The 57,671-nt window shown below is 29.3% G+C and carries 48 protein-coding genes and 1 other annotated feature (1 of these 49 running past the window's edge); of the genes, 13 read left to right on the top strand and 35 right to left on the bottom strand.

Annotated features, from left to right (window positions below; genetic code table 11):
• From ATCC9714_RS01095 to lon, 10 genes are all read right to left on the bottom strand, one after another.
• Positions 1 to 250, bottom strand: the 5' end (the start) of a protein-coding gene (locus tag ATCC9714_RS01095; protein WP_057545566.1) for a hypothetical protein. The gene continues 425 nt to the left of window position 1, outside the view; 250 of the gene's 675 nt are visible here — the first part of the coding sequence; it begins with the start codon at positions 248 to 250; its stop codon lies off the left edge, out of view.
• 74 nt (positions 251 to 324) lie between these two features.
• Positions 325 to 753 carry a hypothetical protein gene (locus tag ATCC9714_RS01090; protein WP_021126630.1) on the bottom strand — a complete coding sequence of 143 codons (429 nt, stop codon included), beginning with the start codon at positions 751 to 753 and terminating at the stop codon, positions 325 to 327.
• Positions 740 to 1,204, bottom strand: coding sequence for a PilN domain-containing protein (locus ATCC9714_RS01085; RefSeq protein ID WP_057545565.1), 465 nt, complete (start codon positions 1,202 to 1,204; stop codon positions 740 to 742). Before ATCC9714_RS01085 ends, ATCC9714_RS01090 begins: the two co-directional genes overlap by 14 nt.
• Entirely contained in the window at positions 1,204 to 1,968 is a 765-nt protein-coding gene (locus tag ATCC9714_RS01080; RefSeq protein ID WP_057545564.1) for a type IV pilus biogenesis protein PilM, read from the bottom strand. The genes ATCC9714_RS01085 and ATCC9714_RS01080 overlap by 1 nt, the downstream gene beginning before the upstream one ends.
• A gap of 75 nt (positions 1,969 to 2,043) precedes the next feature.
• Positions 2,044 to 2,412, bottom strand: a complete 369-nt coding sequence (locus ATCC9714_RS01075; protein ID WP_021126634.1) for a type II secretion system protein — start codon at positions 2,410 to 2,412, stop codon at positions 2,044 to 2,046.
• 16 nt (positions 2,413 to 2,428) lie between these two features.
• A complete protein-coding gene (locus ATCC9714_RS01070; protein WP_057545563.1) occupies positions 2,429 to 3,613 on the bottom strand; it encodes a type II secretion system F family protein in 1,185 nt (394 codons plus the stop codon).
• A gap of 4 nt (positions 3,614 to 3,617) precedes the next feature.
• Positions 3,618 to 4,976, bottom strand: a complete 1,359-nt coding sequence (locus tag ATCC9714_RS01065; protein WP_057545562.1) for a GspE/PulE family protein — start codon at positions 4,974 to 4,976, stop codon at positions 3,618 to 3,620.
• A 160-nt stretch (positions 4,977 to 5,136) separates the two neighbouring features.
• The gene (locus ATCC9714_RS01060; RefSeq protein WP_057541050.1) at positions 5,137 to 6,219 is read right to left on the bottom strand and encodes an ATP-binding protein; all 1,083 of its coding nucleotides are present in this window, start codon (positions 6,217 to 6,219) and stop codon (positions 5,137 to 5,139) included.
• A gap of 210 nt (positions 6,220 to 6,429) precedes the next feature.
• Positions 6,430 to 7,041: a ribosome biogenesis GTP-binding protein YihA/YsxC gene (yihA, locus tag ATCC9714_RS01055; protein WP_021126641.1), complete on the bottom strand. Its 612-nt coding sequence runs from the start codon at positions 7,039 to 7,041 to the stop codon at positions 6,430 to 6,432.
• A complete protein-coding gene (gene lon / locus ATCC9714_RS01050) occupies positions 7,031 to 9,388 on the bottom strand; it encodes an endopeptidase La (RefSeq protein ID WP_057545561.1) in 2,358 nt (785 codons plus the stop codon). The genes yihA and lon overlap by 11 nt, the downstream gene beginning before the upstream one ends.
• A gap of 168 nt (positions 9,389 to 9,556) precedes the next feature.
• Here lon and ATCC9714_RS01045 point away from each other — a divergent pair, with 168 nt between their 5' ends.
• Entirely contained in the window at positions 9,557 to 10,072 is a 516-nt protein-coding gene (locus ATCC9714_RS01045; RefSeq protein WP_054629849.1) for a chromate transporter, read from the top strand.
• Positions 10,057 to 10,587, top strand: a complete 531-nt coding sequence (locus ATCC9714_RS01040; RefSeq protein WP_055332655.1) for a chromate transporter — start codon at positions 10,057 to 10,059, stop codon at positions 10,585 to 10,587. Before ATCC9714_RS01045 ends, ATCC9714_RS01040 begins: the two co-directional genes overlap by 16 nt.
• Positions 10,588 to 10,624: 37 nt before the next feature.
• Here ATCC9714_RS01040 and clpX read toward each other — a convergent pair whose 3' ends face one another.
• From clpX to ligA, 7 genes are all read right to left on the bottom strand, one after another.
• Complete coding sequence (gene clpX / locus ATCC9714_RS01035; protein WP_021130192.1) at positions 10,625 to 11,875, bottom strand: ATP-dependent Clp protease ATP-binding subunit ClpX; 1,251 nt, start codon at positions 11,873 to 11,875, stop codon at positions 10,625 to 10,627.
• A gap of 17 nt (positions 11,876 to 11,892) precedes the next feature.
• Positions 11,893 to 12,477, bottom strand: coding sequence for an ATP-dependent Clp endopeptidase proteolytic subunit ClpP (gene clpP / locus ATCC9714_RS01030; protein ID WP_021130193.1), 585 nt, complete (start codon positions 12,475 to 12,477; stop codon positions 11,893 to 11,895).
• A gap of 83 nt (positions 12,478 to 12,560) precedes the next feature.
• Complete coding sequence (gene tig, locus ATCC9714_RS01025) at positions 12,561 to 13,844, bottom strand: trigger factor (protein ID WP_055330544.1); 1,284 nt, start codon at positions 13,842 to 13,844, stop codon at positions 12,561 to 12,563.
• A 142-nt stretch (positions 13,845 to 13,986) separates the two neighbouring features.
• Complete coding sequence (locus ATCC9714_RS01020) at positions 13,987 to 14,508, bottom strand: DUF2179 domain-containing protein (RefSeq protein ID WP_021130195.1); 522 nt, start codon at positions 14,506 to 14,508, stop codon at positions 13,987 to 13,989.
• Positions 14,509 to 14,530: 22 nt separating this feature from the next.
• On the bottom strand, positions 14,531 to 15,001 hold the full coding sequence (locus tag ATCC9714_RS01015) for a metallophosphoesterase (RefSeq protein WP_021126655.1): 471 nt from the start codon (positions 14,999 to 15,001) through the stop codon (positions 14,531 to 14,533).
• Positions 15,001 to 16,350: a ribonuclease PH gene (gene rph, locus ATCC9714_RS01010; protein WP_057545560.1), complete on the bottom strand. Its 1,350-nt coding sequence runs from the start codon at positions 16,348 to 16,350 to the stop codon at positions 15,001 to 15,003. Before rph ends, ATCC9714_RS01015 begins: the two co-directional genes overlap by 1 nt.
• 148 nt (positions 16,351 to 16,498) lie before the next feature.
• A complete protein-coding gene (gene ligA / locus ATCC9714_RS01005) occupies positions 16,499 to 18,520 on the bottom strand; it encodes an NAD-dependent DNA ligase LigA (RefSeq protein WP_057545559.1) in 2,022 nt (673 codons plus the stop codon).
• Between the two features lie 417 nt (positions 18,521 to 18,937).
• Between ligA and ATCC9714_RS01000 the strand changes: the two genes are divergently transcribed.
• Entirely contained in the window at positions 18,938 to 19,393 is a 456-nt protein-coding gene (locus tag ATCC9714_RS01000) for a cyclic nucleotide-binding domain-containing protein (protein WP_021126662.1), read from the top strand.
• Positions 19,394 to 19,575: 182 nt separating this feature from the next.
• Here the strand turns inward: ATCC9714_RS01000 and rlmD are convergent, their stop codons facing one another.
• The 11 genes from rlmD to ATCC9714_RS00945 form a co-directional block, all read right to left on the bottom strand.
• Positions 19,576 to 20,934, bottom strand: a complete 1,359-nt coding sequence (rlmD, locus tag ATCC9714_RS00995) for a 23S rRNA (uracil(1939)-C(5))-methyltransferase RlmD (protein WP_021130199.1) — start codon at positions 20,932 to 20,934, stop codon at positions 19,576 to 19,578.
• A 109-nt stretch (positions 20,935 to 21,043) separates the two neighbouring features.
• Complete coding sequence (gene pyk / locus ATCC9714_RS00990) at positions 21,044 to 22,804, bottom strand: pyruvate kinase (RefSeq protein ID WP_057545558.1); 1,761 nt, start codon at positions 22,802 to 22,804, stop codon at positions 21,044 to 21,046.
• Between the two features lie 16 nt (positions 22,805 to 22,820).
• Positions 22,821 to 23,780, bottom strand: coding sequence for a 6-phosphofructokinase (gene pfkA / locus ATCC9714_RS00985; protein ID WP_021130201.1), 960 nt, complete (start codon positions 23,778 to 23,780; stop codon positions 22,821 to 22,823).
• A gap of 177 nt (positions 23,781 to 23,957) precedes the next feature.
• Positions 23,958 to 27,443, bottom strand: a complete 3,486-nt coding sequence (locus ATCC9714_RS00980; RefSeq protein ID WP_057545557.1) for a DNA polymerase III subunit alpha — start codon at positions 27,441 to 27,443, stop codon at positions 23,958 to 23,960.
• Between the two features lie 115 nt (positions 27,444 to 27,558).
• A complete protein-coding gene (gene whiA, locus ATCC9714_RS00975) occupies positions 27,559 to 28,509 on the bottom strand; it encodes a DNA-binding protein WhiA (RefSeq protein WP_057545556.1) in 951 nt (316 codons plus the stop codon).
• Positions 28,510 to 28,526: 17 nt separating this feature from the next.
• Positions 28,527 to 28,952 (bottom strand): NUDIX hydrolase, encoded by a 426-nt coding sequence (locus tag ATCC9714_RS00970; protein WP_021130204.1) that lies wholly within the window; start codon positions 28,950 to 28,952, stop codon positions 28,527 to 28,529.
• A gap of 64 nt (positions 28,953 to 29,016) precedes the next feature.
• Positions 29,017 to 30,123: a gluconeogenesis factor YvcK family protein gene (locus ATCC9714_RS00965; RefSeq protein ID WP_021130205.1), complete on the bottom strand. Its 1,107-nt coding sequence runs from the start codon at positions 30,121 to 30,123 to the stop codon at positions 29,017 to 29,019.
• Between the two features lie 14 nt (positions 30,124 to 30,137).
• Positions 30,138 to 30,995, bottom strand: a complete 858-nt coding sequence (gene rapZ, locus ATCC9714_RS00960) for an RNase adapter RapZ (protein ID WP_021130206.1) — start codon at positions 30,993 to 30,995, stop codon at positions 30,138 to 30,140.
• A gap of 20 nt (positions 30,996 to 31,015) precedes the next feature.
• Complete coding sequence (locus ATCC9714_RS00955) at positions 31,016 to 31,729, bottom strand: PHP domain-containing protein (RefSeq protein ID WP_054629829.1); 714 nt, start codon at positions 31,727 to 31,729, stop codon at positions 31,016 to 31,018.
• A gap of 3 nt (positions 31,730 to 31,732) precedes the next feature.
• Complete coding sequence (murB, locus tag ATCC9714_RS00950) at positions 31,733 to 32,647, bottom strand: UDP-N-acetylmuramate dehydrogenase (protein ID WP_057545555.1); 915 nt, start codon at positions 32,645 to 32,647, stop codon at positions 31,733 to 31,735.
• Positions 32,648 to 32,825: 178 nt separating this feature from the next.
• Entirely contained in the window at positions 32,826 to 33,587 is a 762-nt protein-coding gene (locus ATCC9714_RS00945; protein ID WP_057545554.1) for a formate/nitrite transporter family protein, read from the bottom strand.
• A gap of 231 nt (positions 33,588 to 33,818) precedes the next feature.
• Between ATCC9714_RS00945 and ATCC9714_RS00940 the strand changes: the two genes are divergently transcribed.
• From ATCC9714_RS00940 to ATCC9714_RS00920, 5 genes are all read left to right on the top strand, one after another.
• Positions 33,819 to 34,661: a formate/nitrite transporter family protein gene (locus ATCC9714_RS00940; protein ID WP_021126688.1), complete on the top strand. Its 843-nt coding sequence runs from the start codon at positions 33,819 to 33,821 to the stop codon at positions 34,659 to 34,661.
• A 124-nt stretch (positions 34,662 to 34,785) separates the two neighbouring features.
• On the top strand, positions 34,786 to 36,246 hold the full coding sequence (gene cls / locus ATCC9714_RS00935; RefSeq protein ID WP_055337180.1) for a cardiolipin synthase: 1,461 nt from the start codon (positions 34,786 to 34,788) through the stop codon (positions 36,244 to 36,246).
• A gap of 201 nt (positions 36,247 to 36,447) precedes the next feature.
• On the top strand, positions 36,448 to 36,945 hold the full coding sequence (locus ATCC9714_RS00930) for an NADH-quinone oxidoreductase subunit NuoE family protein (RefSeq protein WP_021130212.1): 498 nt from the start codon (positions 36,448 to 36,450) through the stop codon (positions 36,943 to 36,945).
• 18 nt (positions 36,946 to 36,963) lie between these two features.
• Positions 36,964 to 38,838, top strand: coding sequence for an NADH-quinone oxidoreductase subunit NuoF (locus ATCC9714_RS00925; RefSeq protein WP_057545553.1), 1,875 nt, complete (start codon positions 36,964 to 36,966; stop codon positions 38,836 to 38,838).
• A gap of 13 nt (positions 38,839 to 38,851) precedes the next feature.
• A complete protein-coding gene (locus ATCC9714_RS00920) occupies positions 38,852 to 40,624 on the top strand; it encodes an NADH-dependent [FeFe] hydrogenase, group A6 (protein WP_057545552.1) in 1,773 nt (590 codons plus the stop codon).
• Between the two features lie 34 nt (positions 40,625 to 40,658).
• Here ATCC9714_RS00920 and hprK read toward each other — a convergent pair whose 3' ends face one another.
• The 4 genes from hprK to ATCC9714_RS00900 form a co-directional block, all read right to left on the bottom strand.
• Positions 40,659 to 41,603, bottom strand: coding sequence for an HPr(Ser) kinase/phosphatase (gene hprK, locus ATCC9714_RS00915; RefSeq protein WP_021130215.1), 945 nt, complete (start codon positions 41,601 to 41,603; stop codon positions 40,659 to 40,661).
• Between the two features lie 17 nt (positions 41,604 to 41,620).
• Positions 41,621 to 43,429 (bottom strand): excinuclease ABC subunit UvrC, encoded by a 1,809-nt coding sequence (gene uvrC, locus ATCC9714_RS00910; protein ID WP_057545551.1) that lies wholly within the window; start codon positions 43,427 to 43,429, stop codon positions 41,621 to 41,623.
• Between the two features lie 114 nt (positions 43,430 to 43,543).
• Entirely contained in the window at positions 43,544 to 45,199 is a 1,656-nt protein-coding gene (locus tag ATCC9714_RS00905; RefSeq protein ID WP_057545550.1) for an ABC transporter substrate-binding protein, read from the bottom strand.
• Positions 45,200 to 45,385: 186 nt separating this feature from the next.
• Positions 45,386 to 47,068 carry an ABC transporter substrate-binding protein gene (locus ATCC9714_RS00900; RefSeq protein ID WP_057545549.1) on the bottom strand — a complete coding sequence of 561 codons (1,683 nt, stop codon included), beginning with the start codon at positions 47,066 to 47,068 and terminating at the stop codon, positions 45,386 to 45,388.
• Between the two features lie 305 nt (positions 47,069 to 47,373).
• Between ATCC9714_RS00900 and ATCC9714_RS00895 the strand changes: the two genes are divergently transcribed.
• From ATCC9714_RS00895 to ATCC9714_RS00875, 5 genes are all read left to right on the top strand, one after another.
• Entirely contained in the window at positions 47,374 to 47,730 is a 357-nt protein-coding gene (locus tag ATCC9714_RS00895) for a DUF3899 domain-containing protein (RefSeq protein ID WP_057545548.1), read from the top strand.
• Positions 47,731 to 47,855: 125 nt separating this feature from the next.
• Positions 47,856 to 48,800 carry an ABC transporter permease gene (locus ATCC9714_RS00890; protein ID WP_038294206.1) on the top strand — a complete coding sequence of 315 codons (945 nt, stop codon included), beginning with the start codon at positions 47,856 to 47,858 and terminating at the stop codon, positions 48,798 to 48,800.
• A complete protein-coding gene (gene opp3C, locus ATCC9714_RS00885; protein WP_057574372.1) occupies positions 48,800 to 49,861 on the top strand; it encodes an oligopeptide ABC transporter permease in 1,062 nt (353 codons plus the stop codon). The genes ATCC9714_RS00890 and opp3C overlap by 1 nt, the downstream gene beginning before the upstream one ends.
• Before the next feature lie 11 nt (positions 49,862 to 49,872).
• Positions 49,873 to 50,913 (top strand): ABC transporter ATP-binding protein, encoded by a 1,041-nt coding sequence (locus ATCC9714_RS00880; RefSeq protein ID WP_057545547.1) that lies wholly within the window; start codon positions 49,873 to 49,875, stop codon positions 50,911 to 50,913.
• Positions 50,906 to 51,862 carry an ABC transporter ATP-binding protein gene (locus ATCC9714_RS00875; RefSeq protein WP_054629809.1) on the top strand — a complete coding sequence of 319 codons (957 nt, stop codon included), beginning with the start codon at positions 50,906 to 50,908 and terminating at the stop codon, positions 51,860 to 51,862. Before ATCC9714_RS00880 ends, ATCC9714_RS00875 begins: the two co-directional genes overlap by 8 nt.
• A gap of 38 nt (positions 51,863 to 51,900) precedes the next feature.
• Here ATCC9714_RS00875 and uvrA read toward each other — a convergent pair whose 3' ends face one another.
• From uvrA to ATCC9714_RS00860, 3 genes are all read right to left on the bottom strand, one after another.
• A complete protein-coding gene (gene uvrA, locus ATCC9714_RS00870) occupies positions 51,901 to 54,729 on the bottom strand; it encodes an excinuclease ABC subunit UvrA (protein WP_057545546.1) in 2,829 nt (942 codons plus the stop codon).
• Positions 54,730 to 54,760: 31 nt separating this feature from the next.
• Complete coding sequence (gene uvrB / locus ATCC9714_RS00865) at positions 54,761 to 56,728, bottom strand: excinuclease ABC subunit UvrB (protein ID WP_155485745.1); 1,968 nt, start codon at positions 56,726 to 56,728, stop codon at positions 54,761 to 54,763.
• A 200-nt stretch (positions 56,729 to 56,928) separates the two neighbouring features.
• Entirely contained in the window at positions 56,929 to 57,345 is a 417-nt protein-coding gene (locus ATCC9714_RS00860; RefSeq protein WP_021121960.1) for an acyl-CoA thioesterase, read from the bottom strand.
• Positions 57,346 to 57,583: 238 nt separating this feature from the next.
• Positions 57,584 to 57,671 (bottom strand) — a sequence feature (5S ribosomal RNA rRNA prediction is too short).

Genomic DNA, 57,671 nt, shown 5'->3' with positions numbered 1-57,671 from the left:
TATATAATTTTAACATGTCATATACTTGATTAGATGATTTTTCTATTCCATTTATATTAGATCCTTTTTTAATTAAACGCTCATTAAATTCATTCATTATATGTGATGTCCAAATATGTATACTAAGCTCGTCTATATTAGCTCCATAAATTTTTTTACATATCTCTACATATCTATTGCTTTTGTTCTCAAGAAAATCTCTTTCAAAATCATTAATATAGTTATTTATATAAAGTATATTATTTAACATGTCGATCCCCCTTAAATCCTGTAGAATGCTTTATAACCTTATTCTACAAGATCTTAGGAAAACCTTTTTATAAATTAATATATACTTAATTTCATACTACATTCTAAATTATTTTCTTCTATCTTACTCATAGTCATTCCTTCTATGTATATTTCTTTACTTATATTTTCTAACTTTTTTATTCTCTCTATTAAAAGATTGCTTACTCCAGTTATTCCAATCTCTGCAACCTTAGTTTTATCTTTATCTATTGACTTTATATAATTTATATTTAAATTTGCTCTAAAGTGTGACTCTAAACTTATAATAATATTTTCTTCTTTTATTTTATCTTTCTTCTTTTCTAACTTTTCTTTTTCTAAATTTTTAATTATCTTTAGTTGATTTTTCTGTCTTTGGTACTTATCTTTTAAAGGCTTGTATACAACTGTTAAGTTTAAAAATACAAAAACTAATATAGAGACTATCAGTATTTTTTGTTTATCAAGTTTATTGAATTTCATCATTGCCTCCTATAGTGGCACTCATATCAAATTTATATATATCGCCTTCTTGATTTATTGATTCTATATTACAGTTTTTTAAGTTTTTAATTTGTTTCATCTCATTAGTAAAATATTTAATTTGATCTGAATCTTGAGCTTGTCCTTTAATCTTTAATTTTCCATCATCTATTTCTAAAGTTAAAATATTTACATGTTTTATCAAATCCATTATTCTATAAGATTCTTTTATTTTTAAGTTATTATTATCTATATAACTTATTTCTTGTACTGTATTTAATTTATCTTTCCTCTCATTAATTTCATTTTCTTGCTTATTGACTTTCATCCATAAATTGAAATTAACTATAATAACAGTAAATATAATTATTATTGAAGTTAACTGAAATATAGTTAATTTCCTCTTATAGTCTTTTTCGTCAAAAAAGTTTAATATCTTTATATAATCCATTAATATATCAACCCCACATTACTAATGAATCTATTTAAGTCACCTTGAGTTTGAAAATCTCTATTATTAATATTTAATTTTTCTATTTTATAATTTTCATTTAATATATTAATAACATTTTTAGTTTCTATTCCATAATAGTAAATATTATTAACATCAGATACATTTTTGGCTATGAAATCAAAAATATCTTCATTATTTATTGTGTGGGATCTTATTATACTTTTGTTTTTTACAATATTTAAGTTTGATCTATCTTTTTTAATATCTAAAATTATATTTAATTCATTATTAATATCTAATATATCTTCTTCTATTAAGTTTTGTAAAATATTGAAGTTAACACCTAATTTTATTGGCTTTAATTTTAAGTACTTAGATAATTCTTTGTAATTATTTTTTATTGTTTTTGGCATTAATATTACTTGAGCATTGATTTTTTCTGGAAAAATCTCTAAAACTTTATACTTTATAATATATTCTTCTATATCAATTGGCATATATTGTATAAGTTCGTATTTTATAAGTCCTAATATATCTTGTCTATGATTTGTATTAATAATTTCTACATCCCTATTTATTATGTATTTATTCTGAACAGTATATGAAACTTTATTTAACAATAACTTCATAGTACTTATTTCATTTTTTATAACCTTACTAACTTGATCAAAATTGGTTACTGTATTCATATCTGTTATATATTCACAATCCAATGTTTTTGTAAACTTAACTTTTATCTTTCCAAAATAATTTTCTATCAATGCTAACTTTATTTGTTTTTCTTCTATTTCTATGGCTAAAAATTTACTAATATAAATCTCTCCTTATAATATAAATTATTGTGTAGTCTCTGTTTTAGGATAAAAAACTTTTTCACCCACTTTAACATTTATATTTCCATCATCTATACTCACTACAAAACCACCTTCCTCACTTTGAGGTTTAGGAGTCCCCTCTATATAACCTTCTTTTGATAATTTGTCCAAAGTTATATCTGATACTCCATCATTTATTGCTAATTTAGTGGCTGTAGCAATATTGCTAGCAGTTATATAATCAGAATTTACTTTGCTTTCTTTCCCTACATCTGTAAATTTAACTAGTGCTATACTTGATAATGTACCTAAAATAGCAACAACCATTACTAATTCAATTAATGTAAATCCTCTTCTTTTTTTATTAATTCTTTTCTTTATATTTTTCATAAATTTACTCCTTATTTTATTTAAGTGAAGTTATAGCATCAAATATAGGAATCATTATCGATATAACAATAGCTCCTACCGAAATAGCTATAACTACAATAATTATCGGTTCAACAATTTTCAAAATTCTATTTACTAGGGTTTCTAAATTAGAGTCGTAATTTGAATTAATATTCTTTAGACTTTGTTCTAAATTCCCTGTTTCTTCTCCTACTTGCATCATAGCTATAACAACATTTGGAAATATATTTGACATTGCTAGCGAAGTTGTTATGCTATATCCCTTTTGTATAACCTCTTTTGAAATATTCATTTTTTCATACATAAATTTATTTTTAATAACATCTGTCGATATGTCTAATGAGTTTAAAATTTGAATTCCACTACTATTTAATATATAAAAACACCTTGTAAATTTACTTATCTCTATAGCTTGTACAATTTCTTTTGTATATTTAAATTCAAAAATCATCTTATCAAATTCATATTTTATTTTTTCTGATTTAGATATTAAATTATAAAAGAAAATAATTCCTAACATCATTAAGATTATCAGAGTTTCAAAATTGTATCTTACTAAGTCTGACATAACAATTAATAATTTAGTACTATTAGGCAATTGAGTGTGTGTGCTTATAAAAGATTCTTTCAAATTAGGAACTGCAAAAGCTAGCATAAATATAACTACCATTATTAGCATGAATGTTAATATAGCAGGATATATCATTGATGTGAGTAATTTTGTTTTAAATTCATGTTCTTTTTTATAATATTTAGACAAGCTTAAAAGTATTTCATCTAATCTACCACTTATTTCTCCAGCTTTTATCATATGTATAAAAAAATCTGGAAATGAGTTGGTCTTTTGGAATGAGCTTGAAATAGAATTTCCTTTTTGTAAATTGTCACTTACTTTTTTTAGATCTGATTTTAATTTATGGTTAAAACTAAATTGAATTGTTTTTAAAGATTTAGTGATTTCACAACCCGATGATAATAATATCCCAAGTTGCTCACAAATATTAGATAGGTCTTTATCTTTTAGTTTTTGCTTTTTTAATTCTTTTTTCTTTTTTATTCTAACTATTTTATATTTGTTTTCTATAGCATAAAAATTCAAATCTTTTTGAGAATCAAACTCAAGGCTAAGATTTTTTCTTTCTCCATTTTTATCATATACTAAGCATTCATATATTGCCAAAAATTCACCTCACTTCACTAAATAAATTAGTTAATAAACACTCATTTATTGTAGTTATATTTTCTTTTAATAAGTATTTAAAGCTATCTTCAAATGTAATCATATTATCTTCTTTAGCCATAGAATAAATTTCTTCTATATTTTTACATTCTACTATCGCTCTTCTAATTTTTTTATCTATTTCCACAATTTCATTTAAAGCTACTCTTCCCTTAAATCCAGTTTTGTTACAGTCTTCACATCCTATACTTATCTTTCTTTTAGCTTTAAAAGTATGTTTTAAATTATCTTCTTCATCAATATCTACACTACAATAGTTACATACTCTCCTAACCAATCTCTGAGAAATTATTCCTTTTAAACAAGATGCTATTAAATATCTAGGTATACCCATATCCAGTAATCTATTTATGGCTTCTACTGAATTATTTGTATGCATAGTACTTATAACAAAGTGGCCTGTGGAAGCAGCTCTCATTGCTATCTGAGCAGTCTCTACATCTCTAATTTCTCCAACCATAATAATGTCTGGATCTTGTCTTAAAATAGATCTAAGCCCATTTGCAAAGTTAAGTCCTATCTTTGTATTCAATGGTATTTGATTTATACCTTCTATCTTATATTCTACTGGATCTTCTATTGTAACTATATTTTTATCCATATTTTTAAAATCATTTAAAATAGAATACATTGTAGTTGTTTTTCCACTTCCAGTAGGTCCTGTTATTAATAAAATACCGCTCATGTTTTTTATTATTTTCCCCACTTTATCTATAGCAATATCTGAAAATCCAATTTCCTTTTTATCTATAATGAATTTATCTCTATTTAAAAGTCTTATAACTACCTTTTCTCCATAAATAGTTGGTATTGTAGAAATTCTAAGGTCAACAATATTCCCATTTATATTTCTATCTATTCTTCCATCCTGAGGTAATCTTCTCTCTGCTATATCAATTCCTGCTAATAGTTTTATAACTGTGATTAGTTGCATATGCATATTAATAGAATGATTATAGATTTCCTTTAAGTATCCATCTATTCTCATTCTTATTCTTAAATTTGTTTCAAAAGGTTCTATGTGTATATCACTAGCGTTAAAGTCTAAAGCATTTTCTAACAGTTCATTTAATACCAATTTTGAATAATCTTCGCTTTCCACACTAGATTTTGAGTAAAATCTTTCTATATCACTTTTTATTTCTTTTTCATCTCTTATTTTTAAAATTATGTTTTTTCCTGTTGCAAGTTTAAAATCTTCAACAGCATAAAAATTTTCTTTAGCTATAGCTATTATCAAATTATTATTTTCTATCGCTATTGGTATAGCATTATGTTTTATAGCTAATTTTTTTGAAACCATAACTGGAGCTTTATTATCCTCAACTAAAATACTATCTCAACCCCCTTAAGCTTTATTTTTTAAATACTAACTAAAATTATTAACCTATCCTTGTTCTTCATACCATATTAATAAAACTATATAAAAAAAGAATCCATTAATGGATTCTTTTTTTATATAGTTAATTTTCATCATATTTAATTATTCTATCTACTATTAAATCTTTTAACTTATTTACTTCTTCAAAATTCATATTAGGAATATAAAATTTTTCTAGTTTATCATGTTCTTCCTTTGCCTTTCTTATATTTAAGAGTCCATATGATACTAAATTATCTAGTGTATTTTGACTAAACTCTAATTCATTTTTATATTTTTCTTGCATATCTTTATCTAAAAATTGATTTAAATCTATAATTTCAAAATTATCCGATTCGAATAATTTACTTGTTGTTATTGATATATTTAAATCTTTTAAAACTATAGTTTCTATTTTTTCTGGTAGTAAAGGTGCATGGAAAACTTCAACTTCTAGTCCATTTTCTAAGGCTTTATTTACAACTTTATTTAATAAAGTTGTCTTTCCTGTTCCTATTTTACCATTTAAATAATAAACTTTATCTATATCTTCTAATATTGTATCTGTAAACTCTACATGTCCTAAAGGTGATAATGCACTTCCAAATAAGTGTCTAGCTTCTTTATAGTTTTCACTAGGCTTTATATTTTTAAATATATCATCTATTAATTGAGAAGTTACTAAATTCACTTTTCCAAAATCCATACAATCTACATTTTTAGATTGTATCTCATAAGCAATAGGCGCCGCTGATTCAAAATAACTAAAACCTACTTTAAAAAATCTACTTACCTCTTTATTACATTCAACTATTTTATCTCTATTTATCTCTATTCCTTCTCGATTCCAAAACATCCCTAAATCTAAAATTTCATCTATTGCTCCAGGATTTTTAGGATCTACTATATGTGGAGCTGTAGCATCTAACATAACTGCTCCCAGTTTTTTTATAACTATAACATCTAGCGAATCAGGATCTGAAGAGCAAGGATATAAATCTACATCATAACCTCTCTCTATCATTTCCTTAGCGACTTTTTTCATTAAAGACGATTTCCCTACTCCTGGACCACCTTTCATACAGAATATTATATTTGCATCTTTAGGTATAGCATAATTAAAAAACGACTTAAAACCTTTAGATGTATTCCCTCCTGGGAACATTTTTCTTGTTTTACCTTCCATATAATTCCCTCCAAGCATGTTTTATCATCTGTATTAAATTATTAATCTATTATATTATTTGTGTTTGTCCAATAATTATTAGTAAAAAAATTTTTATATAAATATTTTAAATGACGACTTCCTTAACATATATACAAGCCATAAGTGTTAAGAAATGCAATTTCTTATGTATAAAAAAATGACTAAACTTAAAAAGTTTAGTCATTTTCTTTAATCAACTCTTATTTCATACCCTTTAGTAGAGTATTGTTTTATTACTTCATTCCACAATTCTTCTACACCTGTTTTCTTAAGCGAAGATATTGGGAATATTTTATCTTCTTTAGATAATCCTAATTTTTTTCTTATTATGTTAAAATGTTTTTGATATTGACCTCTAGATATTTTATCTGCCTTAGTTGCTACTATAACACAATCATATCCAAAGTGTTTTATCCAATCATACATCATTTTATCATCATTTGAGGGTTCATGTCTTATATCTACAAGTAGACAAATAGCACACAATTCATCTCTTTCTTGTAAATATCTTTCCATTATAGCTCCCCATTTTTCTTTTTCAGATTTAGATAACTTTGCATATCCATAACCTGGTAAATCAACAAAATAAAACTCCTGATTTATTAAATAAAAATTTATAGTTCTAGTTTTTCCTGGAGTTTGACTAGTTCTTGCAAAGTTTCTTCTATTTAATAAAGTGTTTACTGTTGATGATTTTCCAACATTTGATCTACCAACTAAAGCTATCTCTGGTATTCCCTCTGCTGGATATTGACTTTTATTTACTGCACTCATCGTAATTTCAGCACTTCTAATCTTCATTCTTATCACCATTCCTTAATAATGCATGTTCTAACACCTGGTCCATGTGATTTACTAATACAAATTCCATATCATCTTTAACCTTCTGAGGTATTTCATCTAAATCTGCTTCACATTCTTCTGGAAGTAAAACCTTAGTTATTCCAGCTCTATGAGCTGCAAGTAACTTCTCTTTAACTCCACCAACAGCAAGAACTCTACCTCTTAAAGTTATTTCTCCTGTCATAGCAACATTGTTTCTAACCGGTATATTAGTTAATGCTGATATTACTCCTAAAGCCATAGTTATACCTGCAGATGGTCCATCTTTAGGAACAGCGCCTTCTGGTAAATGTATGTGTATATCATTTTCTTTATAGAAGTTTGGATTTATATCAAATTTATCTGCTATAGATCTTATATATGATATACCTGTTTGAGCAGATTCCTTCATAACATCACCTAGTTTACCAGTTAAAACAATCTGACCTTTACCTTTTAAAACATTTACTTCTGTAGTTAAAGTTTCTCCTCCAACTGAAGTCCAAGCAAGTCCTGTTACAACACCTACTTCAGGTTTTTTACCTGCTAATTGATGTCTAACTTTTTGTTTTCCTAGATATGTTTCTAAATCTGATTTAGTAACTACTATTTCTTCTATGCTATTATCTTCTACATATTTTCTTGCTGCTTTTCTACATATCTTTCCTATAGTTCTTTCTAGACCTCTTACTCCTGCTTCTCTAGTGTAACTATTTATTATCTCAATCATAGTTTCATCATCTATTTTTACAAAGCCTTCTTTTAAAGCATGTTCTTTTATTTGCTTAGGTAATAGGTACTTCTTAGCTATATTTAATTTTTCCTCTTCTATATATCCTGTTATTTCTATTATTTCCATTCTATCTAATAATGGTCTAGGTATAGTACCTAAACTATTAGCAGTAGTCACAAATAGTATTTTAGATAAATCAAAAGGAACTTCAAGATAGTGATCTACAAAATCTTTATTTTGTTCTGGATCTAAAACTTCTAGCATTGCTGATCCAGGGTCTCCTTTAAAATCAGATGCCATCTTATCTATTTCATCTAATAAAAATACAGGATTTTTAGTTTTAGCTTCTTTAAGTCCATTTATAATTCTACCTGGTATGGCTCCTACATATGTTCTTCTGTGTCCTCTTATTTCAGCTTCATCTCTAACTCCACCTAACGAAATTCTAACAAATTTTCTATCTAGTGAATTAGCGATAGATTTAGCTATAGATGTTTTACCAACACCTGGAGGTCCTACCAAACAAAGTATAGGTCCTTTTAAACTACTAGATAATTGTCTTATTGCTAGATACTCTATTATTCTTTCTTTAACTTTATCTAATCCATAATGTTCGTTATTTAAGATTTCTTCTGCTCTTTTTATATCTAGCTTGTCTTTGCTTTCCTTATTCCAAGGTAGCGAGAAAATAGTATCTAGATAGTTTCTACTTACAGTAGAATCAGGCGCCATAGGTGATATTTTTGAAAATTTATCTATTTCCTTAGATATCTTCTCTTTAGTTTCCTTGGAAGCCTTTATCTTCTTAAGTTGTTTTTTATATGTTTCAACCTCAGAATCTAAGTCTTCTTCTTCTCCTAATTCTTTTTGAATAGCTTTCAATTGTTCTCTAAGATAGTATTCTTTTTGAACTTTATTCATGCTTTTCTTTACTTTTAAAGCTATTTTCTTTTCTATCTTTAAAAGCTCAATTTCTTCTAAAAGTGTCTTTAATATTAACTCTAATCTCTCTTGAATATCAAATTCATCTAAAATTGCTTGTTTTTGTTCAGGTTTTAAGAACATATTTGCTGCTATAGTATCTATAAATCTATTCTCATTATCCATTTCAGCTAAATTTATAAGTATTTCAGGCGATACTCTATTGCTTATATTTATATATTCTTCAAAGGCATCAAAAACATTTCTAACTGTCGCTTGTACTTCTTTGTCTTCATTTATGCTATCAGTATCATAAACTATTTCTTCTATAGCTACCTTTATATAAGGCTCTTCTTGCATAAATTCAGTTATAGTTCCTCTTGATATCCCTTCAACTAATACTCTAACCCCTTCTCCTGGTAATTTTACTAGTTGTTTTACTTTACATATAGTCCCCGTATGATAGTAATCCTCTTCTGTAGGGTTATCTATTGATGAATCTTTCTGTGCAGTTAAGAATATCATTTCATCGTCTGCCATAGCTTCATCTAATGCTTTTAATGAAATTTCTCTACCTACATCAAAGCTTAATATCATATATGGGAAAATAGCTAATCCTCTTAAAGGAATTAACGGTAATTCACGTTCTATTTTAGTGTAGTTTTTTTCCATACTAACATCACTCCTTCCAAATGCTAGATTGTGTCACTTTATTTATTATATATTTACATAATTGAATTTTCAATAATATTAGATATTTCTTAATCATTATAATCCATTTATTACTATTATGTTATAATATTATTACTTGTATACTAAATTTTAAATACGGAGGATCCTATGCTTAAACTTTTTTTTACTTTTTTAAAAATAGGTGCCTTTACCTTTGGCGGTGGCTATGCCATGGTACCCCTTATAGAAGATGAACTTGTAAACAAACAAAAGTTATTATCATCTGAGGAATTTATAGATTATCTATCAATTGCTCAAAGTTATCCAGGAGTTTTAGCTGCAAATATATCTATATTATTAGGATATAGATTGTATAAAATACCTGGAGTATTGGTTTGTACATTAGGTTCTATACTTCCATCATTTGTTATAGTAATAATCTTATCATATTTTTATTTTCATAACCAAAATTCTAACATACTAAGTGGCTTCTTTAAAGGTGTTAGCCCTGTAGTTATTGCACTAATACTTTATTCATTTGTAAATATGTTTAATAAATTACCCAAATCTATAAAAAATATATCATTTTTAATTATATCATTCTTTTGTGTTGGTGTACTTAATATAAGCCCAATATATTTAATAATATTAGGAGGTGTTTACGCTTTATGTCAAAAGTCTTAATGCTCTTCCTAACATTCTTTAAAATTGGAAGTTTTAGTTTTGGCGGTGGCTATGCAATGCTTCCTTTTATTCAACAGGAATTTATTGATAAATTTAAATTTATCACCAACCAAGAGTTTTTAGATTTATTAGCGCTTTCTCAGTCTACACCTGGTCCTATAGCTATAAATAGTGCTACATTTATAGGATACAAGGTGTCTGGATTCTGGGGTTCTTTAGCTTCTAGTATAGGTGTTGTTATTTTTTCAGTCTTAGGCCTTACTATAATCGCTAAACTGTTTGATAAATTTAAGGAAAATGAAAAAGTATCAAGAGTACTTTCTGTTTTACAACCAATAACCCTAGGGTTCATATTAGCTGCAGTATATTCATCTGCTTTAGATATACATTGGGGGTTATATGAAATAATTGCATTTTCATCTGCCTTCTACCTTTTATATACAAAGAAAATCGGTTCTATATCTGCCGTTTTTATATATGGTTGTATTGGATTAATACTATCATTTTTACATTAATTTTTCAAATCAAAAAGGAGCTTAATAGCTCCTTTTATTATGCACTTTCTTCTTCACCTTTTAAAACAACTACAGGTTCAGCTTCTTCTTTCACACATGCTTCTGTTAATATAATTTTCTTTATATCATCTCTAGATGGAATTTCATACATTATATCCATCATTATATTTTCAACAATACTTCTTAGACCTCTTGCTCCAGTATTTCTTTCAATAGCTTTTTTAGCTATAGCTCTAAGAGCTGCATCTTCAAATTCTAACTCTACTCCATCTAACTCAAAAAGTTTTTGGAATTGTTTTACTAAAGAATTCTTAGGCTCTTTTAAGATACTTACTAAAGCGTCTTCATCTAATAAATCAAGGGTTGCAACCACTGGTATTCTACCTATAAACTCTGGTATTATACCAAACTTAAGTAAATCTTCTGTTTGAACTTGTGCATATATTTTGCCAAGATCAACGTCTTTTTTACTCTCTATTTTAGCCCCAAATCCTAATGTTTTTTCTCCGCCTCTTCTTTGGATTATTTTTTCTATTCCATCGAAAGCTCCTCCTAATATAAATAATATATTAGTTGTATCTAGTTTTAAAAACTCTTGATGAGGATGTTTTCTTCCTCCTTGAGGTGGAACATTAGCAACAGTTCCTTCTAAGATTTTAAGTAATGCTTGTTGAACACCTTCACCACTTACATCTCTTGTTATAGATGGATTTTCAGATTTTCTAGCTATCTTATCAATCTCATCTATGTATATTATACCTCTTTCAGCTTTTTCTATATCAAAGTCAGCTGATTGTATAAGCTTTAATAATATATTTTCAACGTCTTCCCCAACATATCCAGCTTCAGTTAAAGATGTAGCATCTGCCATTGCAAATGGTACATTAAGTGTTTTTGCTAGAGTTTGAGCAAGAAGTGTTTTTCCTGATCCAGTAGGTCCTAATAATAATATGTTACTCTTTTGAATTTCAACATCTTTATTAGATCCTTTATTTTTTCCATAAATTCTTTTGTAATGATTATATACAGCTACAGATAAAGCTTTCTTAGCTTTTTCTTGCCCGATAACATAATCGTTTAGAGTATTCATCATTTCTTTTGGTTTTGGAAGATTTATAGCTTCTTCCTCTGTAATTTCTTCTACTTCCTCTTGAATTATTTCATCACATAATTCAACACATTCATCACATATATATACATTTGGCCCTGCAATAAGTCTTCTTACTTGTTCCTGGTTTTTACCGCAGAATGAACATTTTAATTGTCTCTTATCTTCATATTTTGACATATTAACACCTCTCTTTTCTACGGTCTTTTAGTAATCACTTCATCAATTAAGCCATATTTCATAGCTTCTTCAGCACTCATGAAGTTATCACGTTCAGTATCAACTTGAATTTTTTCTATAGGCTGACCAGTTCTTTCAGCTAATATAGAATTTAATTTGTGTTTCATATTAACTATTCTTTTTGCATGTATCTCTATATCTGTTGCTTGCCCTCTAGTTCCTCCTAGTGGTTGATGTATCATTATTTCGCTGTTTGGAAGTGCAAATCTTTTTCCTTTTTCTCCTGCTGCTAATAAAAATGCTCCCATAGATGCAGCCATTCCTATACATATCGTAGAAACATCTGGTTTTATATATTGCATAGTGTCATATATAGCCATACCAGCTGTTATACTTCCTCCTGGAGAATTTATATATAAATGTATATCTTTATCTGGGTCTTCTCCTTCTAGGAATAACAATTGAGCTACTACAAGTCCTGCTGTAGCATCGTTTACTTCATCACCCAAAAATATTATTCTATCTTTTAGAAGTTTTGAATATATATCGTAAGATCTTTCTCCTCTTCCTGTTTGTTCTACTACTACAGGTACTAATGCCATGGATTATACCCCCTATCATAATTATCTATATATATAATATACAGTAGCTGTAACAGCTACTGTATGAAATATACTTATAATGATTAAACTAATTTAGCACTATCAACTAATAAATCTATTGTTTTTCTTATTTTTAATTGACCTTTTATATCTTCTAAGTCAGTTGCTTTCATCATTGATTTTATTTTATCAGCTTCCATATTATACATTTTTGCCATTTTTTCAACTTCAGCATTAACTTCTTCTTCTGAAACTTCTACGTTTTCAGCTTTAGCTATTGCTTCTAATATTAAAGATGACTTAACTAATTTAGTAGCTTCTTCTCTTTTTTCATTTCTTAATTCTTCTATTGTTCTTCCAGTCATTTGTAATAATTGCTCTAACTGTAATCCTTGGTATTGTAATTGATAATTAAGTTCCATTAACATATTATCTATTTGAGTTTCAACCATAGCTTCTGGAACTTCTAATTCAGTACCTTCAGATACTTTTTCAACTAAAGAGTTTTTCATTTCAGCATCTGCTCTATTTTTAGCTTCTTCTTCTACTTTAGCTTTTAAGTCTTTCTTTAATTCTTCTAAAGTATTAAATTCAGTTGTATCTGCTGCAAACTCGTCATTTAACTCTGGTAATTCTTTCTTTTGAACATTCTTTACAGTAACTTTGAAAGTTGCTGGCTTTCCTGCTAAGTTTTCAGCATGGTATTCAGCTGGGAATTCTACGTTAACTTCTACTTCTTCACCTTTGTTTTTACCTACTAATTGCTCTTCAAATCCAGGTATGAATGTGTTTGATCCTATAACTAAGCTATAGTCTTCTCCTTTTCCACCTTCAAAAGCAACTCCATCTACAAATCCTTCGAAGTCTATAACAGTATTATCTCCGTTTTCTATAGCTCTTTCAACATCTACTAATCTAGAAGCTTTATTTCTCATTTCTTCTAATCTTAAATTTACTTCATCTTCATTTACAGTATAGTCAGGTTTTGCTATTTCTATACCTTTGTATTCACCAAGATTAACTTCTGGCTTAACTTCTACGTTTACAACCATTACTAATCCGTTATCTTTACTTATTTCTTCTATATCTAAGTCAGGTCTAGCTATTGGATCTATATCTAACTCATCTAAAGCTTTTGGATATATTTCCGGGAATAACATGTCTATAGCATCGTTGTAGAATACTCCTTTTCCATATTGAGATTCTATTATTTGCTTAGGAGCTTTACCTTTTCTAAATCCTGGTATATTGAATTTTCCTTTATTTTTATTGTAAGCTTTTGTTACCGCACCTTCAAATTTATCATTATCAACTGTTATTTTAAAAGTAACTTGGTTACCTTCTTTCTTAAGTAATTCTGCTTTCATTATTTTAATCCTCCTATTGATTATGTATTCTTTATATATAGTATAATAGATTTCGTTACTATAATTTTACTATTTTATTATAACACATTCTTTTTTTTATTTACAAGTGTTCCATTAATACGAAGTAACTCCGAAAAATGCCTTATTTCATGGCATTTCGACCGAAATATCCACCTCTAACATTCTTTATTTCAGATACAGCTACAAATGCCCTAGAATCATACTCATTTATAGTATTTTGGAAATTATGAAGGTGCTTTCTATCTAGTACTACTTGTAGTATATACTTGATACCCTCTCTACCTTTCCCCTCTATAACAGTTACTCCAAAGCCATTATATCTTAAATATTCTGCAAAATCATCTACATCTTCGCCAGTAAATATTTGTGCAGTTATAAGTCCTATTGCTAACTTTTCTTCTAATGTAATTCCAACTACATTTCCTGTTGCAAATCCAAGTGCATATGAAATTACCTTTATAGTATCGCCCATATCGCCTAATACTTTATCCATTGCAAACAGATATATTAAAATTTCAAGAAATCCTACACAAAATGCAAGTTTTTTCTTTCCTTTTACAACAAAGATAGTTCTAATTGTAGCTAATGTAACATCTGCACATTTAGCGCAAAATATAAGCAAGTACCCCAAAACAAATTCCATTTACATAATCCCCCTAATAATATTATACCCTTATTTCATTAATACTCACTTTACCATCATTTATATCTAAAATAATAAAACTCCTATAATCTACACCTCTTGGAATCGAAATACTTCCTGGATTCAAATATAATATATTATCTTTTTCTTTAACTAAAGGAGTATGTGTATGACCAAAAACCACAATATCTGCATTTACTTCTTTAGCCTTTTTTTCTAGTTGATATAAATTATATTTAACTCCATACTTATCACCATGACATAAAAATACATTTTTACCCTCTATATCAAACTCTAGCTCATCTTCAATATCTTCAAAATCACAATTGCCTCTAACTGCCATCATTCCAACTTTAGTCATTTTATGAATATATTTAGAATCTATAACATTATCTCCTGCATGTATGATTAAATCACATTCTTTTAAATATGGTATTGCTTTATCAATAAATCTAGTCATTCTATGAGTATCACTTATTACCCCAATTTTCATTATCTTGATATCCTTTTTTCAAACTCATCTCTCATAAGTTTTAATGAATTTGCTCTATGACTTATAGCATTTTTTATTGAGCTTGGAAGCTCTCCGAATGTCTTATTGTAATTGTCTACTATAAATAATGGGTCATATCCAAATCCATTATTTCCCTTTTCTTCAAATCCAATCATACCTTCGCAAGTTCCTCTTACTACAAATTCTTTTCCACTTGGGAATACAACTGCAATTGCTGATACAAATCTTCCTGTTCTCTGGCTCATAGGAACATTTTTCATAGCCTTTATAAGCTTTTCTCTGTTTTGCTCATCTGTAGCATTTTCTCCTGCATATCTAGCAGAATAAATTCCTGGCTTTTTACCTAATGCATCAACTTCTAAACCTGAGTCATCGGCTATAGCTACCATATTCGTAGCTTTTGCAACAGTTCTAGCTTTTATTAATGCATTGTGTTCAAATGTATGGCCATCTTCAACAATCTCTATTCCATCTAAATCAACATCTTTAAGAGAATATATATCGCATTTAAAATCTGTTAATATAGCTGAAATTTCTTCTAATTTATGAGCGTTGTTTGTTGCTATAACAATTTCATTAGGCTCTTCTTCTCCTAAAACTTCTACTGCTATTTTACCTAATGCTTTTCTTTGAGCCTTTATAAGTTCTTTATTCCCCTTTTCTCCAAGCTCAAGTAATACATTTAAATCATTTCTACTAAATGGTGACTCTTCTCCTGTACCTTGAACTTCTACAAATTCGCCTTTATCAGTCATTATTACATTCATATCTACATGTGCATTAGAATCTTCTTCATAACATAAGTCTAGAATATGTTCTCCATTTACTATACCTACACTTATAGCTGATACAAAGTTTCTTATAGGTAAAGTTTTTATTTGTTTATTCTCATATAAAGAATATAAAGCATCTGCTACAGCAACAAAAGCACCTGTTATAGATGCAGTTCTTGTTCCTCCATCAGCTTGGATAACATCACAGTCTACCCATATAGTTCTCTCCCCTAGTTTTGATAAATCAACTACAGATCTTATAGCTCTTCCTATTAATCTTTGTATTTCTTGAGTTCTTCCATCAATTTTTCCTCTTGATGATTCCCTTATTTTTCTTTGGTGAGTTGATCTAGGCAACATAGAGTACTCTGCATTAATCCACCCTGTTCCACTATTTCTTAAAAATGGAGGTACTTTGTCTTCTATAGATGCTGTACATATAACTTTAGTTTCTCCCATTTCTATCAAAACAGAACCTTCTGCATATCTAGTAAAGTTTCTAGTTATCTTTACTGGTCTTATCTCATCATTTTTTCTATTATCAATTCTTGTCATATATATTACCTCTCTTAAATATTTTTATAGCAAATTAGTATTTTTCAAATTTTCCGAACCTTATTTTGGCAATCTATTTACTATAATATATTAGCATCATTTTATACTAATTAGTAGGTATTTATTAAGATAATTTCCCCTACATTTCTTACTTTATCATCATTTCTACTTCTTCTTTTGAATTTAAGTTTAAAAGTTCCAAAAACTTAGCTTCATCAATTACAGTTACGCCTAATTCATTAGCTTTTGTAAGTTTTGAACCAGCCTCTTCACCTGCCAATACAAAAGTTGTAGACTTACTAACACTTGAAGTAGCTTTTCCACCTCTTGCTTCAATAAGTTCTTTAGCATCATTTCTTTTTAAAGTAGGTAATGTTCCTGTTAAAACAATTTTCATTTTATCAAAAATATTTGCTAACCCATTATCTTCAGAATTTGAAGATAGTGTATTAACACCAACCTCTTTTAATTTATTTATTACTACGATATTTTTATCTTCCTTGAAAAACTCAACAACACTATCTGCCATTACTTCTCCAAATTCTTCTAGATTAGTTAACTCTTCTATACTTGAATTTATTATATCATCTAGACTTTTGAAGCTTTTAGCCAGTACTTTAGCGCCTTTAACACCTATATACTTAATACCTAATCCATTTATTAATCTATATAAGTCATTATTTTTAGATTTTTCTATAGCATTAATTAAATTTGTGGCAGATTTTTCTCCTAATCTTTCTAAGTTAACTATATCTTCTTTTTTTATATAATATAAATCAGCTACATCTTTTATTATTTTATTATCAAGAAGTAAACTAATTATAGATTCACCTAGTCCATCAATATTCATTGCATCTCTTGATGCAAAATGTATTATTCCTCTTCTTATTTGAGCTGGACAACTCATGTTTATACATTTTACAGCTGCCTCTCCCTCTAATCTTACTGTTGGTTCATGACATACAGGACACTTTTCAGGCATATGAAATTTAACCTCATCTCCAGTACGATCTTCTTTAATTACTTCTACAACTTGAGGAATTATATCTCCAGCTTTTTGAACTAAAACTGTATCCCCTATTCTTATATCTTTTTCATTTATGTAATCTTCATTATGTAGGGTTGCACGAGCAACTACAGTCCCAGCTAATCTAACAGGTTCTAGTATTGCAGTTGGAGTTATTGTTCCTGTTCTACCAACTTCCACAATAATATCTTTAAGCTTAGTTTTTTTCTGTTCTGCAGGAAACTTATACGCTATAGCCCATCTTGGACTTTTTGCAGTATATCCCATTTGTTCTCTTTCTTCTAAATCATTTACTTTTATAACCATTCCATCTATTTCAAAAGAAAGATCTGATCTATTAACAGTCCAATATTCTATGTGTTCAATAACATCTTCTATAGTTTTACATATCTTAAAGTTTGGACTAACTTTAAATCCTAGATTACTTAAATACTCTAAAGATTGACTATGTGTTTTAAATTTTTCATTTTGCATATATTCTAAATTAAATATAAAAATATCTAAAGGTCTCTTTGCTGTTAATTTAGAGTCTAATTGTCTTAGAGTTCCCGCTGCTAAATTTCTTGGATTTGCAAATAATTGTAATCCATTTTCTTCTTGTTGCTCATTTATCTTTTCAAAATTTTCCTTAGATATGTATACTTCTCCTCTTACAATTATTTCTTCTTTATCATCAATTTTCAGAGGTATTGTTTTTACTGTTTTTAAGTTTTGAGTTATATCTTCTCCTATAACCCCATTTCCCCTTGTAGCTCCTGTTTTAAAAACTCCATCAACATAAGTCAAACCTACTGATAACCCATCTATTTTAAATTCAACTACATATTCTACATCTTTATTTACAGACTCTCTAACTCTTTTATCAAAGTCTCTTAAATCTTGAGCTGAGTATGCATTAGACAGACTTAGCATAGGTATTTTATGAGTCACTTGATTAAACTTATCTAGTGGCTTCCCACCTACTCTTGTACTTGGAGAATCCTCTCTTTTCAATTCTGGATGTTCCGTCTCTATCTTCATAAGCTCTTTCATAAGGTTATCATATTCAAAATCTGAAATCTCTGGCGTATCTTCATTATAATATTTATTACTATGATAATTTATTAAATCTATTAGTTCATCCATCTTCTTTTTAACATCCATTTTTTCACCTCTTTTATAAAATTATATTCATCTTTAGTTTTACTTAATTAATATATAATATCACATTAAGTATATCATAATTTGTTTTTTTAATTTATTATATCCTATCTAATCATCCCTATTTACTTAAACTATATTTTTAGCTTTAAATTAACTTATATATCTATAAATTTTTATGTTTTTTATGTTTTTTATATTTTATATTTTATAATAAAAATAAAAGTCCCTTAACCATAAAGATTAAAGGACTTAAATCTATTTAATATAAATACACTATCTAAGCTGTTATAACTGAGGTGCTATTGTGTATTTATTTAATATTATATTGCCCACATTTTAAATTTTTATTTAATAAGTTTATATTTTTTTAATAAGTTAATAATCATAATTAGATTTAGTTTTTATAGGGGTGATTAAATGTTAAAGTTAGAGCATGAAAGTAGTTTAAAACATTATATAGATAAATTCAATTTAACAAAAATATTTAGCTCAAAATTCAGAAAAAATATAGAATTACATTGTTTTAGAAAAAACGAATTTATAATAGATAATAATAGTGATCTTAATTATTTATATTTTTTAGTAGAAGGTTCTATAAACATTATTGATAACATAGATGATACTTCAAATTTTATTAACCAATATGAGAATATATCTATATTAGGTGCCTTAGAAATATTTTTAGATAAAAAACTTAACTACTCAATAATTGCAAATGATGATTGTATCTGCATTGCTATCTCACATAATGATATTATTAAATTTGCTTTTACTGATCCAGAATTTTTAAAGTTTTTCTGTATGATATTTACCAAGAAAATATATAATAATTCATTTCTAAATTTTTTTCAAAAAGAAAAAGATGCTATATAGCATCTTAAATAATAAAAGGGAATAGATAGTTTTAAAGTCTATCTATTTAGAGTTAATTTTGTACAATTATAAATCAAAAAAAGCCATAGAAAGTTTGATAAACCTTCATGGCTTTTTTACATCATATGTACTTTATACTATGATGATATCAGATTAGTTTTTAAGTATCAACTAAAAACTAATTATTTTTTTATTAATTTAGCTACACACTCAACATGCATAGTATGAGGAAACATATCAACTGGCTGAACTTCTGTACAACTATATCCTCTCTCATCTAAATATGCTAAATCCCTTGCTAATGTTGAAGGGTTACATGATACATAAACAACTCTTTCTGGTTCCATTGAAACAATAGTGTCTAAAACTGAATTTTCGCATCCTTTTCTAGGTGGATCTACTACCACTACATTAGCTGTTTTACCTTCTTTATATAACTTTGGAACTACTTCTTCAGCTTTTCCTACATAAAATTCCGTATTATCTAAATTGTTTAATTTAGCATTTATATTAGCATCTTTAATTGCATCTTCAACAATTTCCACACCATAAACTTTTTTAGCCTTTTGAGCTAAAAATAAAGATATAGTTCCTATCCCACAGTATATATCAAATACTGTATCATCTTCTTTCAATTGTGCATATTCAAGTGCCTTATTGTATAAAACCTCTGTTTGTAAAGGATTAACTTGAAAAAACGATAGTGGAGATATTTCAAATACTAGATCACCTATATAATCATTTATTTTTCCGTTGCCATATATAACTTTATTTTCTTTTCCTAATATAACATTAGTTTTCTCTCTATTTGTATTTAATACTAGAGTCTTAAATCCTGGTACATTTTCTTTTAATACAGATGCTAACTCATTTAAGTATGGTAATTTTTTTCCGTTCGCAACTAATACAACCATAACTTCCTTTGTCTTAAATCCAACTTTAGTTACTAAGTGTCTTAAAACGCCTGTATGTGTTTTTTCATCATATAAACTTACATCATATGCCTTTATATAAGTTTTTATTATTTTTATTATTTTATCATTTACATCATGTTGAATTATACAAGTATCTGTAGGTATAACATCATGACTTTTCTTTTTATAAAAACCTATTACCGTTTTTCCATTTTGTTTCTGTATTGGAAATTGAGCTTTATTTCTATATCTTAAGGGGCTTTCCATTCCTAACGTAGGGTGAATTAATACATCATCTAGTTTTCCGATTCTACTAATAGTTTGTTTTACTTCATTAGTTTTAATGTCTAATTGCTTTTTATAGTCTAATTCTTGTATTTGACATCCACCACATTTAGCTAAATGCTTACCACATTTTCTTTCAACTCTAAATGGTGATTTTTCTAAAATTTCTACAATATCACCAACTGCATAGTTTTTCTTTGATTTATTAATTCTAACTTTTAGTTTATCTTGTAATAGTCCCCCGTCTACAAAAACTGTAAATCCTTCATGCTTTCCAATTCCAACTCCACCTTGTCCTATATCAACAATGTCTACTACATACTCTCTGTCTTTTAATAACATAGGCATTTCCTCCGAACATAATAATTAAACTACAAACATTTATTTTACCAAAAAAATAGGAGCTTATAAAGCCCCTATCTTAAATATGTTATTATTTTTTTGATTTTAATTATAATACTCTTGTTGCTCCTCTATATATAACTCCTCTTGAAGCATCTACAGTTACAACTTCTCCATCTTTTACTAAGCTTTTTATGTTCTTAGCTGAAACAACTACCGGCTTATCTAAGTTTATACCAACTATAGCAGCATGGCATGTCATTCCACCATCCTCTGTAATTATAGCTCCACATTTTTCTATATATGCATTCATATCAGCATCAGTCATACGTGTAACAATTATATCCCCTTCTTCAAATTCAAGAACTTCACTAGGACTATTAACTAGTCTTACTCTACCTTCTACGGTTTTACTTCCTACACCTATACCGTTAGTTATTTCTTCACTTATAACATGTACTTTTATTAAGTTAGTAGTTCCACTTACTCCTACAGGAACTCCTGCAGTTATAACTACTAACTCACCATTTTCTAAGTAAGAAGCTTCTTTCGCTGCATTTATAGAGTTTTCTACTACTTCATCAGTATTTGTAGCTTCTTTTGCTATTATAGGATATACACCCCAAGTTAAAGCTAACCTTCTCATAACTTTATCATCATTAGTAGCAGCTATTATTGGGCATTCTGGTCTAAATTTAGATACCATTCTTGCTGTATGTCCACTTGATGTTGATGTTATTATTGCTGATGCATTTAAGTCTATTGCAGTTGTACATGTAGCATGACTTATTGCATCTGTAACATTTATATCTGCAAGTTTTTTATTTACTAATAATTCATTGTAATTTAATGTTTCTTCTGTTCTTTTTGCTATTGTAGCCATTGTTTTTACAGCTTCTACTGGATATTTACCTGCTGCTGTTTCTCCAGATAACATTATTGCGTCAGTTCCATCGTATATAGCGTTTGCAACGTCTGTTACCTCTGCTCTTGTTGGTCTAGGATTTCTTATCATAGAATCTAACATTTGAGTAGCTGTTACAACTGGTTTACCTAACTGATTACATTTTCTTATTATCATTTTTTGAACTATAGGTATTTCTTCAGTTGGTATCTCAACTCCTAAGTCTCCTCTTGCAACCATTATACCATCAGAAACTTTTAAAATTTCATCTATATTATCTACACCCTCTTGGTTTTCTATTTTAGATATTATCTGTACATCTGTTGCATTATTTTTTTCTAAAACTTCTCTTATAGCTAATACATCTGATGCTTTTCTAACAAATGAAGCAGCTATGTAGTCTATTCCTTGACCTATACCAAACTCTATATCACTAACATCCTTCTCAGTTAATGCTGGTAAATTTATTTTAACTCTAGGTACATTTACACCTTTATGATTCTTAACTATTCCAGAGTTCTCAACTACACAGTGAATTTCTTCCCCTTTTACTTCTTCTACTCTAAGTCCTACTAATCCATCATCTATTAATATAGTATCACCTGTAGTTACATCTTCTGCAAGACCTTTGTAGCTAACTGTACAAATATCTTTTGTTCCCATGACATCTTTCATTGTTATTATAAATTTTTGACCTTCTTCTAATAACACTTCTGGAGCATCAAAATTTCCAGTTCTTATTTCTGGACCTTTAGTGTCTAATAATATAGCTATTGGTTTATTTAATTTTTCTCTAACTTTTTTAGCTGTATCAAATCTTTCCTTATGTTCTTCATGAGAACCATGAGAGAAGTTAAATCTACATACATTTAGTCCATTTTCCACCAATTGAGTTAAAGTTTCCTCACTTTGTGATGCAGGCCCTAGTGTACAAACTATTTTTGTCTTTTTAATCCCTTTTAACATGTTAGATCCTCCTAATTTATATAGATAATATTTTTACCATTTCATAAGTTTCATCATCAAACTTTCTTTTCATAGCTAAAGCTTCATATATGTCCATATCTATTATTTTGTTATCTTTTATACCAATTACTCTAGCTGACTTACCTTCTAGTAATAATTCTACAGCACGTACACCCATTTTACTAGCAAGTATTCTATCAAATGCACTTGGACTTCCACCTCTTTGAACATGGCCAAGTACCGTTATCCTTAAGTCTGCTCCTGTTTTTTCTACTATTTGATCTCCTAGCTCTCTAGCATTTCCAACACCTTCTGCTAAAACTATTATACTGTGTCTCTTTCCTCTTTTTTGAGTAGTTTTTAATCTTTTGCATACATCATCTATTTTAAAATCAACTTCAGGTACGATAACGGTTTCAGCTCCACCTGCAAGACCTGCATATAAAGCTAAATCACCACAATGTCTTCCCATAACTTCAATTATGTTAACCCTTTCATGAGATGAAGAAGTATCTCTTATTTTACCTATTGCATCTATTATAGTATTCATAGTTGTATCAAATCCTATAGTATAGTCTGTATATGGTAAATCGTTATCTATAGTTCCAGGTATTCCTATTGCCGGGAATCCTAGATCACTTAGTTTTTGAGCTCCATTAAAAGATCCATCTCCACCAATAACTACTAAACATTCAATTCCATATTTTTTTAATACTTCAACTGCTGTAGCTCTTCCTTCATCAGTTTTAAATTCTTCACATCTAGAAGACTTTAATATAGTTCCTCCTCTATGTATTATATCCCCTACAGAAGATAAATTCATTTCTTGGATATCTTCTTCTATTAATCCTTTGTATCCTCTGCTTATTCCATAAACTTTGCAGCCATAGTATATAGCAGACCTAACTACAGCTCTTATAGCTGCATTCATACCAGGCGCATCTCCTCCACTAGTTAATATACCTATAGTTTTCATTAATAAATTACCTCCTAGTTGATTATTCTATTCACTAACTTAAGGGACTTTTCTTGTCCCTGTATTGTTTTTTTATCCCAGTAAATCTAAAAAAATTCAATAGAAGCGAAATTATCTATTTTTTGTTATTATATCATAATTTCGCTATCTTTTTATATAATAAAATTTTAAATAAATTTAAATTTTTACTTTTATACTAGTTTTAGGTAGTATATGCTTAAGCTCATCTATTAAATTTTCGTTTATATTTACTTTTATATGATTCCATTTATACATTTGCTTAATGTTCTCTGCATAAATATATACGTCATTATCTCCAGGATATTTAGTAACTATAGATATCAAATCATTAACTAATTCTTTATCTTCTATAGAAGATATCTTTAAATATAAGTTAGGCTTATGTTGATTTGATTCCGTACTCATATCTCTTATTTCTCTAGCTATAAGTTTTGCATTTTCATCCTCTTTTATACTTAATCTTCCTTCTACATAAATAATTTTATCTTCTTGGATTATAGTATTGTACTTTTGAAGTACTTGTGGGAATACAATTACTTCAATAACACCATATAAATCTTCTAACTCAATTATAGCCATTAAATCATTTCTTTTCGTAGTCCTTATAGTTTTATTAACTATAATTCCTCCCATAACAACTTCTTTTTCATTTAAATTTAAGTAACTAACATAATCATCTTTTAAATCGTTTAAATCAGCATTATTTATTGTTGTATTTTTCTTTAATTCCTCTTTGTACTGAGATAATGGATGACCACTTACATACATTCCTAAAACTTCTTTTTCTAAATATAATCTTTCTTTTTCTTCTAATTCGTTAACCTTAGGCAATGTATACATATTTTGAATATCATTACTCATAGATTCATCCATTCCAAATCCATCAAACAATGAAACTTGTCCTGCTAAGTTTTTCTTTCTATCCATAGATATGCTTTCTAATAATTTTTCATACCCTAACAGTAAACTAGCCCTATTATCTCCCATCTCATCAAAAGCTCCACATTTAATAAGACTTTCTATTATACGCTTATTAGAATCTTTAGAATCTAGTCTTTTACAAAACTCATTAAAATCTTTAAATTCTCCGCCAGCTTCTCTTTCAGCAATAATATTATTTAAAACATTTACTCCTACATTTTTAACTGCTGCTAAACCAAATCTTATACTATTATGTTCAACAGAGAACTTAGTAAAACTTTTATTTATATCTGGTTTTAATACATCTATTTTAAGATTATTACATTCTCTTATATACTCAACAACTTTATCTGTATTTCCCATAACACTGGTTATAAGCGCCGCCATAAATTCCACTGGATAATGTGCTTTTAGATATGCTGTTTCATAAGCTAATACTCCATATGCGGCAGCATGACTTTTATTAAATGCATATTTAGCAAAGTCTATCATATCATCAAATATTTTATTCCCTATATCCTCTGGAACTCCATTTCTTACACAACCTTCTATCTCTAGTTCCCCATTATCATCAAACTTACCATGTATGAAGTATTGTCTTTCTTTCTCCATTACATCCATTTTTTTCTTACCCATAGCTCTTCTAACTAGGTCACTACGTCCATAGCTATATCCACCTAAATCTCTAACAACCTGCATTACTTGTTCTTGATAAACTAAGCATCCGTAAGTAACTTCCATTATAGGTTTTAGTTTCTCATGTAGATATTCTACATGCTCAGGATTGTTTTTGTTATTTATATAGTTAGGTATAGAATCCATTGGTCCTGGTCTATATAGCGATATTCCCGCTACTATGTCCTCAAAATTATCTGGCTTTAATTGTTTCATGAAACTTCTCATTCCAGCACTCTCTAATTGAAACACTCCCAATGTATTACCTGATGCAAGTAATTCATAAACCTTAGGGTCATCATATTCCATAGTTGAAAAATTAATTTTCACATTATGATTTCTTTCAATTAAATCAAGAGCATCTCTTATAACTGTTAGAGTTCTAAGTCCTAAAAAGTCCATTTTTAAAAGTCCTAACTCTTCTAGAGTCGTCATTGTAAATTGTGTTGTTATTGCATCTTGATGCTTATATAAAGGTACATATTCATCAATTGGCTTTTTAGATATAACTACCCCTGCCGCATGTGTTGATGCATGTCTTAACATACCTTCTATTTTTCTAGAAACATCAATTATTTCTTTGGTTTCTCCATCTTCTTCATATAGTTTTCTTAAATTTGGATTAGTATCTAAGGCCTTATCTATAGTCATTCCTAATGCAAATGGTATTTCTTTAGCTATATTGTCAACTTTATTATAGCTAACATCTAAAACTCTTCCTACATCTCTTATAGCAGCCTTAGCTCCCATAGTTCCAAATGTTATTATTTGAGCTACATGATCATCTCCATATTTTCTTTTTACATAATCAATAACTTCTTCTCTTCTTTCATAGCAGAAATCTATATCGATATCTGGCATAGATATACGCTCAGGATTAAGAAATCTTTCAAATAAAAGAGAATATTTTATTGGGTCTATATCTGTTATATATAAAGTATATGAAACTATAGAACCTGCAGCACTTCCTCTTCCTGGTCCAACCATTATACTATTTTCTCTTGCAAAATTAATGAAATCCCAAGTTATAAGAAAATACTCAACGTACCCCATTTTTTCTATTACACCTAATTCATATTCTAATCTATCTAAAATTTCTTCTGATGGATTTTCATACCTTTCTTTTAATCCTTTAAAACATAACATTCTTAAGTATTCATTAGGAGTATATCCGCTAGGTACATCATATTGTGGCAAATGTATTGTATTAAAGTCAAATTCTACATTACATCTTTGTGCAATCTTTACTGTATTATCTAATGCTTCTTGTACATCTGGAAATACAGACTCCATTTCTTGTCTTGATTTTAGATAAAATTCATCACTACCAAATCTCATTCTAGCAGGGTCATTAACTGTTTTTCCCATTTGAATACACATTAATATATCATGTATTTTTGAATCTTCTTTTCTAACATAATGAACATCATTTGTAGCAACCAACCCTACTCCAATTTCCTTTGATAGTTTTATCAGTTCACTATTTACCTCTTTTTGTTCTGGTAAATTATGATCTTGTATTTCAATATAGTAATTATCTTCACCAAATATCTCTTTATATCTTAAAGCTATGCTTTTAGCTTTTTCATAATTTCTATTCATAAGAGCTTGAGAAACATCCCCTGCTAGACAAGCTGATAAGGCAATAATTCCTTCACTATATTTACTTATTTCATCTATGTCAACTCTAGGTTTATAGTAAAAGCCTTGTACATAAGCTTCTGATACTAATTTTATAAGGTTTTGATAACCTTGCATATCTTTAGCTAGAAGTATCAAATGTCCCTGAGATTTATCATAGTTTGGATCTTTATCTCTCATGCTTCTAGGCGCTGTATAAACTTCACATCCTATTATAGGTTTTATTCCCTCTGCCTTAGCTACTTTGAAAAAATCTATAGCTCCAAACATACAACCATGATCAGTTATTGCAACTGCACTCATATTTAATTCTTTAGCTCTTGCTACTAAGTTTTTAACTCTAGAAAAACCATCCAGCAAACTATATTCTGTATGAACATGTAAATGAACAAAATCTTTGCTCAAAGACCTCACCTCCTGCTTATAAAAATAATTTTACCACAATAATTGTACCTTAATCAAAATCCATTATTTTGTATTTTAAAATTTTCTTAAAAATTAAAAAAGAGGCTCACGCCTCTTATTCAAATCTTGTTCTTAAATCATCTGCGATTTGCTCAATTTTTCTTAATCTATGATTTACAGCTGATTTACTTAACTCTGGTGAAGCCATTTCTCCTAGCTCTTTTAAAGTTAAGTCTTCATTATCTACCCTCAATTCTGCTATTTCTCTTAAGTTTGGTGGTAAATGATCTAATCCTACCTTAGATTGGATATACTTTATATTTTCTATTTGCCTAACCGCCGCATTTACAGTTTTAGATAAATTGGCTGTTTCACAATTAACCAATCTATTTACATTATTTCTCATTTCTTTTACTATTTTCGTACTTTCCAGGCTTAAAAGAGCTTGATGAGCTCCTATTATATTTAGTAAATCTGATATTTGTTCACTTTCTTTTAAATAAACTACGTAATTATTTTTTCTAGATACTGTTTTAGAATTAAATCCTAATGAATTTATAAGATTTTTTAAAGATTCTGCGAATTCCTCGTTATTCGCTACAAACTCTAGATGATAATTTTTTTCAGGATCACTTATAGATCCTCCTCCTAAGAATGCTCCTCTTATAAACGCTCTAATACACTCATTATCTTTTATAAGATCTTCTGGAACTTTATTCATAGTAAAAAATCCTTCTTCTCTTGATAATATGCCCAACTCTCTTAATAAATTTTCCGCACCCATATCACTAGTTACCATAAGCACATAACTACTATTTCTTTTTAACATTTGATTTTTATTAACCGATATCTCTGTGTTAATTCCAAAGTTATATTTTAATAGCTTAAAAACTTTCCTAGCTATTGAATTTAATTCTGTACTAATTTTTAAATTTAGTTTTTTATATCCGGCAAGTTGGATACTTCCAGATAGTCTAACTATTGCAGAAAGCTCACTTATGTTACAACATTTATCATTAGAAAAAACTCTAGCTAACTCATTTTTTGTTTCCGCTGAAAAAGACATATTCTCTCACCTTTTATTTAGTTCTTTTTTAATCTCTTCTTTATTTCATCTAAAGCAACTTTTATAATCTCTTTTTCATCATCATATCTAGCTAAATCAACTACTCTATCTAAATGTACAAACTTTGCATCTATAAATCCCTCTTCTTTTTGTGGAATTGTATCCATACTCCTAGCTTGCATTAAATACCAGAATACAGTTTTATGAACAGCTCTATTCTCATCCCAATTTTCCTTGAAAGTATAATGTATCTCACCTAAATATTTTAATATATCAGCTTTTACACCAGTTTCTTCTAAAACTTCTCTTAAAGCCGCATCTTCTTTATTTTCGCCAACTTCAACTTTTCCTTTAGGTAATACCCAATCTCCATTGAATTTTCTAAGTAAGAGCACAGCATTACCGAATAATACTACGCCCCCGGCACTAACCTCTTCTCTCATTGGTGTTCACTCCTTAAAATAACATAATAATAAGGATTTCTACATAAATTTTTAAAATCCTTTTTTACTTCTCATTATCGTAACTATGACCTAGTGCCAAATTAACAACTATACTTGATATATAGTCAGCGTCATGCCTGATATAGTTGCTTTTTATCTCTACTAAATTACATTCTATTACCTTTATTCCCATATCTTTTAATATATCTTTTTGGCTTTTGTCTAATAAAACTTGACTTGCCCCATCTTTATTATATATTTCAAATACAGGTTTAGGAAGTACTTCATTATTAGTTATTATTATATCAATTATATTTTCGCCGCAATGTTTATTTATGGCTCTAACATGATCAACAACATTATATTGATCAGTTTCTCCAGGTTGAGTCATTATATTAGCTATATAAACTTTTGGAGCTTTAGATTTTTTTATTGCATCTATAACCCCTTCAACTAATAAATTCGGCATTATACTTGTGTATAAACTTCCCGGTCCTATTACAATTATATCTGCATTTTCTATAGATTTAATAACCTCATCTAATGGCTTTGCACCTTCTGGTTCTAATTTTATTCTATCAATAGAAGTATTTTGAGATCTTGCTTGCTTTGGTATATTAGACTCTCCATTTACAATATTTCCATTTTTAAGATATGCAGTTAAATTTATATCTTCTAGCGTTACAGGTAATACTCTTCCAGTTATAGCAAAGATCTCACTCATCTTATAAACTGCAGTTTCAAAATTACCATAGACACCATTCATAGCTGCCAAAAAAAGATTCCCGAAACTTTGCCCTTTTAAAGCCCCTTCTGTAAATCGATATTTCATAACCTCATTCATCGTAGGCTCTATGTTAGCCAATGATAGTAAACAGTTTCTTATATCTCCTGGAGGTAGCATTCCTAAGTCTTCTCTTAATACTCCAGAACCTCCACCATCATCAGCAACAGTTACTATAGCTGTTATATTTTGAGTGTGATATTTAAGCCCTCTCAAAAAAACTGATTGACCTGTTCCTCCTCCTATTACAACAACCTTTGGCTTTTCTTCATTTTCATTTTTTATAGAATTAGTATTTTTTTGTTCTTTTGTCTTAAAGTATACAATTATAGATACCAAAAGGCAAATCCAACCTACTACTCCTATAAAAATCATTACTGATGCCATAATTTCCTCCACTTTTATCTTAGAGTGTAATCTCTATGTCTCTTTACAGCTCTATACCCCTTTTTAATTAAATTATCATACATAAGATTTGAAATAGTCACTGATCTATGTCTTCCACCTGTACATCCTATAGCTATAACTAAATGATTCTTTCCTTCTTTTATATATTGAGGGATTAGGAAATCTATCATATCTTCTAATTTTGTTAAAAATTCTCTACTTACATCAGAATCCATTACATAATCTCTTACATCTTGATCGTCTCCTGTTTTTGGTCTTAATTCTTCTAGATAGTATGGATTTGGTAAAAATCTAACATCAAAAACTAAATCTGCATCTATAGGTATTCCATGCTTAAATCCAAATGATACTACAGATATAGTAAGTTTAGGATTATCTTCTCCTTCTATATATAATCTACTTACTTCTTCCTTTAAGTCTCTAGGTTTCATATTGCTAGTATCTATTATACTATCAGCTTTATCTCTTAGAGTTTGTAAAATTTCTCTTTCTTCTTTAATTCCTTCTGTTATTTGCATATTTTTTGCTAAAGGATGATTTCTTCGAGTCATTTTGTACCTTTTTACTAATACATCATCTGAGCAATCTAAAAATAAAACTTCATATTTATAATTTTCTTTTTCCAAATAACTTAAACTTTCATGTAGAGTTTTAAAAAACTCTCTACCTCTTATGTCAATTCCAAGCGCAACTTTATCTATACTTGAATTTCCTTGATAGCATAGTTCTGCAAACTTAGTTATAAGAGTTGGAGGTAAATTGTCTATACAATAAAACCCAATATCTTCCAGAGCCTTCATAGCTTCACTTTTTCCAGATCCAGATAATCCTGTAACTATTATAAATCTCATATATTAAGTCCCCCTATTCACTAAATTTTTATATTCTTTATAAGATTAAAATCAAGTTTTGCATCTTCAGCTATTTTTATGGCTTTTTCGAAATTTCCTATATGCTCAGGTCTATGTGCATCAGATCCTATAACAAATTCAACCCCAGTATTTTTTATTTTATTTAACTGATCAACATTTAAATAACCGTGGTGAGAGTTTATTTCTAAAAAAGTATTTTTACTTATAGCTGCTTTTGCAACTTCTTCTATATATACATCCCCTTTATCTCCAGGATGAGTTACTATAAAAAGGTTGTTATTTTTTATGGCATTTACTACAGCATTAGTGTTGTAATCTTTACACCAATTTTTAAATTTTAAATAATTAAATGCATGATCTAATGCACTCTTTATACAAGTCGGCTTTGATCCAAAATGGTAACCGGCCATTGTATAATCTAACATATCTTCAATTTTATCATCTAAATCTATATTACCTTTATCATCTAATATATTACATTCCATTCCTAATAAAATTTCAATTTCTTTATATTTTTCATTAAGTTTATCGATTTCTTCTCTCATTTTAGCTATACTATCATATTTTACGCCATATGCAATATGCTTATAACCGTGATCTGAAATACCTATCGTTTTTATATTCTTTTCTATAGCAACTTTTACATTATCTTCTATAGTTCCTTTTCCATGACTATAAATTGTATGAGTATGATAATCTGCTAGTATTTCCATATTTTATTCATCTCCTAGTATTTTGACTTCCTCTTCTAGCATAACTCCAAATTTAGAATATACTGTACTTTTAACTACATTTATTAACTCAATTATATCTTTTGCTTTTGCATCTCCTATATTAACTACAAATCCAGAGTGCTTCTCCGAAACTCTAGCTCCACCTAATGTCAATCCTTTTAATCCACTATCTTCTATTAGTTTTGCTGCGAAATGTCCTTCAGGTCTTTTAAAAGTACTTCCTGCACTAGGTAGATTTAAAGGCTGTTTAGTAACTCTGCTTTTAGTTAGTTCTTTCATATAACCCTTTATTTCATCAAAATTTCCTTCTTTTAATTCTATAATTGCTGATAAAACTATATACTCACTTTTACTAATTAAACTTCTTCTATATTCAAATTCCATTTCTTTATTGCTTAACTCAATTATATTACCTTTTGAATCCATTAATCTTACAGATTTGACTATGTCTTTCATCTCTCCTCCATAAGCACCTGCATTCATAGCTATTGCTCCACCTAGCGTTCCTGGTATTCCAGCTGCAAATTCAAATCCTGTCAAACTCTTATTTAATATAGCTTTCCCCATAAAAGAAAGTAATGCTCCTGATTGAGCTATAACTTTTGTGTCCTCAATTTCAAACTTATTAAAATTGTCAGCTATTTTTATAACTACGCCTCTTATACCACCATCTTTAACTAAAAGGTTTGACCCATTTCCAATAACTATATAAGGTATGTTTTCGTTTTTTAAAAACTCTATTAATTTTTTTATTTCATCTTCAGTTTTTGGTTTTAGTAAAAAATCTGCAGGACCTCCAACCTTAAATGAGATATGATTTTTCATAGGCTCATTTAGGTATATACCCTCTTTATCTAATATATTTAATAAATTTTTATATATAAATTCCTTATTCATTATATTTCCTCCTAATCAATGCTGTTTATTCACATTTCACACTTATTTATCCATTAAAAATTATACATATACTATAATAATGTATTAAAAACAAAATAACAATATACAAAACCATTGAACTCACCTTAAAAAACGTTGATATATCTATCAACGTTTTTAGAATTTCTAACATTTTTTCTCACTTCTTTACATAGCAACTGTGATATATATAAGGAATTATTATAGCACCTCCTATAATATTTCCAAAAGTTACTACAATTAAGTTAAATAATAATTGAACTATAGTTATTTTGGCTCCTAGAATCATTCCCATAGGTATAAAAAACATATTCGCTATACTATGTTCAAATCCACATAAAACAAATAACATAATAGGAAACCAACATGCAAAAACTTTTGATACTATATCTCTACCTGCAGTTGCAAATAAAACAGCTAATACAACCATAATATTACATAAAATTCCTTTAATAAGAGCTTCTATAAAAGTTAACTCTACTTTACTTTGAGCTATATTTACTACTTTTTCTATAGCACTTTGACTTAATGTATTACTTAAAAAAATAGCTAATACTAACAATATAGAACCTATAAAGTTTCCTATATATACTACACTCCAATTTTTAAATAATGATTTATAAGTAATCTTTTTTTCTAAAATAGATAATGTCATAAGATTATTCCCCGTAAATAACTCTGCTCCGCAAACAACTACTAACATAAGTCCAATGGGGAATATACATGCTCCAGCAAATTTAGAAATTCCCGGATCAGTTAAGGTTTGAGATATTAAGATATTTCCAAGTCCACCTAAGCCAATAAATAATCCAGCTAAAATCCCAAGTAGCATACGATTTTTAAAAGGTAAATTAGATTTTTTTATTCCTGTATCAATAGTAACTTTGATTATTTCCCCTGGAGTTAGAAAGTTTTTTTCCATTTTATCCCCCCTATATAAATTACTAATAAATTATATGTTTTTAAATCAAGTAGTTGACTATGTTCCATAAATATATATAGATTTATAGAATAAATTTTTATAACATTAAGTTTTTGCACTTCGTTTTTTGTATACAAAATGTAATTTTTATTGTATACTTATTTAGGTTGTAGATAAATGATAAATTTTTGACTAAAATTGTATAACATTATTTCACGGGAGGAATTATAAATGAGTGACAAAAAAATGCTTACACCTGCTGAAGTTGCAGAGTATACATTACATGCAGGTATAAAAAAAGCTAATACTCCAACTAAAAAAGTTTTAATTTCTGCATTCTTAGCAGGAATGTATATAGCGTTAGGTGCTTTAGGTTCTATAGCAGCATCTTACAATTTATTAGCTAACCCTGCTACTTATGGATTAGGTAAAATGGTAGCTGGACTTATGTTCCCAGCTGGACTTGTACTTATATTAATAGCTGGAGGAGACTTATTTACTAGTAATATATTAATAACTTTAGCAGCTTTAAAGAAAAAAGTTTCTTGGGGCAAAACAGCTAAAAACTGGGCTTTAGTTTGGATAGGAAACTTAATAGGTGCGGCATTTGCTGCTTTTTTAGTTTCTAAATCAGGTGTATTCGATTGGAGCCACGGATTATATGGTGGTGTTGTTATAAAAAATGCAGTTGGTAAAGTAAATATAGGATTTGCTGCTGCGATAGCTTCAGGTGTAGTTTGTAACCTATTAGTTTGTGCAACTGTTTGGGCTTCATATGCTGCTAAATCAGTTTCAGGAAAAGTTATAATGGGTTGGTTAGGTATATTCGTATTCGTATGTATAGGCGTAGAACACGTTGTTGCTAATATGGGATACTTATTAGCTGGATTAATGGTTAAATTAAATCCAGTATACTTAGAAGCATCTCACAAAACTTTAGCTGATGTAGCTAATTTAAATTTAGGAAATGTGTTTTTACATAACTTCTTACCAGTTACTATAGGTAACATATTAGGAGGTATGGTAATAGCAGCTTCTTACTATTTCTTATTTATGAGTAATAATGAAAAATAATAATAATATATAAACCCTTCTTATTTAAATAAGAGGGGTTTTTTTATAGAGAAATATACTCCTTTTTGTTATAATTAATATAATTATTTAATGCTAAAGATAATCTTAATAGGAGGCGAGTACTATTTTATCTACTATTTTTTCATATCAATTTTTAGTTACCTCTATATATATAATAAACTTTTTAGTAATGTTAAACCTTATATTTAGGGAACGTAGAAGCATAGACTCTACAGTTGCTTGGATATTAATCCTAACTATAGTTCCTGCAGTAGGTTTTGTTTTATACATAGTATTTGGTAGACGTATGAATAAGTATAACATGTTCAAATTAAAAAAAGACGAAGACAAAAGACTCAAAAATAGAATGGGTGAATCCTGTGACTTTCTACAGTACTCAGAAAAATTTGAGCCTAATGTCGCAAACCATAGAGATATGATTTATACTTTGGCTAACTTAAACAGTTCCCCTTATACTACAAATAATAAAGTTTCTATCTATACAGATGGTAATGAATTTTTTAACGAACTTAAAGAACAATTAAGAAAAGCGAAAAAATATATAAATATAGAATTTTATATATTTAAAGATGACGGGTTAGGTAATGAAATTTTAGATATTCTTATTGAAAAGCTGTCTGAAGGAGTTGAAGTTAGACTTCTATATGATACTGTTGGAAGTAGACTTTTATCTAAAAATGGAATTAACAGATTAAAAGAAGCAGGAGGAAAAACAGGTGCCTTCTTCCCTTCTTTTTTAAAGATAATAAACTTTAACTTAAACTATCGAAATCATAGAAAAATTGTTGTCGTAGATGGCGAAGTTGGATTTGTTGGAGGTTTTAATGTAGGTGATGAGTATTTAGGAAAAGACCCTAAATTTGGATATTGGAGGGATACTCATACTAAAATTATCGGTGCTGCCGTTAATGATTTAAACCTTAGATTCATGTTAGATTGGCGTTATACAACTCATGAAGATATAGATTTCACAAAGTATTTAAATGATGATATTCATCCTTACAATGGTAACCTAGGAATGCAAATAGTATCAAGTGGCCCGGACTTATCAGAAATAGATGAAATAAAATATGGTTATTTAAAAATGATTCAAAAAGCTAAAAAGTATATTTATATTCAATCTCCATATCTAATTTTAGATAGCTCTTTGTTAGATGCCTTAAAAATTGCATCTTTATCAGGTGTTGATGTTAGAATCATGATTCCATCTAAGCCTGACCATCCATTTGTTTATTGGGCTACATACTCTTATGCGGGAGAACTATTAAAGTTTGGAGCTAAAATTTATACTTATGGTAAAGATGCTTTTTTACATTCTAAAACAGTTGTCATGGATGATTCTATTTGTTCAATAGGAACTGCAAATATGGATATTCGTAGTTTTGAACTTAATTTTGAAGTAAACGCATTTATGTATTGCTCTGAAGTAGCAATTAAACAAAAACATATTTTTGAAGAAGATATCAAAAATTGTACTCAAATTACTCAAGAAATTTATGATAATAGATCTCAATTAATCAGGTTTAAAGAGTCGATTTCTAGACTTTTATCCCCTGTCTTATAAAAAAATAGAAAAAACACCTAAAATATATATTATTTCAGGTGTTTTTTCTATTTTACTTTAATAACAAATGTTAATTTTTTATTTTTTGAAAATTTAGGAAATTATTAAAGACATTTAAAATAATTGAGTTATAATATGTTTATGATATCAAATATACTAGTATAAGATATAAATTTCATTCCATAAATAAGGAGGCTCTCTATGTGTAACTGTTCTCAGTGCAACAATAAATTATTTGAAGATTTAGATATATTTATAGATGCTCTACCTACTAAAAAAGGTGCTTTAATACAAGTTCTTCATCATGCTCAAGGCCTATTTGGTTATTTACCTAAAGAAGTTCAACTTCATATTGCAAAAAAGTTAGATCTATCTCCAGCTAAAGTTTATGGTGTCGTAAGCTTTTACTCATACTTTACAACTGAACAAAAAGGGGAATACAAAATAAGTGTTTGTTTAGGTACTGTATGCTTTGTAAAGGGCGCTGATAAAATTTTAGCTGAATTTGAAAATATTTTAGGTATAAAGTCTGGGGAAACAACTTCTGATTTAAAATTCTCACTTGAAGGATTACGATGTGTTGGTGCATGTGGTCTAGCTCCTGTAGTTGTTGTAAACGGAAAAGTTTATGGCCAGGTTACAGTAGATCAGGTAAAAGATATAGTAAATGAATATAAACAATTAGAAGCTACTTGTTAAAATAAAGGGGGGGAATATATGAGTCAAATAAAATCATTTGATGAGTTAAATAATCTAGTTAATAAATTAAAGCCAAATCTATCTTTAAGAAATAATCTCAAACAAAATAATAATAAAAAAGAACTGCTAGTTTGCGGTGATACAGGTTGTAGAGCTGCTAATAGTATGCCAATTATAGATAGTCTTAAACAAGAAATAAAAAATGCAGGTTTAGAAGATCTTGTTTCTGTATCTTTAACAGGATGTTTCGGATTCTGCGCTCAAGGCCCGATTGTTAAGGTTCATCCTGATAACGTTTTCTATGTGAAAGTCCAAGCCGATGACGCCAGAGACATAGTTCAAGATCATCTTATTGAGGGGAAACTTGTAGATAGACTTCTTTTTATTGAACAATCTGAAGAAAAAAAGGTTAAATCTTCAGATGATATGTCTTTTTATAAACAGCAAATGCGTATAGCTCTTCATAACTGTGGATATATAAATCCAGAAAAAGTTGAAGATTACTTAGCAAATGATGGTTATTTAATGCTTGGTAAATGTCTAACTGAACTTAAACCTGAAGAAGTTATTGAAGAAGTAAAAGTTTCTGGCCTAAGAGGTAGAGGCGGTGCTGGATTTCCTACTGGTATAAAATGGGAAGCTACTAGAAAATCTCCTTCAAATCAAAAATATGTAGTTTGTAATGCTGATGAAGGTGATCCAGGTGCATTTATGGATAGATCTATATTAGAAGGAGACCCTCATAAAGTTTTAGAAGCAATGGCTATATGTGGATATGCAGTTGGAGCTGATACTGGATATATATATATAAGAGCAGAATACCCTCTTGCTATAGAAAGGCTTAAACTTGCTATAGATCAAGCAAATAGTTTAGGTGTACTTGGTAAAAACATATTAGGTACTGATTTTAATTTTAACATAGAACTTAAATATGGCGCTGGGGCTTTTGTTTGTGGTGAAGGTACAGCTCTAATGCGTTCAATAGAAGGTAATCGTGGTGAACCTCGTATGAAAACTTATAGTTCTACAAAAAAAGGGCTTTGGGATGTTCCAACTTGTTCTAACAACGTAGAAACTTTTGCAAATATAACTCCTATAATTAAAAATGGAGGTCAATGGTATAAAAATATAGGTACTGAAAAATCATCAGGTACTAAGGTTTTCGCCTTAGGCGGAAAAATAAATAATGTTGGTCTTGTTGAAATACCTATGGGAACAACTTTAAGAGATGTAATTTATAACATAGGTGGAGGTATTCCCGATAATAAAAATTTCAAAGCTGTTTTAACAGGTGGTCCATCAGGAGGATGTATACCGACTGATTATCTAGATACTCCTATAGATTTTGATAATTTAAATGCTCTTGGATCTATGATGGGTTCAGGTGGTATGTTAATACTAGATGAAACTGACTGTATGGTTGATATAGCTAAGTTTTTCTTAGGATTTACTGTCGAAGAATCTTGTGGTAAATGTACTCCTTGTCGTATAGGAAATAAGAGATTATTAGAAATTTTAACTAAAATAACAGATGGCAAAGGTTGTGAACAAGATTTAATAGACTTAGAAAATTTATCTAAAACAATAGTTAGTACCTCTTTATGTGGATTGGGCAAGTCTGCTCCTAACCCAGTTTTAAGTACCCTTAACTATTTCTATGATGAGTATAAGGCTCATGTAGTTGATAAAAAGTGTCCTTCAGGAAAATGTCAGGCACTATTAAACTTTGTTATAACAGATTCTTGCATAGGTTGTACAAAGTGTTCAAAAATCTGTCCAGCTGGATGTATAACTGGAAAAGTTAAAGAAAAACATGAAATTGATATTACTAAATGTCTAAAATGCGGTGCTTGTATGGATAACTGTAAATTCAATGCAATAATTAAGAAATAAAGGGGGATAATCAATGAGCTTAGTTAATTTAACTATAAATGGTAAAGCTGTATCTGTTGAAAATGAAACGACGATACTTGATGCAGCTAAAAAACTTAATATAAAAATTCCTACGCTTTGTCATCTTCATATGGATGAAATAAATATGCATAATAAATGTGCATCTTGTCGTGTATGTATGGTAGATACTAAAAGAGGTTTAGTTCCAGCTTGTGCAACAAATGTACGTGAAGGAATGGAAGTTCAAACAAATACGGCACGTGCTTTAAATGCTAGAAAAACTGTTGTAGAACTCTTGTTATCAGATCATCCTCAAGATTGTCTTGTATGTGAAAAAAATGGAAACTGTGAACTTCAAAATATTGCACAAGACCTTGGAGTTAGAGATATAAAATATAAAGGGGTAAAAACTAATCTAGGTATAGATAATTCAAGTAAATCTATCGTAAAAAATCATGATAAATGTATACTTTGTAGAAGATGTGAAACTATGTGTACTGAAATACAAAAAGTTGGAGTTTTATCAGGTGTTAATCGTGGATTCGAAACAATGGTGTCAACATTTTTCAATGAAGATATGAGTGAGAGTAATTGTTCTTTCTGTGGTCAGTGTGTGGCTGTCTGTCCTACAGGAGCATTAACAGAGGTTAATAATATAGACTTAGTTTGGAATGAGCTTGATAATAATGAAAAAGTTGTTGTTGTCCAAGTTGCACCAGCTGTTAGGGTTGCCTTAGGTGAAGAGTTTGGACTTAATCCAGGTGAGGTTACAACTGGAAAAATTGTATCAGCTCTTAGATTACTTGGATTTAAATATGTATTTGATACTAATTTTGCAGCTGATATAACAATAATAGAAGAAGCTTCCGAGTTTATACATAGGTTAAAAGAAAACAAAAACTTACCGATACTAACTAGCTGCTGTCCAGCTTGGATTAACTACTTAGAACATCACTATCCTGATTTATTGAATTTAGCTTCTAGTTGTAAATCTCCTCAAAATATATTTGGTGCAGTAGCTAAAAACTACTTCTCTAAAAAAATTAATTTAACACCAAATGATATAACTGTTGTATCTGTTATGCCTTGTATAGCAAAGAAATATGAAGTTGCTAGAGAAGAACTTGGAAATAATGGAATTTCAGATGTAGATATATCTATAACAACTCGTGAGCTTGCTAAAATGATTAAACAAGCTGGTATAGATTTCTTAAGTCTTGAAGATGGAACTTTTGATAGTCCAATGGGAGAATCTACAGGTGCTGCAGATATATTTGGTGCTACTGGTGGAGTTTTAGAAGCTGCTCTACGTACATCTTATGAATGGGTTACTGGAAATAATTTAGATTGTGTTAATTTTGAATCTGTTAGAGGTTTTGATGGAATAAAGGAAGCTAATATCAATATTGATGGAACAATTGTAAATGTTTGTGCTGCTAGCAGCCTAGGAAATGCTAAACAAATAATGGATGAAGTTAAATCTGGAAATTCAAAATATCAAATAATTGAAATTATGGCCTGTCCTGGTGGATGTGTTGCAGGAGGAGGTCAACCATATCATTGTGGTGATTACAATAAAATAAAAGCTAGAGCTCAAGGCCTTTATGGAATAGATGCTGGCAAAGAAATACGAAAGTCTCATGAAAATCCATCTGTAAATAAGTTATATGATGAGTTTTTCGGTGAACCATATAGTAACTTAGCTCATAAGTATCTTCATACTCATTACTTTGATAAAAGTGATTTCTTTAAAAATAGTGAAGAACTTGCAGAAGTTACTGATTAATAAATAAAAGGTGTGATATTATATATCACACCTTTTATTTATGCTTATTATCTATTAAAGTAGCTAATTTCTTAGTAAATTCTTTTGCAGAATCATATCCCATTCTCTTTTGTCTAAAGTTCATAGCTGCAACTTCTAAAATCATAGATGTATTTCTTCCTGGTTTTACTGGAACAACTAACTTTTCTATATTTATTCCAAGTATTTCTTCATACTCTTTATCTAGTCCAAGTCTATCGTAATATGTAGTATCATTCCATGATTCAAGCCTTATAACTAAATCTATAACCTTTGAATCTTTAACAGCCCCAATACCATACATACTTCTAACATCTATTATTCCTATCCCTCTAATTTCCATAAAGTGTCTAAGCACCTCTGGTGATTGACCCATGAGTATATTTTCATCAACCTTAGTTATTTCTACTGCATCATCAGCAATCAATCTATGCCCTCTTTGAATAAGTTCTAATGCAGTTTCTGATTTACCAACACTACTTTCTCCTCTAATTAAGACCCCAACACCAAATACATCAACTAAAACTCCATGAATTGTTGTCATAGGAGATAGTTTTGAATCTAGATAATTTGATAATTTATTTATTAATCTTGTAGTATTTCTTTTAGTCGCTAATACTACTCTATTATGTTTCTTTGCCATTTCAATAACATCTTCATTAACAGTAAGCCCTCTAGTAACTATTAATGCAGGTACTTCATAACTAAAAAATTTATCTAATACAGTCCTTCTTATTTCCTCATCCATATGGCTAAAATAAGTGTATTCCGTTCTACCTACTATCTGTATTCTATCGTAAGTAAAATGTTCGAAATATCCAGCAAACTGTAACCCCGGTCTATGAATATCTTGGTAATGCACATAATATTCAACATCATCAGGCATGTAAATAACATCAAGCCCGATATCTTTAACTAATTCTCTAACCGTAACTGGCCTTTCACTTCTTTCACTATCCATAATATATTTGCTCCTTTTTATGATTTTAAAAAATTATAAACATTTTCTGCTGAAGTCTTATTCATTCCCTCTACTTCTAAAAGTTCATTCATTGTAGCATTTTTTATTTCATCTATATTCTTAAAATGACTCAACAGCGCTTTCTTTCTTTTTTCTCCTATTCCTTGTATATCATCTAGAATAGATTTTGTCAAAGTTTTATTTCTTAAGCTTCTATGATATGATATTGCATAGTTATGAACCTCTTCTTGTATGCTTGCTACAAATCTATACAAATTAGAAGTTTTATCGAGTTCAATTTCTTTTTCCTGGGAAATTAATCCCTTTGTTCTATGTTTATCGTCTTTATACATTCCCCAAAGTGGAATTTCTACATTATGTTTATTTAAAACCTTTTTAACTGAACTTACTTGACCTTTTCCACCATCTAGTAAAATTAAGTCTGGCAAGTCTCCATATTTAATTCTTCTTTCTACAATTTCTGCCATTGAATCATAATCATTTGGTCCTATAACAGTCTTAATCTTATATCGTCTATACTCTTTCTTATCTTTTTTACCATCAGTAAAAACAACCATAGATCCTATTGAATCAACACCTTGGATATTTGAAATATCAAATGACTCTATTCTCCTTGGAATTTTTTCTAAGCCTATTATATTCTTTAATTCTTCTAAGGCTCCTATACTCTTTCGATACTTTAATTTATTCATATTTGAAAACTTCTCTAGGTACTCAACTGCATTTTTTCTAACCATTTCTATTAGACTTTTCTTCTCACCTTTTTGAGGAACTCTAATAAAAACTTTTTGTCCTTTTTTATCCGACAACCACTCTTCTAATATAAAACTATCTTCAATATCGCTTTCTATTAAAATTTCTTTTGGTATATAGTCTTGGGCCATATAAAACTGTTTTACAAATGAAGAAAGTATTGATTCTCTTGTGCTATCCATAATACCTTCTAATATATAATGTTCTCTCCCAACTATCTTTCCATTTCTTATAAAAAATACTTGTACGCAAGCTTCATCATGAGCTCTTGCCATAGCTATAATATCTTGATTTAAATCAGATGTAATAGAGTCAATTTTTTGTTTTTGTGTCATTTCTTCTAAACTTTTAATTTTGTCCCTGTACATAGCTGCATCTTCAAAGTTAAATTCCATTGCACATTTATTCATTTTTTCTTTTAATAAGTCTATTAAATGTTCTTCTTTTCCAGATAAAAATAAAATTATTTCTTCTATCATTTTTGAATATTCCTCTTTGCTTACCTCCCCTGTACACGGTCCAACACATTTTTTGATATGTTTATTTAAACAGGGCCTTACCTTATTTTTTATAGCTCTTTCAATATCTATATTACAAGTTCTAATAGGATATATATTTCTTATAATTTCTAAGGTGTCATTAACAGCAGTTGTATTTGTATATGGTCCAAAATATTTAGCTTTATCCTTTATTACTTGTCTTACCTTTAATACTCTTGGAAAGTCTTCGTTTACTGTTACTTTTATATATGGATATGTTTTATCATCTCTAAGGAGTACATTATATTTTGGCCTATACTCCTTTATTAAACTACATTCTAATATTAGTGCTTCTAATTCTGAATCCGTTATTATATATTCAAATTTATATATGTTTTTAACCATAGACTTAACTTTAGATGTATGATTTTTTGAAGATTGAAAGTATTGTCTAACTCTATTTTTAAGGGAAATTGCTTTACCTACATATATAACTTTGTCATTTTCATCTTTCATTAAATAAACTCCTGGTTCTGATGGAAGTTTTTTTAATTGTTCTTGAATATCAAACATTTTTTCACCTCGATATTTAAAGTTTATATATAAATTATACCCTAGTTTAAAGCTTAATAAATTATAAAGTATAAAAGAAAAGACACCTATAACAGGCGTCCTTTCTTTTATACTCTATTTACCTTTTCCCCCATTAACTTCTAAGAAGAATGTACCTGCATCCTTTCTTGTTTTAAATTCTGGAGAATCTTTATATTTATCAACATTTTCAGAACTTAATCCCACTATGTCTATACTTCCTGTCTCATATAAATTAAGAGCTGCATTTGGATCTTTTACTATTTTAGTGTTTACCTTATCTATCTTAACCGTACTAGCATCCCAATATCCAGGATTTTTACTCATTGTATATACATCTTCAATTTTCCAATCACTTAATGTAAATGCTCCGTTATAAACAATTTTATCATGAGATGTTCCATAATCTTGACCAAATTGTTCTACAACTTTTTGATTTTGCGGCAAGAATGATTTAAAGAACATTAAACTATCAAAATAATGAACAGGTCTTACTAGATCAACCTTTAGTGTATAATCATCTACTGCTTTTATTCCCACTTTATCTGCACTATCTGTTTTACCTAAGTTATAATCCTTAGCTCCCACTATATCGTACATAATAAACCCATAAGTAGATGCAGTTGCCGGATCTAATGTTCTCTTCCATGAATATTCAAAATCTTTTGCTGTTACAGGATCTCCATTTGACCATTTAGCATTTTTTCTAATTTTAAATGTCCAACTCTTTCCATCTTCTGATTTTTCCCATGTCTCTGCTATACCTGGTGCAAGTTTTCCGTCCTTATCTAATTTAACTAACCCTTCCATAGTATTCATTAATACTTCTGAAGATGCTGTATCCGAAGCTTTACTTGGATCTAATGTAGGTATATCAGATACTGCAGTTATATTTAATTCTTTTTTACCTTCCCCTAATTCAACCCAGTAATATATATTGTTAACTCCAAATGCAGGAGTAAGTCTTCCACTTACATGTGGTTTTTGTAAATATGAAGCTCCTGATTGAGTAAGAGGTGCTAGGTACCCATCCTCTAGCATTAACTTCTCAGCCTGTGCAAACTTATTCCAGCTTTCTTCTTGACTTCCAGCTGTCTTAGCTTCTTCTATAAGCTTATCATATTCTGGATTGCTATATCCCGTATTCACAGCATATTTTACTCCGCTTTGCATAGTTTCTAGGAATGTTAATGGATCAGGGTAGTCTGGAGACCAACCTGAATAAGCTAAATGGAAATCTCCTTTATCTTCTAATGCTAGTTTTTGTTTAAACGGTTGAGATTTAACTTCTACCTTTAATCCTGGTAAGGCATTTTGAAGTTCAGCTTGCATAAATTCAGCCTGTCTTTTTCCTGTTTCAGAATCAAATGTTAATAGTTCTAATGTTACAGTGTCAAACCCAACTTCTTCTTTTGCTTTTTCCCATAATTTTGTGGCTTCTTCTTTGTTATATGAATATCCCATTTCACCAGCAACTTCTCTATAATCTTTACCTTCCTCATTAAATGCTAACCCCTCAGCTACTATATAATCAGCTGGAATAGTTCCATTGTTTATTATAGTTTCACACATAGTTTTTTTATCTATTGCCATAGATATTGCTGCCCTAGCATTCTTATTTGCAAGCACTTTATATGGATCTCCTGTTGATCCTCCGTTACTACTTGACCCGTTACTTGTACATCCCACCATAGTCATTATAGATAATGCAGTTGTTACACTCATAACAGCCATTTTCTTTTTTAGAACCATAAAACATTCCCCCTTAAAAAATTGAGTTTTAAGTAGCATAATGTATATATAATATGTGTTTTTATATTATATGCAGTAAAATTTGTCCTTAATGATTAAATTTAAATAAATATAGCTTAAAATTTAAATTTATAAAATAAAAAATACCTATGTATAAATATACATAGGTATTTTTTATTTTATAAATTATTTACTTTTTTCAGCTTTTCCTCCATTTACTTGGAAGAAGTAAGTTGAAGCTTTTAAATATGTTTTAAATTCAGGAGAATCTTTATATTTATCAACATTTTCAGAACTTAACCCGACTATATCTATACTTCCTGTTTCGTATAAGTTAAGAGCTGCATTTGGATCTTTAACTATCTTTGTATTTACTTTATCTATTTTAACAGAGCTAGCATCCCAATATCCTGGATTTTTGCTCATTGTGTACATATCTTCTATTTTCCAATTACTTAATGTAAATGGTCCGTTATAAACTATTTTGTCATGAGATGTTCCATATTCACTGCCAAATTGCTCTACAACCTTTTGATTTTGTGGCAAGAATGATTTAAAGAACATTAAACTATCAAAATAATGAACTGGTCTTACTAAATCAACTTTTAATGTATAATCATCTACAGCTTTTATTCCTACTTTATCTGCATTATCTGTTTTACCTAGATTATAATCCTTAGCTCCAACTATATCATACATAATAAACCCATAAGTAGATGCAGTTGCTGGATCTAATGTTCTCTTCCATGAATATTCAAAATCCTTTGCTGTTACAGGATCTCCATTTGACCATTTAGCATTTTTTCTAAGCTTAAACGTCCAGCTTTTTCCATCTTCAGATTTTTCCCATGTTTCAGCTACTCCTGGCGCAATTTTTCCATCTTTATCCAGTTTAACCAATCCTTCCATAGTATTCATTAATACTTCTGATGAAACTGTATCTTCAGCTTTACTTGGATCTATTGTAGGTATATCTGATGTACTTGTTATATTAAGTTCCTTTTTACCTTCTCCTAATTCCATCCAGTTATAAATCGCTGGAACTCCAAATGATGGAGTAAGTCTTCCGCTTACATTAGGTTTTTGTAAATACGCAACTCCTACTTGAGTTAAAGGTACTAAATAACCATCCTTTAACATCATCTTTTCAGCTTCAGCATACTTTTTCCAACTTTCCTCTTGACTTTCTGCTGTTTTAGCTTCTTCTATAAGCTTATTATATTCTTCATTTTTATAATTTGTATTAGATGCATATTGTATTCCTGGTTGCATAGTTTCTAAGAATGTTAATGGATCTGGATAATCTGGATTCCATCCTGCGTATGATAAATGGAAATCTCCTTTATTTTCCAATTCTAGTTTTTGTTTAAATGGCTGCGCCTTTATATCGACTGTTAATCCTGGAAGTGCATTTTGTAATTCGGATTGCATAAATTCAGCTTGTCTTTTACTGCTTTCACTATCAAATGTTAATAATTCTAACTTAACTGAATCAAATCCAACTTCTTCTTTTGCTTTTTCCCATAATTTTGTAGCTTCTGCATCATCATGTTTATATCCCATATCTCCAGCTACTTCTCTATAGTCCTTTCCAGCTTCATTAAAAGCTAATTCTTTTGCTACATAATAAGATGCTGGTACACTTCCATTATTAAGTATTGTATCACACATCGCTTGTCTATCTACTGACATAGCTATAGCAGCTCTAGCATTTTCATTTGCAAGTACTTTATATGGATCTCCATCTCCTTTTCCACTACTACTTCCTCCACTAGATGAATTTCCTCCTGTACTACCACATCCAACTAGTGCCATTACAGCAATTGCTGAAGTAGCACACATTACAGCCATTTTTTTCTTTAAAACCATAACACATCCCCCTTATTCTCTTTTACATTTACTAGATTAATTAGATTATAAGATAATTTTCATAAGATGTCATTATTTTTAGAATTTTTATTTTTTTGATTTTTAAATTAAATCTACATGCATATTTATTTTAATATATAATAATTATATTTATACTTTAATATTGAAATACCTTTATTTAAATTTTTTTAATATTATAAAATTTTTATATAAATGATTGTTTTTTAGAAAAAACCGTATTAATATTATATTAAAACCTAACTTGTATAATTTAGTACATAAATTTACGATAGGAGGATTCTTTATTGAAAAAATTCCATAAGCTAATTTTAGCAAACTTAATATTAAGCTTTTTATTTTATAGTTTTAATAATTTTGAAAGATTTTCTTTTATAAATTCATCTTTTGTCATAGGAATGATATATTTATCTATTGGTGTATTCTTTTATGTTACTGAACAAGGAGTTTTCAATTTAACTATTTATGCTTATAACAAAATTAGTAGTCAGCTACAAAGAAATCGAGGAATTTTATCAGATGGACCTATTAGTATCGATGATTACATAAATAAAAGATATCAGTTCACCAACACAAATTCACTTTTGACATCTGGTTTAATCATATCTATAGCTAATTTATTCATAAGTTTTTTAATTTACTAATAAAATTTATATATATATCATAAATATTATTTAATTAAATTAATTTGTTTTTAATTCTGATATTATTCTTAAATTTATCAGAATTTATTTTTAAATAATACTAATTTATTCAAGGGGGTGTAGCGATGGGTCGCTATATTTTAAAACGTCTTACGCTTATGTTGATGACACTATTAATTGTTATTTCCGTAACATTTTTCTTGGTAAGATTATTACCTGGAAGTCCATTTAATGACGAAAAATTAAGTCCACAACAAGTCGAAATGATTAACAAGCAATACGGTCTTGATGCTCCTGTTCCAGTTCAATATGTTAAGTACATGAAAGGTGTATTTACTGGAGATTTAGGAAGATCCTTTAAGTATGACAATAAAAAAGTTGAAGATTTAATAAGTACTCGTTTAAAACCTTCTGCTATGCTAGGAGCTCAAGCTCTAATTATAGGAAGTACTGTAGGATTAACTTTGGGAATAATAGCCGCTCTTAAGAAAAATACATTTTGGGATTACTTAGCTACTGTTATATCAGTTTTAGGAGTTTCGGTACCATCATTTGTGTTGGCAGCTCTTCTTCAATTGTATTTGACAACAAAGCATCAAATTTTTCCAGTTACATGGGGTATGCCTATAGGCTCTGATTTTAGATATGTATGGACAGTACTTCCATCTATCGCATTAGCATTTTTCTCAATAGCAAGTATAGCACGTTTTACTAGAACTGAACTTGTTGAAGTTCTTAATGCTGATTATATAGTAACTGCAAAATCCAAAGGATTAACTAAAGCTGCTGTTATTATAAAGCATGCTTTAAGAAATGCATTAATACCTGTTGTAACTATGCTTGGACCTTTAACAGTTGGATTACTTACTGGGTCTCTAGTTGTTGAAAAGGTTTTCGCAGTTCCTGGTCTAGGAGATTTATTAGTTTCTTCTATAACAACTAACGATTTATTCTGTATATCAGGTGTTTCTATATTCTATAGTGCACTTTATATAGGTGTAATATTACTAGTTGATGTTCTTTATGGAGTTATAGATCCTAGAATTCGTGTTGCAGGGGGGAAAGCTTAATGATAGAAAAGGTTATTATTGATGGAAAAGAAGTTGAATTAACTGCCGATTTATTTGAGATCAGCCCAGCTGATATGACTCAACATGAAGCTATAACTAGACCAAGCTTAACGTTTTGGCAAGATGCTAGAAAAAGATTGTTTAGAAATAAAGGAGCAATTACTGGATTGGTAATTTTATCTATAATATGTTTTCTTACTGTATTCGGTCCTCTATTCAATAAATATACTTACGATCAACAAAATCTAAGTCATTCAAAACTACCTCCAAGAATTCCTGTTATATCTTCTCTTGGAATAATGGATGGGACTAAAAAGGAAACTAGCTATGATGGAAAAGTATCTAAAGTTGATGTTTATGAAAGAAAAGGTCTTGGGGATGATGTTAACTATTGGTTTGGTACTGATGATTTAGGACGTGATTTATGGACTCGTACTTGGAGTGGTGCCCGAGTTTCTTTATTTATAGCTATCTTAGCTGCTGTTTATGACTTATTAATAGGTGTTACTTATGGTGGTGTTTCTGCATATTATGGTGGAAAAGTCGATATGTATATGCAACGTTTTATAGAAATTTTAACAGGTATACCTAGCTTAGTTATATTAACCTTATTTATATTAGTATTTGAGCCAGGAATTCTATCTATGTCACTTGCAATGGCAATATCCGGATGGACTTCTATGTCAAGAATAGTTCGTTCCCATGTTCTTAGAATTAAAAACCAAGAGTTCGTTTTAGCTTCTAGAACATTAGGTGCTTCTGATAAAAAAATAATAATTAAACATTTATTCCCTAATATAATTGGACCTGTAGTTGTTATGATGATGTTCTCATTACCTAACGCTATATTCTACGAAGCATTCCTTAGTTTCATAGGTTTAGGACTACAACCTCCATATGCATCATTAGGAGTATTAATAAACGATGGATTTAAACAACTTCATACAAATCCTTATATGATGTTTATTCCATCAGTAGTTATATGTTTATTAATATTTAGCTTAAACTTACTTGCAGATGGCTTAAGGGATGCAGTTGACCCTAAAATGCGTAATCAATAGTTAGAAAGGGGATGAGTTTTTTGGAAAATGAAAAATTGTTACAAGTTAAAAATTTAAAAGTTCACTTCAAAACTTTCGGTGGCGAAGTTCAAGCTGTAAGAAATGTTACTTTTGATTTACATAAAGGAGAAACCCTTGCTATAGTCGGTGAATCTGGTTCCGGTAAATCTGTAGCCTGTAAGACAATAATGAGGATAATGTCTTCAAATGCAATTATAAAGGAAGGTGACATATTATTTAATGGCAAAAATTTAACTAAACTTCCTGAAAAAGAAATGGAATCTATAAGAGGTAAAGATATTGCAATGATTTTCCAAGACCCTATGACTTCACTTAATCCTACAACAACTATAGGAAAACAAATTGCTGAAGGAATTATAAAACATCAAGGTTTGTCCAAAGATGATGCTATGAAAAAAGCAATAGAACTTATAGATCTTGTTGGTATTCCTTTCCCAGAGAAAAGATCAAAACAGTATCCTCATCAATTCTCTGGTGGTATGCGTCAACGTATAGTTATAGCTATAGCTCTTGCTTGTAATCCAAAAATATTAATAGCAGATGAACCTACAACTGCTCTTGATGTTACTATACAAGCTCAAATTCTAGAGTTAATAAAAGAAATCCAGAAAAAAACAGGAGTTGCTGTTATATTTATAACTCACGATCTTGGAGTTGTTGCCAATATGGCAGATAGAGTTGCTGTTATGTATGCCGGTAAAATTATAGAAGTTGGGACATCTGATGATGTTTTCTATAATCCTCAGCATCCATATACTTGGGGACTATTAGCTTCTATGCCTAGCTTAGATATAGGTGATAATGATTTATACAATATTCCAGGTACTCCTCCAGATTTAATGAATCCTCCTAATGGAGATGCATTTGCTCTTCGTAATGAAAATGCATTAAAAATAGATTTTGTAGCTGAGCCACCTATGTTTAAAGTAAGTGAAACTCACAGTGCCGCTACATGGCTATTACATCCACTATCTCCTAAGATAGAAAGACCTGCTAACTTAGGAAGAAAGAAGGTGTCTTCAAATGACTAAGAAAAAATTATTAGAAGTTAAAAATCTTAAACAGTATTTCCCTATAGATAAAAATAGTGTTGTTAAAGCTGTCGATGATATAACTTTTCATATATACGAAGGTGAAACTTTTGGTCTTGTTGGTGAATCAGGATCTGGAAAATCAACTACTGGTAGAGCAATAATACGACTTTATGATCCAACTGCTGGAGAAATAATATTTGATGGTAAAAATATATCTAATCACAAATTAGATAAAGATGTAAAAGCTTTCGTTAATAAAAATATGCAAATGATATTTCAAGATCCTATGGCCTGTCTTAATCCTCGTATGACTGTTATGGATATAATAGCTGAAGGCCTTGATATACATGGATTATGTAAAAATAAAGAGGAAAGAACTAAAACTGTATATGAACTTTTAAGAACTGTTGGTTTAAACGAACAACATGCAGGTAGATATCCTCATGAGTTCTCTGGAGGTCAAAGACAGCGTATAGGAATAGCTCGTTCTTTAGCTATTCAGCCTAAGTTTATAATAGCAGATGAACCTATATCTGCACTTGATGTGTCTATACAAGCTCAAGTTGTAAACTTATTAAGAAAATTACAAAAAGAAAAAGGTTTAACATACTTATTTATAGCTCATGACCTTTCAATGGTTAAGTATATAAGCGATCGTATAGGAGTTATGCATCATGGAAAATTAGTAGAGTTAACTACATCTGAAGAACTCTATGCTAACCCACTTCATCCTTATACAAAATCATTGCTATCTGCTATACCGCTACCTGACCCTGAGCATGAAAGACATAGAGTTCGTATAAAATACGATCCTAAAATGCATGATTATTCTGAGCATAAACCTAAATGGCTTGAAATAAGACCTGGACATTTTATCTTTGGCTCAGAACCTGAATTAGCTCAATATGAAAAGGAAATATCTCAAAGGGAAGCTACAAGTAAATAGAAAATAAAAAATGAGGATGAAAATTCATCCTCATTTTATTACTTATCAAAATATCTTTTTAAGAATAACCCAGTATATGAACCTTTTATTTTAGATACTTCTTCAGGAGTACCCGTTGCAATTATCTTTCCACCTTTGTCTCCACCTTCTGGTCCAAGGTCAATTATATAATCACATGTTTTTATAACATCCAGGTTATGTTCTATAACAACAATAGTATTTCCTGTGTCAGCTAATCTTTGTAATACGCTTATTAGCTTATCAACATCTGCCATGTGAAGTCCAGTTGTAGGTTCATCTAATATATATAAAGTTTTACCTGTAGGTCTCTTACTTAATTCTGTAGCCAACTTAATTCTTTGTGCTTCTCCACCTGATAACTGAGTTGATGGTTGTCCTAATTTAATATATGAAAGTCCTACATCCATAAGAGTTTCTAGTTTTCTTTTTATTGATGGTATATTTTCAAAGAAATTAAGTGCTTCTTCAACATTCATATCTAGTACATCAGCTATTGTTTTATCTTTATATTTAACTTGTAACGTTTCTCTATTGTATCTTTCCCCTTTACATATTTCACAAGGAACATATACATCTGGTAGGAAGTGCATTTCGATTTTTATTATACCATCACCTTTACAAGCTTCACATCTTCCACCTTTTACATTAAAGCTAAATCTTCCTTTTTGATAACCTCTTGCTTTTGCTTCATTAGTTGATGCGAATAAGTCTCTAATTAAGTCAAATACACCTGTATAAGTAGCAGGATTAGAACGTGGAGTTCTACCAATAGGACTTTGATCTATATTTATTATTTTATCTATATTTTCTATTCCTTTTATTTCTTTATGTTTTCCAGGTCTTTCCCTTAATCTATTTATCTTAGTTGCTATTCCTTTGTATAAAATATCATTTATTAATGTACTTTTACCAGATCCAGAAACACCTGTTATACATGTAAATTTACCTAATGGGAATTTAACACTTATATTTTTAAGATTATTTTCGCTAGCTTTAACAATTTCTAAGAAATTGCCATTACCTTCTCTTGTAGTCTCTGGAATAGGTATAACTTTCTTTCCACTTAGATACTGTCCTGTTAATGAGTTTGAATTTCTAAGAATTTCATCTAAGACTCCCTCTGCAACAATTTCTCCTCCATGAATTCCAGCTCCAGGACCAATGTCTACAATATAATCAGCTTCTCTCATAGTATCTTCATCATGTTCTACTACTATAAGAGTATTTCCTATATCTGTTAAATGTCTTAAAGTTTTAATAAGTCTATCATTATCTCTTTGATGAAGTCCAATACTAGGCTCATCTAGTACATATAATACACCTACTAAGGCAGATCCTATTTGAGTTGCCAACCTAATACGTTGAGCTTCTCCTCCTGATAATGTACCTGCTTTTCTTGATAGTGTTAAATAATCAAGTCCTACATCTCTTAAAAATGATGCTCTCCCTTTTATCTCTTTTAAAATTTCATGGGCTATAAACTTTTGTTTTTCTGTTAAATTTATATTCTCAACAAAATCTATAAGTTCATTAACTGAATAATCAGTAACTTCCATTATATTTTTATTATCTACTAAAACTGATAAAACTTCTTTTCTTAATCTATTTCCCTTACATCTAGGGCAAGGTCTTTCTGCCATAAACTCTTCTATTTTATCTCTTGAATACTCTGAATTAGTTTCTCTATATCTTCTTTCTAAATTTACTATTACACCTTCAAATGGAGCTTTGTATAGTCTAGTTCCACCGTATTTAGATTCATATACAAATTCCACCATTACATTATCATGTCCATAAAGTAATTCTTGAACAAAATCATCAGGTAAATCTTTAAATGGAGTGGATAAGTCTACTTTGAATTTTTCCGCTAAGCTCTTAACCATTTTACTATAGTAAGTATCATCATTAGTACCTACTGATCCCCAAGCAGCTATAGCTCCTTGTTTTATAGATAATTCTTTATTTGGAACTACAAGGTCTGGATCTACTTCTTTACTCTCACCTAATCCATTACATACATCACAAGCTCCAAATGGGCTATTGAAAGAGAACATTCTTGGTGATAATTCTTCTATTCCTATTCCATGTTCAGGGCATGCAAATTTAGTTGAATAAAGAATTTCTTCTCCATCAATTATTTGAGCAATAACCAATCCATCAGATAATTTAACAGCAGTTTCTATAGAATCTGCTAATCTAGCTTCTATTCCATCTTTAATAACTATTCTATCAACAACTACTTCTATATTATGTTTTTGATTTTTGTTTAAATCTATTTCATCCGTTACTTCATAGTTAGTTCCATCTAATCTTATTCTAACAAATCCTTCTTTTTTAACATTTTCTATTACTTTTTTATGCGTTCCTTTTTGACCTCTTACAACAGGTGATAATATCTGTAATTTAGTTCTCTCAGGAAACTCCATCATTTTATCTACTATCTCTTGTACCGTCATTTGACTAATCTTCTTACCACAAGTAGGACAATGTACTTCCCCTACTCTTGCAAATAACAATCTTAAATAGTCATAAATCTCAGTTACTGTGCCAACTGTAGATCTTGGGTTTTTAGAAGTAGTTTTTTGATCTATTGATATAGCTGGAGATAATCCTTCTATATATTCAACATTTGGTTTTTCCATTTGCCCTAAAAATTGTCTTGCATATGCTGATAAACTCTCCACATATCTTCTTTGTCCTTCAGCATATATTGTATCAAATGCCAAAGATGATTTTCCTGAACCTGAAAGTCCCGTAAAAACTATAAATTTATCCCTAGGTAAAGTTAAATCTACATTTTTCAAATTATGCTCTTTAGCACCTTTTATTATAATTTGATCATTCATAAATTTAAGTCCTTTCATATGATGTTTTTTCTTACTTTAACTTTTCTTCTAATTCTTTTATTTTATCTCTTAATTCGGCTGCTCTTTCAAATTGAAGGTTTTGAGCTGCTTCCATCATCTCTTCTTGTAAATTCTCTATTGATTCTTTTATACTAGACTCATCAGTTTCATTTACGTTTCCATAGATAGCTTCTTCATCTGCAACTACAGTTGCCTCTATCCCTTTTCTTATACCTTTTTCAATTGTTTTTGGAGTTATGCCATGTTCTATATTATAATGCATTTGTATCTCTCTTCTTCTTTTCGTCTCATCTATTGCACTTTGCATAGATCTTGTAATCTTATCAGCATACATTATAACCTTACCATTAGCATTTCTAGCTGCTCTACCTATCGTTTGTATAAGTGATGTCTCTGATCTTAAAAATCCTTCTTTATCTGCATCTAATATTGTAACTAAAGAAACTTCTGGTATGTCTAATCCTTCTCTTAGTAAGTTTATACCCACTAATACATCAAACTTACCCAACCTTAAATCTCTTATTATTTCTACCCTTTCCAAAGTATCTATATCTGAATGTAAATACTTAACCTTTATTCCTATTTCTTTTAAATAATCAGTTAAATCTTCACTCATTTTCTTAGTTAATGTGGTTACAAGTACTCTTTCTCCCTTTTCTATAACTGAGTTTATTTCTCCTACTAAATCATCTATCTGATTAGTTATAGGTCTAACTTCTATAATTGGATCAAGTAACCCTGTAGGTCTTATAATTTGTTCTGCTATAGTAGTTGAATGTTCTATCTCATAAGGACCCGGTGTTGCAGTTACAAATAAAATTTGATTTATATTTTCTTCAAATTCACTAAAGTTTAATGGTCTATTATCGTATGCTGATGGTAGTCTGAATCCATTATCTATAAGAGATGTTTTTCTTGATCTATCTCCTGCATACATTCCTCTAACTTGAGGTACAGTTACATGAGACTCATCAACTATAATTAAATAATCATCTGGAAAGAAATCCATTAATGTATAAGGTTTTTCACCTGGGTTCCTTCCTGTTATATGTCTAGAATAGTTTTCTATACCTTGACAAAATCCAATTTCTTTTAACATTTCTATATCATATCTAGTTCTTTGATCTATTCTTTGAGCTTCTATTAATTTATCATTAGCTTTAAAATAATCAATTCTTTCCTTTAACTCGTCTTCTATCTCAACTATTGCTTTATCTATTCTTTCTTGAGTAGTAACATAGTGAGATGCAGGGAAAATAACTACATGGTTTCTAAGTCCAACAATTTTACCTGTTAAATAATCTATTTCAGTTATTCTATCTATTTCATCTCCAAAAAATTCGATTCTAATAGCTCTTTCATCTGTATTAGCAGGGAAAATTTCTAAAATATCTCCTCTTACTCTAAAAGTACCACGTGTAAAATTCACATCATTTCTTTCATACTGTATCTCTATTAATCTTTTTATAATTTCATCTCTATCTTTCTCCATTCCAGGTCTTATAGAAACCATAAGCTCTTTATAATCCTCTGGATCCCCTAATCCATATATGCAAGAAACAGAAGATATTATTATGCAATCTCTTCTCTCTAAAACAGCAGCTGTAGCTGAATGTCTTAACTTATCTATTTCATCATTTATACTTGCGTCTTTTTCTATATAAGTATCACTATGGGCTACATATGCTTCCGGTTGATAATAATCATAGTAACTTACAAAGTATTCCACTGCATTTTCAGGAAAAAATTCTTTAAACTCACTATAAAGTTGAGCTGCTAAAGTTTTATTATGAGCAATTATCAATGTAGGCTTCTTAACGTTTTTTATTATATTAGCCATTGTGAAAGTTTTTCCTGATCCAGTAACTCCCAATAAGGTAGAAAACTTTTCACCTTTATCTATTGCTTTTGAAATTTTATCTATAGCTTCAGGTTGATCACCTGTAGGTTTATAATCCGATTGAATTTTAAATTCCACAATATCCACTCCTAACCGAACATTAGTTCACTTAATGATATCTTAATTATATCATAGGTTTACATATTTTATCACTCTATATTAATATTCTCTTAATTTACCTATTTTAAATATTTTTATTTTAAAATAGGTAGATTTATTTTTTTATATTTAATATTTATAAAAACCACTTTACTATATAGTAAAGTGGTTTTTATAATTTATTTTCTTAAATTATTAACTCTCTCTAAAAGTTTTATATCCTCTTCTGTTCTTGGTTCTTGTAAAACTAAATTATGTGGCATTTTTACTCCATCCTTATCTACACATACAAAAGTCAAAAATCCTTCAACTATAGTATTACTATCTCTTAAAACTTTACCATAAACAGTTAAACTTGTTTTTCCTGCATAAATAATTTTAGATTTTATATTTATAATATCGCCTTTTCTAATTGGCTTACTAAATTTAACTTCGTGAACCTTCAAACACACTAAATTTTCTGGATGTTTATATTCATTTGCTACTGTTATAAAACAGCTTTCAACAAACCACTCCGTCATTCTTCCTGCAAATAAAGTTCCATGATGGTTTAAGTCTTCACTTTTTACAAGTCTATGTGTATCATAATATTCCATAAAACTCCCCCCTATTGGCTTATATAATAAATATTATACTTAAGCTAGTATATTCTCAATATAAAATCTTATATTTTTCTATTGCATAAAAAATAAGGCCTCTATGGGGGATAGAGACCTTTTAAATGGGGGAGATTGAGTATTTATTTATACTTATATAATGTCCCATTTTTTAATTTATATACATTATTTATAAAATTTTTTCTATTTTTTAAATAAAAAAAGATTACGTGACTACGTCCTACTCTCCCAGGCAGCTTCCCACCAAGTACCATCGGCGCTAAAGAGCTTAACTTCTGTGTTCGGAATGGGAACAGGTGTATCCT

This window comes from Paraclostridium sordellii, assembly GCF_000953675.1.
Classification (GTDB): Bacteria; Bacillota; Clostridia; order Peptostreptococcales; family Peptostreptococcaceae; genus Paraclostridium; species Paraclostridium sordellii.
Note: the sequence above shows the minus strand (reverse complement) of the source record. Positions and strands in the feature narration are given on the sequence as shown.

Excerpts from the sequence above, each read along its gene's own strand:
- ATCC9714_RS01090 (WP_021126630.1), bottom strand. The coding sequence starts at position 753 with ATGAAATTCAATAAACTTGATAAACAAAAAATACTGATAGTCTCTATA.
- ATCC9714_RS01085 (WP_057545565.1), bottom strand. The coding sequence starts at position 1,204 with ATGGATTATATAAAGATATTAAACTTTTTTGACGAAAAAGACTATAAG.
- ATCC9714_RS01075 (WP_021126634.1), bottom strand. The coding sequence starts at position 2,412 with ATGAAAAATATAAAGAAAAGAATTAATAAAAAAAGAAGAGGATTTACA.
- ATCC9714_RS01065 (WP_057545562.1), bottom strand. The coding sequence starts at position 4,976 with ATGGTTTCAAAAAAATTAGCTATAAAACATAATGCTATACCAATAGCG.
- ATCC9714_RS01060 (WP_057541050.1), bottom strand. The coding sequence starts at position 6,219 with ATGGAAGGTAAAACAAGAAAAATGTTCCCAGGAGGGAATACATCTAAA.
- yihA (WP_021126641.1), bottom strand. The coding sequence starts at position 7,041 with ATGAAGATTAGAAGTGCTGAAATTACGATGAGTGCAGTAAATAAAAGT.
- lon (WP_057545561.1), bottom strand. The coding sequence starts at position 9,388 with ATGGAAAAAAACTACACTAAAATAGAACGTGAATTACCGTTAATTCCT.
- ATCC9714_RS01045 (WP_054629849.1), top strand. The coding sequence starts at position 9,557 with ATGCTTAAACTTTTTTTTACTTTTTTAAAAATAGGTGCCTTTACCTTT.
- ATCC9714_RS01040 (WP_055332655.1), top strand. The coding sequence starts at position 10,057 with ATGTCAAAAGTCTTAATGCTCTTCCTAACATTCTTTAAAATTGGAAGT.
- clpX (WP_021130192.1), bottom strand. The coding sequence starts at position 11,875 with ATGTCAAAATATGAAGATAAGAGACAATTAAAATGTTCATTCTGCGGT.
- clpP (WP_021130193.1), bottom strand. The coding sequence starts at position 12,477 with ATGGCATTAGTACCTGTAGTAGTAGAACAAACAGGAAGAGGAGAAAGA.
- tig (WP_055330544.1), bottom strand. The coding sequence starts at position 13,844 with ATGAAAGCAGAATTACTTAAGAAAGAAGGTAACCAAGTTACTTTTAAA.
- ATCC9714_RS01020 (WP_021130195.1), bottom strand. The coding sequence starts at position 14,508 with ATGGAATTTGTTTTGGGGTACTTGCTTATATTTTGCGCTAAATGTGCA.
- ATCC9714_RS01015 (WP_021126655.1), bottom strand. The coding sequence starts at position 15,001 with ATGAAAATTGGGGTAATAAGTGATACTCATAGAATGACTAGATTTATT.
- rph (WP_057545560.1), bottom strand. The coding sequence starts at position 16,350 with ATGACAAGAATTGATAATAGAAAAAATGATGAGATAAGACCAGTAAAG.
- ligA (WP_057545559.1), bottom strand. The coding sequence starts at position 18,520 with ATGGATGTTAAAAAGAAGATGGATGAACTAATAGATTTAATAAATTAT.
- ATCC9714_RS01000 (WP_021126662.1), top strand. The coding sequence starts at position 18,938 with ATGTTAAAGTTAGAGCATGAAAGTAGTTTAAAACATTATATAGATAAA.
- rlmD (WP_021130199.1), bottom strand. The coding sequence starts at position 20,934 with ATGTTATTAAAAGACAGAGAGTATGTAGTAGACATTGTTGATATAGGA.
- pyk (WP_057545558.1), bottom strand. The coding sequence starts at position 22,804 with ATGTTAAAAGGGATTAAAAAGACAAAAATAGTTTGTACACTAGGGCCT.
- pfkA (WP_021130201.1), bottom strand. The coding sequence starts at position 23,780 with ATGAAAACTATAGGTATATTAACTAGTGGAGGAGATGCGCCTGGTATG.
- whiA (WP_057545556.1), bottom strand. The coding sequence starts at position 28,509 with ATGTCTTTTTCAGCGGAAACAAAAAATGAGTTAGCTAGAGTTTTTTCT.
- ATCC9714_RS00970 (WP_021130204.1), bottom strand. The coding sequence starts at position 28,952 with ATGAGAGAAGAGGTTAGTGCCGGGGGCGTAGTATTATTCGGTAATGCT.
- ATCC9714_RS00965 (WP_021130205.1), bottom strand. The coding sequence starts at position 30,123 with ATGGCATCAGTAATGATTTTTATAGGAGTAGTAGGTTGGATTTGCCTT.
- rapZ (WP_021130206.1), bottom strand. The coding sequence starts at position 30,995 with ATGAGATTTATAATAGTTACAGGATTATCTGGATCTGGAAAAAGTGAA.
- ATCC9714_RS00955 (WP_054629829.1), bottom strand. The coding sequence starts at position 31,729 with ATGGAAATACTAGCAGATTATCATACTCATACAATTTATAGTCATGGA.
- murB (WP_057545555.1), bottom strand. The coding sequence starts at position 32,647 with ATGAATAAGGAATTTATATATAAAAATTTATTAAATATATTAGATAAA.
- ATCC9714_RS00945 (WP_057545554.1), bottom strand. The coding sequence starts at position 33,587 with ATGGAAAAAAACTTTCTAACTCCAGGGGAAATAATCAAAGTTACTATT.
- ATCC9714_RS00940 (WP_021126688.1), top strand. The coding sequence starts at position 33,819 with ATGAGTGACAAAAAAATGCTTACACCTGCTGAAGTTGCAGAGTATACA.
- ATCC9714_RS00930 (WP_021130212.1), top strand. The coding sequence starts at position 36,448 with ATGTGTAACTGTTCTCAGTGCAACAATAAATTATTTGAAGATTTAGAT.
- ATCC9714_RS00925 (WP_057545553.1), top strand. The coding sequence starts at position 36,964 with ATGAGTCAAATAAAATCATTTGATGAGTTAAATAATCTAGTTAATAAA.
- ATCC9714_RS00920 (WP_057545552.1), top strand. The coding sequence starts at position 38,852 with ATGAGCTTAGTTAATTTAACTATAAATGGTAAAGCTGTATCTGTTGAA.
- hprK (WP_021130215.1), bottom strand. The coding sequence starts at position 41,603 with ATGGATAGTGAAAGAAGTGAAAGGCCAGTTACGGTTAGAGAATTAGTT.
- uvrC (WP_057545551.1), bottom strand. The coding sequence starts at position 43,429 with ATGTTTGATATTCAAGAACAATTAAAAAAACTTCCATCAGAACCAGGA.
- ATCC9714_RS00905 (WP_057545550.1), bottom strand. The coding sequence starts at position 45,199 with ATGGTTCTAAAAAAGAAAATGGCTGTTATGAGTGTAACAACTGCATTA.
- ATCC9714_RS00900 (WP_057545549.1), bottom strand. The coding sequence starts at position 47,068 with ATGGTTTTAAAGAAAAAAATGGCTGTAATGTGTGCTACTTCAGCAATT.
- ATCC9714_RS00890 (WP_038294206.1), top strand. The coding sequence starts at position 47,856 with ATGGGTCGCTATATTTTAAAACGTCTTACGCTTATGTTGATGACACTA.
- opp3C (WP_057574372.1), top strand. The coding sequence starts at position 48,800 with ATGATAGAAAAGGTTATTATTGATGGAAAAGAAGTTGAATTAACTGCC.
- ATCC9714_RS00880 (WP_057545547.1), top strand. The coding sequence starts at position 49,873 with ATGAGTTTTTTGGAAAATGAAAAATTGTTACAAGTTAAAAATTTAAAA.
- ATCC9714_RS00875 (WP_054629809.1), top strand. The coding sequence starts at position 50,906 with ATGACTAAGAAAAAATTATTAGAAGTTAAAAATCTTAAACAGTATTTC.
- uvrA (WP_057545546.1), bottom strand. The coding sequence starts at position 54,729 with ATGAATGATCAAATTATAATAAAAGGTGCTAAAGAGCATAATTTGAAA.
- ATCC9714_RS00860 (WP_021121960.1), bottom strand. The coding sequence starts at position 57,345 with ATGGAATATTATGATACACATAGACTTGTAAAAAGTGAAGACTTAAAC.